The sequence below is a fragment of the Actinoplanes sp. NBC_00393 genome, from assembly GCF_036053395.1.
In the GTDB taxonomy this organism is placed as follows: domain Bacteria; phylum Actinomycetota; class Actinomycetes; order Mycobacteriales; family Micromonosporaceae; genus Actinoplanes.
Genome location: NZ_CP107942.1, coordinates 8,761,762 through 8,818,998, shown reverse-complemented (window position 1 = coordinate 8,818,998; position 57,237 = coordinate 8,761,762). Strand labels below are relative to the sequence as shown.

The 57,237-nt window shown below is 69.5% G+C and carries 51 protein-coding genes and 1 pseudogene (2 of these 52 cut by a window edge); 18 read left to right on the top strand and 34 right to left on the bottom strand.

The window, feature by feature from the left end; genetic code table 11:
* The 4 genes from acs to OHA21_RS40820 form a co-directional block, all read left to right on the top strand.
* Positions 1-100: the final stretch of an acetate--CoA ligase gene (gene acs, locus OHA21_RS40835; RefSeq protein ID WP_328464461.1), read on the top strand. 1,901 nt of this gene lie to the left of the window's left edge; 100 of the gene's 2,001 nt are visible here — the last part of the coding sequence; its start codon lies off the left edge, out of view; its stop codon occupies positions 98-100.
* Between the two features lie 270 nt (positions 101-370).
* Positions 371-2,734: an immune inhibitor A domain-containing protein gene (locus OHA21_RS40830; protein WP_328478861.1), complete on the top strand. Its 2,364-nt coding sequence runs from the start codon at positions 371-373 to the stop codon at positions 2,732-2,734.
* 113 nt (positions 2,735-2,847) lie between these two features.
* Positions 2,848-3,312, top strand: coding sequence for a hypothetical protein (locus tag OHA21_RS40825; protein ID WP_328464459.1), 465 nt, complete (start codon positions 2,848-2,850; stop codon positions 3,310-3,312).
* A gap of 66 nt (positions 3,313-3,378) precedes the next feature.
* Positions 3,379-4,305 (top strand): alpha/beta fold hydrolase, encoded by a 927-nt coding sequence (locus tag OHA21_RS40820; RefSeq protein ID WP_328464457.1) that lies wholly within the window; start codon positions 3,379-3,381, stop codon positions 4,303-4,305.
* Between the two features lie 3 nt (positions 4,306-4,308).
* Here OHA21_RS40820 and OHA21_RS40815 read toward each other — a convergent pair whose 3' ends face one another.
* From OHA21_RS40815 to OHA21_RS40795, 4 genes are all read right to left on the bottom strand, one after another.
* Positions 4,309-4,674 (bottom strand): hypothetical protein, encoded by a 366-nt coding sequence (locus tag OHA21_RS40815; RefSeq protein WP_328478859.1) that lies wholly within the window; start codon positions 4,672-4,674, stop codon positions 4,309-4,311.
* Positions 4,671-5,834 carry an SseB family protein gene (locus tag OHA21_RS40810; protein ID WP_328478857.1) on the bottom strand — a complete coding sequence of 388 codons (1,164 nt, stop codon included), beginning with the start codon at positions 5,832-5,834 and terminating at the stop codon, positions 4,671-4,673. The genes OHA21_RS40815 and OHA21_RS40810 overlap by 4 nt, the downstream gene beginning before the upstream one ends.
* Positions 5,835-8,697: 2,863 nt before the next feature.
* Positions 8,698-8,991, bottom strand: a complete 294-nt coding sequence (locus OHA21_RS40800) for a WXG100 family type VII secretion target (RefSeq protein WP_328464455.1) — start codon at positions 8,989-8,991, stop codon at positions 8,698-8,700.
* A 16-nt stretch (positions 8,992-9,007) separates the two neighbouring features.
* Positions 9,008-9,325 carry a WXG100 family type VII secretion target gene (locus OHA21_RS40795; protein ID WP_328464453.1) on the bottom strand — a complete coding sequence of 106 codons (318 nt, stop codon included), beginning with the start codon at positions 9,323-9,325 and terminating at the stop codon, positions 9,008-9,010.
* A 292-nt stretch (positions 9,326-9,617) separates the two neighbouring features.
* Between OHA21_RS40795 and OHA21_RS40790 the strand changes: the two genes are divergently transcribed.
* The 3 genes from OHA21_RS40790 to rarD all read left to right on the top strand — a co-directional run bounded on the left by OHA21_RS40790 (position 9,618) and on the right by rarD (position 13,191).
* Complete coding sequence (locus OHA21_RS40790; RefSeq protein ID WP_328464451.1) at positions 9,618-11,468, top strand: type VII secretion protein EccE; 1,851 nt, start codon at positions 9,618-9,620, stop codon at positions 11,466-11,468.
* 99 nt (positions 11,469-11,567) lie between these two features.
* Positions 11,568-11,945 (top strand): phage holin family protein, encoded by a 378-nt coding sequence (locus OHA21_RS40785; RefSeq protein WP_328464449.1) that lies wholly within the window; start codon positions 11,568-11,570, stop codon positions 11,943-11,945.
* A 295-nt stretch (positions 11,946-12,240) separates the two neighbouring features.
* Positions 12,241-13,191: an EamA family transporter RarD gene (gene rarD, locus OHA21_RS40780; protein WP_328464447.1), complete on the top strand. Its 951-nt coding sequence runs from the start codon at positions 12,241-12,243 to the stop codon at positions 13,189-13,191.
* 140 nt (positions 13,192-13,331) lie between these two features.
* Here rarD and OHA21_RS40775 read toward each other — a convergent pair whose 3' ends face one another.
* Both OHA21_RS40775 and OHA21_RS40770 read right to left on the bottom strand, forming a co-directional pair.
* Positions 13,332-14,012, bottom strand: a complete 681-nt coding sequence (locus tag OHA21_RS40775; RefSeq protein WP_328464445.1) for an anti-sigma factor family protein — start codon at positions 14,010-14,012, stop codon at positions 13,332-13,334.
* 144 nt (positions 14,013-14,156) lie between these two features.
* A complete protein-coding gene (locus OHA21_RS40770) occupies positions 14,157-14,951 on the bottom strand; it encodes an IclR family transcriptional regulator (protein ID WP_196417033.1) in 795 nt (264 codons plus the stop codon).
* Positions 14,952-15,105: 154 nt separating this feature from the next.
* Here OHA21_RS40770 and OHA21_RS40765 point away from each other — a divergent pair, with 154 nt between their 5' ends.
* Positions 15,106-16,275, top strand: a complete 1,170-nt coding sequence (locus OHA21_RS40765) for an MFS transporter (RefSeq protein ID WP_328464440.1) — start codon at positions 15,106-15,108, stop codon at positions 16,273-16,275.
* A gap of 70 nt (positions 16,276-16,345) precedes the next feature.
* On the opposite strand, the gene OHA21_RS40760 is transcribed toward OHA21_RS40765, so the two are convergent.
* The 20 genes and pseudogenes from OHA21_RS40760 to mqnC all read right to left on the bottom strand — a co-directional run bounded on the left by OHA21_RS40760 (position 16,346) and on the right by mqnC (position 38,717).
* Complete coding sequence (locus OHA21_RS40760) at positions 16,346-17,305, bottom strand: polyprenyl synthetase family protein (RefSeq protein WP_328478855.1); 960 nt, start codon at positions 17,303-17,305, stop codon at positions 16,346-16,348.
* Between the two features lie 228 nt (positions 17,306-17,533).
* The gene (locus OHA21_RS40755) at positions 17,534-18,466 is read right to left on the bottom strand and encodes a pyridoxamine 5'-phosphate oxidase family protein (RefSeq protein ID WP_328464438.1); all 933 of its coding nucleotides are present in this window, start codon (positions 18,464-18,466) and stop codon (positions 17,534-17,536) included.
* An 84-nt stretch (positions 18,467-18,550) separates the two neighbouring features.
* Positions 18,551-20,083, bottom strand: a complete 1,533-nt coding sequence (nuoN, locus tag OHA21_RS40750; protein WP_328464436.1) for an NADH-quinone oxidoreductase subunit NuoN — start codon at positions 20,081-20,083, stop codon at positions 18,551-18,553.
* Between the two features lie 3 nt (positions 20,084-20,086).
* Complete coding sequence (locus tag OHA21_RS40745; protein WP_328464434.1) at positions 20,087-21,625, bottom strand: NADH-quinone oxidoreductase subunit M; 1,539 nt, start codon at positions 21,623-21,625, stop codon at positions 20,087-20,089.
* Positions 21,622-23,553, bottom strand: a complete 1,932-nt coding sequence (gene nuoL, locus OHA21_RS40740; RefSeq protein WP_328464432.1) for an NADH-quinone oxidoreductase subunit L — start codon at positions 23,551-23,553, stop codon at positions 21,622-21,624. The genes OHA21_RS40745 and nuoL overlap by 4 nt, the downstream gene beginning before the upstream one ends.
* Positions 23,554-23,564: 11 nt before the next feature.
* A complete protein-coding gene (nuoK, locus tag OHA21_RS40735; protein WP_328464430.1) occupies positions 23,565-23,864 on the bottom strand; it encodes an NADH-quinone oxidoreductase subunit NuoK in 300 nt (99 codons plus the stop codon).
* Positions 23,861-24,604 (bottom strand): NADH-quinone oxidoreductase subunit J, encoded by a 744-nt coding sequence (locus OHA21_RS40730; protein WP_328464428.1) that lies wholly within the window; start codon positions 24,602-24,604, stop codon positions 23,861-23,863. The genes nuoK and OHA21_RS40730 overlap by 4 nt, the downstream gene beginning before the upstream one ends.
* A complete protein-coding gene (gene nuoI, locus OHA21_RS40725; protein WP_328464426.1) occupies positions 24,604-25,221 on the bottom strand; it encodes an NADH-quinone oxidoreductase subunit NuoI in 618 nt (205 codons plus the stop codon). Before nuoI ends, OHA21_RS40730 begins: the two co-directional genes overlap by 1 nt.
* Position 25,222: 1 nt before the next feature.
* Positions 25,223-26,593 (bottom strand): NADH-quinone oxidoreductase subunit NuoH, encoded by a 1,371-nt coding sequence (gene nuoH, locus OHA21_RS40720; RefSeq protein WP_328464424.1) that lies wholly within the window; start codon positions 26,591-26,593, stop codon positions 25,223-25,225.
* The gene (locus OHA21_RS40715; protein WP_328464422.1) at positions 26,590-29,088 is read right to left on the bottom strand and encodes an NADH-quinone oxidoreductase subunit G; all 2,499 of its coding nucleotides are present in this window, start codon (positions 29,086-29,088) and stop codon (positions 26,590-26,592) included. Before OHA21_RS40715 ends, nuoH begins: the two co-directional genes overlap by 4 nt.
* Before the next feature lie 58 nt (positions 29,089-29,146).
* Positions 29,147-30,463 (bottom strand): NADH-quinone oxidoreductase subunit NuoF, encoded by a 1,317-nt coding sequence (gene nuoF / locus OHA21_RS40710; protein WP_328464420.1) that lies wholly within the window; start codon positions 30,461-30,463, stop codon positions 29,147-29,149.
* Between the two features lie 299 nt (positions 30,464-30,762).
* Positions 30,763-31,614 (bottom strand): annotated as a pseudogene (gene nuoE / locus OHA21_RS40705) (NADH-quinone oxidoreductase subunit NuoE); the annotation flags it as partial.
* A complete protein-coding gene (locus OHA21_RS40700; RefSeq protein ID WP_328464416.1) occupies positions 31,614-32,939 on the bottom strand; it encodes an NADH-quinone oxidoreductase subunit D in 1,326 nt (441 codons plus the stop codon). The pseudogene nuoE and the gene OHA21_RS40700, both read right to left, overlap by 1 nt.
* Positions 32,936-33,655, bottom strand: coding sequence for an NADH-quinone oxidoreductase subunit C (locus OHA21_RS40695; RefSeq protein ID WP_328464414.1), 720 nt, complete (start codon positions 33,653-33,655; stop codon positions 32,936-32,938). Before OHA21_RS40695 ends, OHA21_RS40700 begins: the two co-directional genes overlap by 4 nt.
* Positions 33,652-34,323, bottom strand: coding sequence for a NuoB/complex I 20 kDa subunit family protein (locus OHA21_RS40690; RefSeq protein WP_328464412.1), 672 nt, complete (start codon positions 34,321-34,323; stop codon positions 33,652-33,654). The genes OHA21_RS40695 and OHA21_RS40690 overlap by 4 nt, the downstream gene beginning before the upstream one ends.
* 4 nt (positions 34,324-34,327) lie before the next feature.
* On the bottom strand, positions 34,328-34,693 hold the full coding sequence (locus tag OHA21_RS40685) for an NADH-quinone oxidoreductase subunit A (protein WP_203896409.1): 366 nt from the start codon (positions 34,691-34,693) through the stop codon (positions 34,328-34,330).
* Positions 34,694-34,777: 84 nt separating this feature from the next.
* Positions 34,778-36,070, bottom strand: coding sequence for a geranylgeranyl reductase family protein (locus tag OHA21_RS40680; RefSeq protein ID WP_328464410.1), 1,293 nt, complete (start codon positions 36,068-36,070; stop codon positions 34,778-34,780).
* 121 nt (positions 36,071-36,191) lie between these two features.
* Complete coding sequence (locus OHA21_RS40675) at positions 36,192-36,449, bottom strand: hypothetical protein (RefSeq protein ID WP_328464408.1); 258 nt, start codon at positions 36,447-36,449, stop codon at positions 36,192-36,194.
* Positions 36,450-36,498: 49 nt separating this feature from the next.
* Positions 36,499-37,194, bottom strand: a complete 696-nt coding sequence (locus tag OHA21_RS40670; RefSeq protein ID WP_328464406.1) for a demethylmenaquinone methyltransferase — start codon at positions 37,192-37,194, stop codon at positions 36,499-36,501.
* 281 nt (positions 37,195-37,475) lie between these two features.
* On the bottom strand, positions 37,476-38,717 hold the full coding sequence (mqnC, locus tag OHA21_RS40665; protein ID WP_328464404.1) for a cyclic dehypoxanthinyl futalosine synthase: 1,242 nt from the start codon (positions 38,715-38,717) through the stop codon (positions 37,476-37,478).
* 94 nt (positions 38,718-38,811) lie between these two features.
* On the opposite strand from mqnC, the gene OHA21_RS40660 reads away from it, so the two are divergent.
* The 3 genes from OHA21_RS40660 to OHA21_RS40650 all read left to right on the top strand — a co-directional run bounded on the left by OHA21_RS40660 (position 38,812) and on the right by OHA21_RS40650 (position 43,659).
* On the top strand, positions 38,812-41,799 hold the full coding sequence (locus tag OHA21_RS40660; protein WP_328464402.1) for a DEAD/DEAH box helicase: 2,988 nt from the start codon (positions 38,812-38,814) through the stop codon (positions 41,797-41,799).
* Positions 41,799-42,611: an SWIM zinc finger family protein gene (locus OHA21_RS40655; protein WP_328464400.1), complete on the top strand. Its 813-nt coding sequence runs from the start codon at positions 41,799-41,801 to the stop codon at positions 42,609-42,611. The genes OHA21_RS40660 and OHA21_RS40655 overlap by 1 nt, the downstream gene beginning before the upstream one ends.
* A gap of 91 nt (positions 42,612-42,702) precedes the next feature.
* Positions 42,703-43,659 carry an aldo/keto reductase gene (locus tag OHA21_RS40650; protein WP_328464398.1) on the top strand — a complete coding sequence of 319 codons (957 nt, stop codon included), beginning with the start codon at positions 42,703-42,705 and terminating at the stop codon, positions 43,657-43,659.
* A gap of 54 nt (positions 43,660-43,713) precedes the next feature.
* On the opposite strand, the gene OHA21_RS40645 is transcribed toward OHA21_RS40650, so the two are convergent.
* From OHA21_RS40645 to OHA21_RS40630, 4 genes are read right to left on the bottom strand one after another with little or no spacing between them, the layout of a single operon-like run.
* Positions 43,714-45,207 carry a hypothetical protein gene (locus OHA21_RS40645; RefSeq protein ID WP_328464396.1) on the bottom strand — a complete coding sequence of 498 codons (1,494 nt, stop codon included), beginning with the start codon at positions 45,205-45,207 and terminating at the stop codon, positions 43,714-43,716.
* A gap of 60 nt (positions 45,208-45,267) precedes the next feature.
* Complete coding sequence (locus tag OHA21_RS40640; RefSeq protein ID WP_328464394.1) at positions 45,268-46,119, bottom strand: menaquinone biosynthetic enzyme MqnA/MqnD family protein; 852 nt, start codon at positions 46,117-46,119, stop codon at positions 45,268-45,270.
* Complete coding sequence (locus OHA21_RS40635; RefSeq protein WP_328464392.1) at positions 46,116-47,336, bottom strand: MFS transporter; 1,221 nt, start codon at positions 47,334-47,336, stop codon at positions 46,116-46,118. Before OHA21_RS40635 ends, OHA21_RS40640 begins: the two co-directional genes overlap by 4 nt.
* 43 nt (positions 47,337-47,379) lie before the next feature.
* Complete coding sequence (locus OHA21_RS40630) at positions 47,380-47,949, bottom strand: ArsR/SmtB family transcription factor (RefSeq protein ID WP_328464390.1); 570 nt, start codon at positions 47,947-47,949, stop codon at positions 47,380-47,382.
* 179 nt (positions 47,950-48,128) lie between these two features.
* Between OHA21_RS40630 and OHA21_RS40625 the strand changes: the two genes are divergently transcribed.
* Both OHA21_RS40625 and OHA21_RS40620 read left to right on the top strand, forming a co-directional pair.
* Entirely contained in the window at positions 48,129-50,135 is a 2,007-nt protein-coding gene (locus OHA21_RS40625) for a HelD family protein (RefSeq protein ID WP_328464388.1), read from the top strand.
* Complete coding sequence (locus tag OHA21_RS40620; protein WP_328464386.1) at positions 50,135-51,001, top strand: LLM class flavin-dependent oxidoreductase; 867 nt, start codon at positions 50,135-50,137, stop codon at positions 50,999-51,001. The genes OHA21_RS40625 and OHA21_RS40620 overlap by 1 nt, the downstream gene beginning before the upstream one ends.
* Before the next feature lie 46 nt (positions 51,002-51,047).
* On the opposite strand, the gene OHA21_RS40615 is transcribed toward OHA21_RS40620, so the two are convergent.
* A complete protein-coding gene (locus OHA21_RS40615; protein ID WP_328464384.1) occupies positions 51,048-51,461 on the bottom strand; it encodes a GNAT family N-acetyltransferase in 414 nt (137 codons plus the stop codon).
* Between the two features lie 120 nt (positions 51,462-51,581).
* Between OHA21_RS40615 and OHA21_RS40610 the strand changes: the two genes are divergently transcribed.
* The 5 genes from OHA21_RS40610 to OHA21_RS40590 are packed head-to-tail and all read left to right on the top strand — an operon-like array spanning position 51,582 to position 54,933.
* Positions 51,582-52,202, top strand: a complete 621-nt coding sequence (locus OHA21_RS40610; protein ID WP_328464382.1) for a transporter — start codon at positions 51,582-51,584, stop codon at positions 52,200-52,202.
* Positions 52,199-52,513, top strand: a complete 315-nt coding sequence (locus tag OHA21_RS40605) for a winged helix-turn-helix domain-containing protein (RefSeq protein WP_328464380.1) — start codon at positions 52,199-52,201, stop codon at positions 52,511-52,513. Before OHA21_RS40610 ends, OHA21_RS40605 begins: the two co-directional genes overlap by 4 nt.
* The gene (locus OHA21_RS40600; protein WP_328464378.1) at positions 52,510-53,391 is read left to right on the top strand and encodes an ABC transporter ATP-binding protein; all 882 of its coding nucleotides are present in this window, start codon (positions 52,510-52,512) and stop codon (positions 53,389-53,391) included. Before OHA21_RS40605 ends, OHA21_RS40600 begins: the two co-directional genes overlap by 4 nt.
* Entirely contained in the window at positions 53,379-54,119 is a 741-nt protein-coding gene (locus tag OHA21_RS40595; RefSeq protein ID WP_328464376.1) for an ABC transporter permease, read from the top strand. Before OHA21_RS40600 ends, OHA21_RS40595 begins: the two co-directional genes overlap by 13 nt.
* Positions 54,120-54,171: 52 nt before the next feature.
* On the top strand, positions 54,172-54,933 hold the full coding sequence (locus tag OHA21_RS40590) for a VOC family protein (RefSeq protein ID WP_328464374.1): 762 nt from the start codon (positions 54,172-54,174) through the stop codon (positions 54,931-54,933).
* A gap of 43 nt (positions 54,934-54,976) precedes the next feature.
* On the opposite strand, the gene fliQ is transcribed toward OHA21_RS40590, so the two are convergent.
* The 3 genes from fliQ to OHA21_RS40575 all read right to left on the bottom strand — a co-directional run.
* Positions 54,977-55,246 (bottom strand): flagellar biosynthesis protein FliQ, encoded by a 270-nt coding sequence (gene fliQ, locus OHA21_RS40585; RefSeq protein ID WP_328460133.1) that lies wholly within the window; start codon positions 55,244-55,246, stop codon positions 54,977-54,979.
* 103 nt (positions 55,247-55,349) lie between these two features.
* On the bottom strand, positions 55,350-56,120 hold the full coding sequence (locus OHA21_RS40580; protein WP_328464372.1) for an ABC transporter ATP-binding protein: 771 nt from the start codon (positions 56,118-56,120) through the stop codon (positions 55,350-55,352).
* Positions 56,117-57,237: the 3' portion of a FecCD family ABC transporter permease gene (locus OHA21_RS40575; RefSeq protein WP_328464370.1), read on the bottom strand. Its footprint extends 28 nt past the window's final position; only the last 1,121 of its 1,149 coding nucleotides appear in the window; its start codon lies off the right edge, out of view; it ends in the stop codon at positions 56,117-56,119. The genes OHA21_RS40580 and OHA21_RS40575 overlap by 4 nt, the downstream gene beginning before the upstream one ends.

Sequence of the window (57,237 nt, the reverse complement as noted above, 5' to 3'; positions counted from 1 at the left end):
GGCGGAGAACCGCTCGCTGGGCGACGTCACGACGCTGCAGGACTCCGCCGTGATGGACCTGATCTCCACCGGGATGCAGTCGGGTAAGTCCGAGGACTGACCGACGTCGGTCCATAAAGGCTGGTGGCGCGCTCGCGCCGCCAGCCTTTTGTCCGTTATGAAACGTCTGACGTTATGGCCTGGGCATATCAGATAACCATTGGTCATCGATATCTCAGGCAACTTCCAGGCATCGGTTTGTTTGCATACGTTCACCTACAGTCCCGAACCCCGGGGCCGTTTGACGCCGGTCCGCAACACCCTGCGGCCGGCCGCGTAAACGGAGGTAAACGTAGTGCGCAAGGTGGTCGTAGGACTGCTCGGCGCCGCGATGGTCACCAGCGTCGGAGCTCTGGTTCCGACCGTGGCCGTAGCGGCACCCCCGGCAGATCCGTCTCCGGCGGCACAGGCCGAGGAACAACTTCCGGTCGATGACCTGCCGAACCCGCTGGAGGAGAAACGCCGGGCGCTGCGCGAGCAGGCCGTCAGCCAGGTGCTGAGCGGCGAGTCCAAGGTGGAGACCCGCAACGGCAGCAAGGTCGTCAACCTGGGCAAGACGTACGGCAACGGCGGCTTCGGTCGCTACGGCAAGAACCAGTACGTCGAACTCGCGCGGGAACAGACCGACCGGATCTTCGTGATCCTCACCGAGTTCGGCAACGAGCGGCACCCGAACTTCCCGGACAAGGACACGACCCCGCAGTTCGCGGGCCCGTCCACCTTCGAGGGGCCGCTGCACAACGCGATCCCGGAGCCGGACCGCAAGGTCGACAACTCGACGATCTGGCAGCCCGACTACAACCGGGAGTACTTCCAGAATCTGTACTTCGGTGAGGGCGAGGGCGTCGAGTCGGTCAAGACCTACTACGAGACCCAGTCGTCCGGCCGCTACAGCGTCGACGGCACGGTCACGGACTGGGTCAAGGTCAAGTACAACGAGGCACGGTACGGCCGCTCGAACGACAACCCGACCGACGCCAACGGTGACGACCCGGCCGTGTGCCCGGGTAGCAACTGCGACAACGTCTGGGAACTGGTGGCCGACGCCGCGAACCAGTGGGTCGCCGACCAGAAAGCCGCCGGCCGCAGCGACGCCGAGATCGCCGCGGACGTGAAGTCGTTCGACCAGTACGACCGGTACGACTTCGACGGTGACGGCGACTTCAACGAGGCCGACGGCTACATCGACCACTTCCAGATCGTCCACTCCGGCGGCGACCAGGCCGACGGCGACCCGTACCAGGGTGAGGACGCGGTCTGGAGCCACCGGTGGTACGTGAACCGCTACTCCGGTCAGGGCCCCGGCACCAACAAGAAGGGCGGCACCCAGATCGCCGACACCGGCATCTGGATCGGCGACTACACGATCCAGCCGGAGAACGGCGGCCTCAGCGTCTTCGTCCACGAGTACGGCCACGACCTCGGCCTGCCGGACGACTACGACACCAGCGGCCTGGGCGACAACAACAGCGAGTACTGGACGCTGATGGCGCAGAGCCGGCTCAGCGGCAAGAAGGACCAGGGCATCGGCACCCGGCCCGGCGACCTCGGCGCCTGGAACAAGCTGCAGCTCGGCTGGCTCGACTACGAGCTGGTCAAGTCGGGCACCAAGAAGGTCATCCAGCTCGGCCCACAGGAGTACAACACCAAGAAGAAGCAGGCCGTGGTGGTGCAGCTCCCGGAGAAGCCGGTGCAGTTCCAGGCCGGCGCGCCGTACGCGGGGACGAAGCAATACTTCTCCGGCAACGAGGACGACCTCGAGAACACCATGACCCGGGAGATCGACCTCACCGGCAAGACCACGGCGAGTGTCACGCTCAAGGGCCGGTACGAGATCGAGGAGAACTACGACTACCTGTACTTCGAGGCCTCGACGGACGGCGCCACGTGGACCCCGCTCGACGGGACGGTGGCCGGCAAGGCCTTCCCGAAGGACCCGGGCAAGAACCCGGCCCTGACCGGGTACACCAAGGGCAGCTGGGTCGACATCGCGGTGCCCCTGGACGCGTACGCGGGCAAGAAGGTCTCCTTCCGCCTCCGCTACCTGACCGACACCGCGGTGTCCGAGGGCGGCTTCTACGCTGACGAGATCACCATCACCGCGGACGGCGCTGCGGTGCTGACCGACGGTGCGGAAGAGGCCTCCACCTGGACGCTGGACGGCTTCTCGGCGGTCGAGCAGACCTACATCCGAAACTTCCCGAACTACTACATCGCCGGGTACCGCAGCTACACCTCGTACGACAAGTACCTGGCGACCGGCCCGTACAACTTCGGGTGGGCGAACACCAAACCGGACTGGGTGGAGCACTACAACTACCAGACCGGTCTGCTGATCTCCTACTGGGACACCTCCCAGGCGGACAACAACACCAACGAACACCCGGGTGAGGGGCGCAACCTCTACATCGACGCGCACCCGAAGCCGCTGATCAACCCGACCGGGGTTCCGTGGCGGTCCCGTGTCCAGGTCTACGACGCACCGTTCAGCCTCTACCCGACCGACGGGATGAAGCTGCACCTCAACGGCGCGGAGTCGGTCATCAAGCCGCAGCTCGGTGACCCGGTCTTCCACGACAAGGACAAGTACTTCTACGAGGAGCTGCCGAACCACGGCGTCAAGCTCCCGGCAGTCGGTGTCAAGATCGCCGTCCTGACCCAGGTCGGCACCTCGATGACCGTCGCCGTCTACTGATCGGATGCTTCACCGGCGCCCGGGGAGTCCGCTCCCCGGGCGCTTCTTTCGCGGAACCGATCGGGGTCACGAATCGTCTTATCCGGGACACCCGCAGCGGGAAGGATGAACTGATGCGCGATCACGCCACGTTCCGGATCGGCCTGGTCATGGCCGCCGGCGCAGTTCTCGCCGGATGCGCGGGCGCGACGCCGTCCGCCTCCGCCCCCTCCTCTTCCTCTGCCTCTGCTCCCGCGCCTTCCGCGGTCGCCTCGCCGGCTCCGTCACCCGCCGCGTCTGATCCGTCGTTGTCCCCGTCGTCGCTTCCGACGATCACCAAGACGGCGAAACCGCCCAAGGAGCCGACCGACAACCTGCCCACCGACGGCTGGGTCGCCGGCATGGTCACCCGTGGGGGTAAAGGTCCGTGCTACGGCATGCTCGCCGACGACGGCCAGCACTACGCGCTGTACTCCACCGAGGGCATCGAGCTGACCAAAGGCAGCCGGGTCAAGGCGCTCCTGGAACCCTCGCTCCTGCGCATCTACTGCGGTCCCGGCAACCTGATGAACATGCTCGAGGTCGAGACCATCAAATGATCACGGCTGGGTTCATCTTCGCCACTGCCCGGCAACGTCCGTGACAGCGGCGCATAGGCTGACGGCATGGGCGGTCAGGTGGACGAGTCGGTGGTCTTGACGGAGGGGCCGTGGCGGCACCGCTTCGTCGGCGCCAACGGCAGCCGGTTCCACGTCGCTGAAGTGGGGACCGGCCCGCTCGTGCTCTTCCTGCACGGCTTTCCCGAGTTCTGGTGGGCCTGGAACGAAATCATGATCCGCGTTGCGGACGCGGGCTTCCGGGCCGCCGCCATCGACCTGCGCGGTTACGGCGCCAGCGACAAACCACCCCGGGGGTACGACGGCTACACCATGGCCGCCGACGTCACCGGCCTGATCCGGGCCCTCGGCGAACGGTCGGCCACCGTGGTCGGTGCCGGCGCCGGCGGGATGATCGGGTGGGCGGCCGCATCGTTCCACCCGAAACTGGTCAACCGGCTCGTCGTGCTCGGTGCTGCGCATCCGCTGCGGTTACGGGCGGCCGTCTTCGCCGACCCGCGCGGCCAGCTCGCCGCCTCCGCGACGATCCTGCGCTTCCAGGTGCCCCGCTTCGAACACGTGCTCACCCGCGACGACGCGGCGCTGGTCGGTGAGCTGATGACCCAGTGGAGCAGCCCCGGCTGGGCGGACACCCCCGAGTTCGGGGAGTATTCGGCTCGCTGCCGGCAGGCCATGCAGATCCCGCAGGCGGCGTTCTGCGCGCTGGAGGCGTACCGGTGGGTGGCCCGCAGCGCACTGCGGCTGCAGGGATACCGATTCGTCAAGCTGATGCAGCGGCCGTCGAGCGTGCCCACCCTGCAGCTGCACGGCGCGTTGGACACCGCGGTGCTGCCGCGCACGGCACAGGGCTCCGGGCGGTACGTGACCGCGCCCTACGAATGGCGCCTGATCCCGGACGTCGGGCACTTCCTGCACCAGGAAGCCCCGGACGTCGTGACCGGCGAAATCCTGCGGTGGCTCAAAGCCCCGGCCTGAGACTCAGATCCGGTGCTCGTACCGGTCGCGCACCTCGTGAGCCGGCGCCCACCCCTGGTACACCCCGTAGTCGAACTCCTCCAGCCCCAGCCGGCGGGCCACCGGAGCGCGACCACCCGTGTACTCCAGGCGCAGCCAGCTGTCCGCCTCGGCGAGCACGATGAACGGCTCGCCGCGCCAGGTGCAGAGAGTCCGGACGTACGCGAGCTCCTCGTACTCGTCGGGCTCCAGCACCCGTACGTACCGCCCGGCCTTGACCTCCTGGAAACCCTCGGCCGGGCCGGTCGCATAGATCCGGACCCGGTCCCCGTCCGGGGCAGCGTCGTACTCCTGCCCCTGCCAGGTCACCACGTAGCCGTCACGCATCAGTGCTCACCCACCCGGCGCCACAACGGCCCGTCCGCGTCGAAGATCGCCAGCATCCGCTCGTTACCGTCCGCGTCGATGCGCCACAGCTGCGCCCCGTGCGGCAGCCGGACGCTGTCCACCTTGAACTCGGCGATCACGTCCCGGCCCTCGCCGGGCGCGAAACCGTTGCCCCGGAACGGCGGCCGCTCGATCACCCAGCCGTCCATGGCCCGCAGCGCCTGCTCGTTCTGCCCGCCGTAGGGAATCCGGTACAGGCTGGGCCGGTAAGCCGGCCAGCGCAGCACGAACGCTTCCTTGGCATCCGGCTGGAACGGCGAGGAGTCGTAGTAGAGGCCGAGCGCACCGAACAGCTCACCCGGCGTACGCAGATGCTCCACCTCGGACGCCCGGTGCACGAAACCGGCAACCCGGTCGTACCCGCGATCCAGGTAGTAGTCGACCTGCTCGGCCGAGATGGTCTTCTGCATGACCGTCGCCGACTGCGCCTCGTCGCTGGCCGGCTCCGGAGCCGGGATCGGCGCGGTGGTGTCGTTGGCGATCGGGCCGTCAGCCGGCTCCGCGCCCAGACCGGCCTCGGTGGCCCAGTTCGCCAGCGCGATGATCTGCGCCCCCGGGTACTTCGCGCCGACCGGCGTTCCCGGGTTGACCGCGAACGACCAGGCCGGGTCCGGCCAATTGCGGATCAGCTCGTAGAACCGCACCCCCACCGTCCGGGTCGGCTCGCCGAAGTGCTCGGAGAGCCGGTCCTTGCTGGTGAAGACGATCAGGAAGCGCTCGCCGTCGACCTCCTCCGGCAGGAACGCGAAGCCGGACTCACCGGGCGCGCTGCCCGGCCTCGAGTGGTTCGCGACCGGCACGAGAACGTTCGCCAGCAGCAGCGTCGAGAGGAAGACGTCGGTGTTGCCGCCGTCCGCGGCCTCCTGGAGGTCACGCTCGACCTCATTGGCCGCGACGAAGTCCGTCGTGCTCTCGCCGCGCTGCCCGGGGGCGTTGGCCTGGGTCCGGGAGCCCGTGGCCGAACCGGTGACCCCGAGCCCGGAGGACACGGCTGCGGTGCCCTGCCCACCCCCTGCTGCGAGCGGCAGCGCCTGGGTCGCAAAAGCGTTGGAACCGTAGCCCTGCGTCGCATAGGCGGCGGCCGGGCTCCCCTGCGGAGGCATCCCGGGAATGGGCGGCGCGGGGTTGGCGTAGCCAAGGGCCGCCGCACTCTGCGCCATCCCGGGAACGCCGGGCGCCGAAGGTGCGATGCCCTGCGGCGAACCGGCGGCGACCGGCCCGCCGAAGCCCGATGCCGAACCGGGAGCCCCATACGCAGCAGCTGAGCTGCCAGAACCGGCAGTGCCGTAGCCGGACGCGGGGGCGCCGGAGGCAGGAATGCCAGATGCAGGGACGCCGGAGGCCGGGCTGCCGGGTGTCGCGGCGCCGTAGCCGGAGGCCGGGCTCCCAGGCGTCGCAGCGCCGTACCCAGAGGCCGGGCTCCCAGGCACCGCGGCGCCATAGCCGGGCGCGGGGCTACCGGGTGCTGAGCTGCCGTAGCCGGAAGCCGGGCTTCCCGGAGCTGAACTACCCGGCACCGACGGCGAGCCATGGCCGAAGCCGCCTGCGGAGCCCGCCGGCGCGGCGTAGCCACCGGCTGAGCTCGTCGGCGCGTTGGGGCCAGAGCCGTAACCAGCGGCTGAGCTTGTCGGCGCGCTGGGGCCGTAACCGGCTGCACCGGCTGAGCTTGTCGGCGCGCTGGGGCCGTAACCGGCAGCACCGTAACCCCCGCCCGGACCGGGGTAGCCCGGACCGCCGGAGACGGGCGCGCTCCGATCAATGCCGGGCGCACCTGGAATGACCGGTGGAATCAGGGCAGGCCTGGCTGCCGGAGCCGGAGGCTGCTCGCCGCCCGGGGCGGAGTGCGGCTGGATCGACGGTGCCGGGCCGGACGGGCCGAACCGATCATTTCCGGTCGGCGGCCCCTGACGATCCTGCTGATACGCCGGCGGCTCGGTAGGCGGCTGACGGTTGGAGCCGAGCGCCTGCGCCGCGGCGGCCATCGTCGTCGGCCGTTCCGAAGGCGGCGGCACCTGGCGACGCGGCAGCGCATTACCCGGGCCACCGGTCCCACTCGTCGGCGCGGTGGCGCCGTGCGCGGCCGCAGCCTGCGGCGAGGCCGGCCCCTGGGGGAACGACGGCGCAGCGCCAGCCAGGTTAGAAGGAGGCGGTGTCGCGGCGCTCCCCGAGCCGGTAGGCACAAAGCCCGGCATGCTCGAGAGCTGCCCCGCACCCGCCGACTGACCAGGCTGCCGTCGGGGCAGCGCGTCGCGTCCCGCAGGCGCGCCAGCCGGAGGCGTCTCGCTGCCCGGCACCGCCCAAGTCGGCGCGAACGCCGCCTCGGCGGGGTCGTAAGGAGTGACGTGCTCCGGCACCGGCGGCGTGTTGGCCATCGGGGTACGGACCGGCAGCGGAGCCTTCAAATCCTGCAACGGCCCCCGCGGGTCCTGATCAGGGCTGAACGGCATGCCCGCTTTGTCCCACCCCGGGGTCGCCATACCCGCGCCCGGACGCCCAGGAGCCGGCGCACCCGACGAAGGCGTCGCGCCACTCGGGCTCAGCGGGATCGAGGGAGGCTGATAGCCCGCCGGCGTGACCGGCCCGGAAGAGTCTGCAGGACCGGCAGTCCGCGGCGGACCCTGGTCACCAGGCGCCGGAGTACGAGTCGGCAAGCCGCTCGGCGCCGGGACACCCGGTGCCCGCACCGGCAGCCCACCGGGCCCGACCGGCGGCTGCCCGCCACCCGGAACACCCGGGCGCGTGCCAGGCCCACCCGAGGTGGGTGCGCCCGCCAGGCCGCTGGGCTCTGCACCACCCGGCGCTCCGCTGAACCCGCGGGGCACAGAACCACCCGACGGCCCTGCGAACTGCCCAGGCGCACCAGGAGCTCCAGCACCCGGCGCCCCGGCAAACCCAGGCCCGCCAGCAGCTCCGGCACCAGGGGTCCCGGTAAACCCAGGCGTGCCGGACGCAGAGCCACCCGGCGCCCCAGGGAACCCACCAGGAACAGAGCCACCCGGCCTCGGCGCTCCGGCGAAACCGCTAGGTCCGGACGGAACGGCAGAGCCAGGCGGCACGCTCGGCGTACCCACCGGAGGAATAGGCGCTACCGACGGGGAGATCTGGGAAACACCCGCAGGACCCCGCATCGGCGGCCGGCCCGGACTGGCCGCGACCGGCGCCGGCGCACCGGATGCCGCCGGATCGTAGGTGGGCCCACCCGCCACATCATTGCCGCGGCTGGCAGCCAACGCCGCCGCACCCAACTCCTGGATCTTGGAGGTGACGTGCGCGTCCCGCCCCGGACCCCGGGTCGGCAGGCGCAGGTCACCACGAGCGAGCTGGGCGACGAACCATGCCGGCAGGTATCCCTCGATAGGAAGGCCGGGGTTGACCGCCAGCCACCACTCGAGGTTCGGCCAGGTGTTGGCAAGCTCCGCGTACGGCACGCGGCGAGCAGAGCCGGTGTAGTCAGAAAGGCACGACCGCAGCGCCTCTTGCGAGGTGAAGGCGAGTACATGCGTACGCCCGCCGGTGCTCCATGTCCCCCAGCCCAGTGGTGCCAGGCCGGCTAGCGCATCGGCCGAGACTGGTAACAGGAGGTCGACACCGGCGAGAATGCGGAAGTAGGACTCCTGATCGTCGGTGCGTAACGCATCGCGCATCGCGACCTCGGCGTCCGTAGCCGGTTCCCACTCGGACACGTCCACCTCTCCCTACGCGCGTGCGAACGAGCCAACTCAACGCGTATAACCTACAAGGTCAGGCCGCAATCACAATGGGCGGCGGCATGCTGTCAGCCGAGTCGGAAGTATGGCGCACTCGGCACGAGATCACACAGGCACCAAAGGCGTCTGGCGATTGCTCTCAGCGATCATCCAACAACCGATGGTAGCCCTGACCGGCGGCCCGGCCATTACGCGAACGGGCGACCCCAACCCCAACGGAACGGCCCAAACGGGTCGCCCGCGAGGGTACGCCAACCCGTCACAGGAACCGCTGGGTGGCTGCCCGTTCGGTGGCGACATAGTCCGCCGCCGAGTCGTCCACCGCGACCTTGATCTGCCGCAGGATGTTCTGCAGGTCCTCGGACGCCGCCCGCCAGGTGGCCTGGCGCTGCGCATACGCCTCCTGCGCCGCGCCCGCCCACGTCTCCACCAACGGACCGGCGTCGCGCTCGAGTTGATCGAGCTGCGACCGCAACGCGTTCAGAGCCTTCTCGATGTCGGTGCCCGCCTGCTGCAGCGCACCGAAGGTGACCAGTAGAAGACCGTCATTCATCGAATCCTCCAGGGAGTCAGAGCGGAAGCGTGAAGGTGCCACCGGTCCGGGTGACGCGGGAGGCAGCCTCGGCGTCGGCCGCCTCGTAGCCGGCACCGGACGAACGGATCGCGCCGGCCGTTTCTGCGAGCGCGTTGTTGAGGGTCTTCAGATCAGCCGCATACTGAGCCTTGACCTGCTCGAACGCATTCGCCCCGAGGCCACGCCAGGTGCCGTTGAGCATCGACAACTCGGACATCAACGTGCTCAACATGCTGTGCAGTGCGGTGTTGGCCTGCTCGAACTTGACGGCCGTGTTCGCCATCACCGCGGCTTCGGCCTGAGTCTTCGCCATCGGCAGATGCACCCACTCTCGGTTTGCGGATCTGATGTGGACTGTCCGTTCCATCGACGTGGGTCACTAGGTTAGCCGCTCAGCAACGAGCGCGTTGCCCGCTGTGACCACGTGATCGGAATTCCCGCCGACGGTAGCGGCACGGTCACTCGGCGCGGTAGCCCCTGATCGCTGCCTGTGGATAACCATGACGCCGTTACCGGAATTGTGGATAACTCCGAGCGACCCCCGCCGCTGCCCTACGATGGGGCGCGCATGACGATCAATGCCTGCTTGACGGACGGGGGTCCAGGTGAGCATCGAGGTGGCGGCTCCGCGGGTCCAACATGGACGGCGCTTCGGCGTACGCGTGAACCAGATCGTCGCCACCCAGGTCGCTCTCGTGCTCGTGCTGCTCGGCGCACTGCACAGCGGTCCGGCCCTGGCCGCGGCCGCGATCTGCTCCGCAGGCGTTCTGGCTCTCACCTGGGTACGCGCACGCGGCCGCTGGGCCTTCGGCTGGTTCGGAACCCTGGTGAGTTTCACCGCCCGCCGACGAACCGCAAAGATCGACGGCCCGCCGGCAGTGCTCGACTTCTGCGCTCCCCGCACCGTCGTCACGACCGCGGATCTGGCCGGAAAGCCCGTTGCGCTGCTGGTCGACGAGTTCGGGCTGACCATGCTCTTCGAGGTCGGCGATCCATCGGCTGAGCCGCCACCGCTTCCGCCACTCGCCGCGCTGCTGCACGCCGCCGAGGCGGATCAGCCTCCGGCCCGGCTCCAACTGGTGCTGACCGGCGCTCCGGCACCACCCGGACGAGCCGGAACCGGCCCGGCCGCCAGCTCGTACCGTGCTCTCTGTGAAGGCAGTTCGCTCGGACATCACAGCGTGGTGCTGGCAATTCGCGTGCTTCGCAGCGGCGGACGGAGCGAGGAGGAGCTGCGTCGTGACCTGCTGGCCCTCGGCCGCCGGCTGACCCGCAAGCTGAAACGACTTCCGGTTCGCCCGTTGGACGCGACCGCGGCGGTCCGCGCGATCGCCGAGTCGGCCCACGCCGGCGAGGCCGGTACGGCTCATGAAGCGTGGAGCGCCCTGCGCCTCGGCGGCCTGACCCAGGCCACGTTCCGCTGCAGCCCGCCGGCCGGCGGCACCCTGCCAGGACACCTTGTCTCACGGCTACTGCACCTGCCGGCCGCTGCCACAACCGTGGCCGTGACGACCGAACTCCAGTCCGGGCAGGCGACCGGTCTCCTGGTTCGCATCGCCGCAGCCGACACCATCGGTCTGGGCACGGCAGTCCAGGCATTGCATCGGTTGCTCACCGCAAAAAGCGTTTCGGTACGCCGATGGGACGGCACCCACCTACCCGGGCTCGCCGGCACCCTGCCTTTGGGCGGCTGGATGGAGGACGAGGAGTCGTTCGCCTTCGCGGAACTGCCGGCCGTGCCCGCCGGCCTGGTGCTGGGACGCAACCGGCACGGACACCCACTGCAGGCACGCCTGTTCCGCCCCGATCCAACCCTGGTCCTCCTGGTCGGCGGCCTGCCCGGCGCCCAACTGCTGGCTTTCCGGGCGATGGCGGCAGGTGCCCGGGTGGTCATTCACAGCACACGCCCACAGGCTTGGGAACCTTTCGTACGCGGTGCCGCGTCCCCCGGCGACTCCATCACCGTGATCCCACCGAACCGCCCGCTCGCCCTCCCAGCCGGCTCGCCGCTGCGCCCCACCCTCACCATTGTCGATGGCGCTCAGGCGGACGCCACCCACCCGGACTCGACGGACTCAGCGGGCTCTGCGGCCTTGGCGCGCTCACCGAGCCCGGCAGGCTCGGCGCGCCCGGAAGGAGGGCGCTGGCAGACGACGCTGGTTGTGTGGGACGCCGTTCGGCCGGCTGACCTGGAGACTGTCACCCGGGCTGACCTGCTGCTGCTTCAGCCGCTCGAGGCGGCGGAGGCCGCGCTGCTCGATGGTGCTCTGCATTTGGGTGAGACGGCGGTCAATCTGACCAGGATGCGGCCGGACATGATCGCGGTGGTGGATCGGCGGACGGTCCGCTGGGCTGCCCTGGCGCAGAGTCAGATCGAGGCGGGTCTGATCGGTGACCCAGCCCGCGCCGCGCCGGAAGTGGCAGGAGCAGCGCAACAGCCCGCGGCTGGATTCTGAGCGACAAATTTGGATATGCCGGATTCATTTGCGACGGGTGGATGAAGATCGCGGAGTGTTGTACCCGCAGGTTGTCCGGCCGTGGCACGATCCCCTGCCATGGGCATCCTCATCCGGCTGGTGATCACCGCCATTTCGCTGTGGATCGCGACCGTTGTGATCGACGGAATCAGCCTCACCACCGATTCCACGGCCGGGAAGGTCGGCACGCTTCTCGCGGTTGCCGTGATCTTCGGTCTTGTCAACGCGATCCTTCGGCCGATCATCAAGCTGCTCGGCTGCGGCCTCTACGTTCTGACGCTCGGCCTGATCGCGCTGGTCGTCAACGGCCTGCTGTTCATGCTGACCAGCTGGATCGCGGGACAGCTCGACCTCGGCTTCCACGTCGACAACTTCTGGCCATCGGCGGTCCTCGGCGCGCTGCTCGTCGGCATCGTCAGCTGGCTGCTCAACATGCTGGTCCCGGACGGAGACTGACCCAGCGATCAGCGATCAGCGATCAGCGATCAGCGATCAGCGATCAGCGAAAAATACTGTGGGGTGCCGTTCGGCGCCCCACAGTTCGTTCTGGGACCGCAACCACCTACTTCAGCCCGGCGGTCGCGTTTCGGCCTGGGCCCGGCACTGGATCGCGGTGTAGCCCCACCAGCGCGTAGCTGCGTCTGGGTCAGCCGCTGACTCGTACGTCAGAAAAGCCGCCCACCCGGAATTGGCCTTGTGGCCTGGCCCATATGCAAGGACCGCGCCCCTGGGCCGACCTTACGGTAGGGGCATGAGCGACGAGCGGCGTGGATATGTGTATGGCTTCACGGCGTACGCGATCTGGGGTTTCTTCCCGATCTACTTCAAACTGCTCCAGCCCTCGCCGGCGCTGGAGATCCTGTCGCATCGAGTGCTCTGGTCGGTGGTGTTCGTCGCGCTGCTGCTGACCGTTATGCGTAACTGGCGGTTCCTCCGACGGATTCTGCGCACGCCGCGCCTGCTCGGCGGGGTCGTCGTGGTCGCCCTGCTGATCGGGATCAACTGGGGCACCTATATCTACGGCGTCAACTCGGACCGGGTGGTGGAGACGGCGCTGGGGTATTTCATCACTCCGCTCGTCGTGGTGCTGCTCGGTGTGTTCGTGCTGCGGGAGCGGCTGCGGGCCTGGCAATGGGTGGCGGTCGGGGTCGGTACGCTCGCCGTCGCCATTCTCGCCATCGACTACGGGCGGCTGCCCTACATTGCGTTGACGCTGGCCGCCTCGTTCGGGTGCTACGGGCTGGTCAAGAAACGCATGTCGTTGCCGCCGGCGGAAGGGCTGTTCGTCGAGTCCGCGGTGCTGGCCGTGCCCGCGCTGGGCTATCTGACCTGGCTGAACCTGTCCGGCGGGGCGGAGTTCGGCCATGTGTCGGGGATGCACACGGCGCTCATGCTGTTCTCCGGAGTGGCGACCGCGGTTCCGCTGCTGCTTTTCGCGAGCGCGGCGAACCGGGTGCCGCTGGTCGGGCTGGGCATCCTTCAGTACGTGGCGCCGATTCTGCAGCTGGCGTGTGGGGTGCTGATCTATCACGAGCCGATGCCGGCGGCGCGGCTGGCCGGGTTCGGGCTGGTCTGGGTCGCGCTGGTCATCTTCACCGTCGATGGGATTCGCGGAGGGCGGGCCGCGGCGCGGGTTCGCGCGGCGGCCGAAGCGGCGGCCGCCACCGCCGGGCAGACCGCAGCCGCCCTACCGTCCCGCTGACCGAAACGCGGACCAGCCGGCGCCGGAAGGCGGAGGGCCGGGCAGGGAAGGCGAGAGGGCTGGGGGCGGAACGCGGGTCGCGGAAGGCGGGTCGCGGAAGGCGGGTCGCGGAAGGCGGGTCGCGGAAGGCGGCAGAAGTCTCAATTGCCGGAGCTGAATCCCGGCAGGTTGTACTTCAGCATCGCCTTGCCGTCGAAACGGACGACCTCCAGCCGGGCCAGACTGCCCTCGGCGAAGTGCGTCGCGCCCTGCATCGTGAACGTCGCCCCGGGCTTCGCCTGCCACGAGCCGAGCTGTTCCTGCTGCTCATCCGGCCCGTAAGCGATCATCCGGAAGGTGAACGGCCGGTCCGCAGCCTTGCTGTACGAGCACTCCATCTCCACCTGCGTCCCGCCCGCGGTGCTGACGAGCCGAACCGTGGCGGTGATCGGCGAGACGTCCTCGACCGGCGTCATCGCAATCGCCGGGCCGGGCGGCGGAGTGGTCGGGGTCTGCTGGTTCATGCTCCAGGCCACGACCCCGCCACCGAGCAGAACGACCAGCACCGCCGCGACGGCGGTGCTGAGCAGCCGGATCGGGAACGCCCGCACTCGTGGTCGGGGGCGGGGATGCGGTCCGGGCGAGGTCAGCGTCGGGTCGAGGAGCTTGGCGAACTCGTCGGCGTCGAGGCGGTCGAGCATGTCCGGTACGCGTGACAGGTCGGCAACGGCCTCCCGGCAGAACGAGCACGTCGCCAGGTGGCTCTCGTACGCCGCCCGCTCTCCCGGCGACAGCGCGCCGAGGACGTAGGCGGCGTCGTCGTGCCCGTCCTCGCATCGCATCCGTTTCGCCTCCAACCGGCTTGTCCGTCCCGGTCTTTGGTACGCGGTACACGACGCGAAGGTTCAACGGCGCCTTAATACTCCTCGTCAAAACGTGGCGGCTCCGGGACAGAGAGTCAGGCGGCGGCCGACTCGCCCCCGAAGTCAGGCGGTGGCCGACTCGCCCCCGGAGAGTGCCTCGGCCACGTTGCGCGCGGCAGCGGTCAGCTTGGCCCGCACCACCCGCGCCGAGGTGAGCATCTCGGCAGCCGGCATCGAACAGGCCAGGACCAGCCGGCGCTCCATGTCCCGATCAGCGACGACGATCACCGCAGCCGACGCCAGACCTTGCCGGAACTGTCCCATTTCGATCTGCATGCCGCGCCGCTCGCCGGCGGCCAGGTCGGCTTCCAGCGCCTCGGGCGTGGTCAGCGTCGCCGGCGTGAACGCCCGCATCCCATAATCGCGCAGGTAGCGGGATCTCTGGTCGGGCGTGAGCGTGGCCAGCAGCGCCTTGCCGAGCGCGGTGGCGTGGCCGCCCTCGTCGAACCCGGGCGCGATGTCGTCCAGGAACGGCGACCGGGCGCCCTCGGCCGAGGCGGTGACCGCGATCCGCCCACCGACGAACCGGCCCAGGTAGTGGCTGTAGCCGGTGTCCAGGGCGGCCCGGCGCAGCGCCTCGCCGACCGCGGGCGGCCCGCGGAACGCGGAGACCAGCTCTCGATAGCGGTCGGCGATCTCCAGGCCCACGATGTACGTCCCGTCCTCCCGGCGGATCACGTAACCCTCGTAGGCCAGAGTTCGCACCAGGTGGTACGTCGTCGCGACGGTCAACTCGCACCGTCGGGCGATCTGTTTCACGGTGAGTCCGCGCGGCGCGCGTCCGACCGACTCCAGCACGCGCAGGGCGCGCGACACGCTCCGGATGAGATCTGACGGCTCCGCTAGGGGGTCACGCACAGCTACCTCCGAGGCCAGGGACTTACACCATATGAAGAATCGTTCGTGGAAGGAATGCCAAAAGCATGTGGATCACGGTCGATTTACACGGGCGGTGTGATCAACGGGACTGTCCGCATCCGGGCGACGTCCTCTCGGCATAGGCTGCCGAGTGATGCCAAAGCCTGACGGAACCGGTTTCACCAGTACGAATGCGAAGAGCGCCACGCTGGGAGCGCTTACCACGACCACTGCGGTTTCGATACCGGTCTTTCTGGTCGGTGGGCTCGCCGTCCAGATTGGATCCGAGCTCGACTTCTCCGCCGCCGGGCTGGGTGTCGCCGTTTCCGCCTACTTCGGAGCGAGTGCGCTGGCTTCCGTACCCGTCGGCGCCCTGGTGGAGCGTCACGGCGCGACCCGCGTCGCCCGGCTCGGCGTCGCCCTCGCCGCGCTGACCCTGATCGGCGTTTCCGCCGCCGGCTCGCTCGGGATGCTCATCACGTTCCTGGCTGTCGGCGGCGCCGCGAACGCGATGGGCCAGCTGGCGAGCAACGCCAGCCTGTCGCGCAACGTCCCGACCGGCCGCCAGGGCCTGACCTTCGGCATCAAGCAGGCGGCCATCCCGATCGGCACCCTGCTGGCCGGTGCCGCGGTTCCGGCGGTCGCGCTCACCCTGGGCTGGCGCTGGGCGTTCGCGCTTGCGGCAGTTCTGGCCGTGGCCGCCATTCCGCTGATTCCCGCCGAACCCACCGATCAGCATCGGTCGCGGGAGTCCGGCCGGGCCACCGGAGCGCTGGTCGTTCTCGGTCTCGCGGGCACCCTGGCGGCGGGCTCTGCCAACGCCCTCGGCTCGTTCGTGGTGTCCTCCGCCGTGGACCGCGGGATCGCCCCCGGGCCGGCCGGACTGGCACTGACTCTCGGCGGCGCGGTCTGCGTGCTCGCCCGGCTCGTCGGCGGCTGGCAGGCCGACCGGCGGCCCGGCGCCCAGGTCGGGGTGATCGCGGCGCTGCTCACCTGCGGCGCGTTCGGCCTGGCCCTGCTGGCCGTGCCGGGCGAAGCGGCGTTGGTCCTCGGCGTGCTGCTGGGCTTCGGTTTTGGCTGGTCCTGGCCAGGTCTGGTGAACTTCGCGGTGGTCCGGCTGCATCCGCAGGCGCCGGCCGCGGCCACCTCGATCACCCAGGCCGGCGTCTACGCCGGTGGCTGCCTGGGTCCGCTCGGCCTGGGCACGCTGGCCCAGGTAGCGGGTTACCCGGCGATGTGGATGACGGGCGCGGTCGCGATGCTCACCGCGGCCGCCCTGATGCTGCTCGGCAGCCGCCTGTTACGCCGCCACCCCGCCGCTTGAACGGAACCGGCTCAGCCCGTGCGGTCGGCGATGAAGTCGCAGAGCGCCTCCACCGCTGACCGGACCCGGCTCAGCCCGTGCGGTCGGCGATGAAGTTGCAGAGCGCCTCCATCGCGCGCCGCGCGTCACCGGCCGGCAGCGGCGCGAGCTGCGCCCGCGCCTCCTCGGCATAGGTCCGCACCGTCTCGCGCGCCCGCTTCATCGCGGCCGACTCGCGCAGCAGCGTCAGCGCCTCGGCGTGCAGCGCGTCGTCGGTGATCGGGCCGGCCGACAGCAGCTCACGCAGCCGGACCGCGGAGGGATCGGTGTCCTCGTCGGCCAGCGCGTAGAGCACCGGCAGGGTGGGCACGCCCTCCCGCAGGTCGGTGCCGGGCGTCTTGCCGGACTGCACCGACTCGGAAGCGATGTCGAGCAGGTCGTCGGAGAGCTGGAACGCGATGCCGATCGTCTCGCCGTACCCGGCGAGCGCCTCCACATACTCCACCTGGGCGCCGGAGAACATGCCGCCGAAGCGGGCCGCGGTCGCGATCAGCGAAGCCGTCTTCTCCGTGATGACGTGCAGGTAGTGCTCGATCGGGTCGCTGCCGCGCGGGCCGACCGTCTCGGCGATCTGGCCGTGCACCAGGCGCGCGAAGGTCTGCGCCTGCAGGTGCACCGCCTCGGTGCCGAGCGCCGCGGCCAGGTCGGCAGCCTGGGCGAAGAGGTAGTCACCGACGAGGATGGCCACCGAGTTGCCCCACCGCGCGTTCGCGCTGGGCGCCCCACGCCGGACGGCGGCCTCGTCCATCACATCATCGTGATAGAGCGTGGCGAGGTGCGTCAGCTCGACGACGTTGGCCGCATCGACGATCTCCGGCGCCGTCGGATCACCGAACTGGGCGCCGAGCGCCACCAGCAGCGGACGGAACCGTTTGCCACCGGCGTCGGCGAGATGGCGCGCGGCCTCTGCCACCAGTGGATCGGCGCTGGCCACATGGCCACGCAGCGCCTCCTCCACGGCGACCAAGGTCGCCGACACCGACGCGTCCATCGCGGGATCCACGTCGAGGCCCAGCGACGACAGCTGAGTCAGATCACCGGTGCTCACCACGCTTTCACGATGCCATACCGGTCCGACGGTTTCTGTCCCAGGGTGGCACGCGACAAGATCAAAGATCCGACAGCATGGGTACGAGTCTGCACAAAGTCCTCCGACTACGCAGCGGCCTGGGCACCGCACCGGCGGGCAGGGCCGCCGCCGGGCTGATGCGGTGGTTTCTCACCCCTGCCGGACCTGCTTACGGATCGCCCGGTACTGCCCCCACGGGATGGCCGGACGAGCCCACTGACGACGTTCCAGATACTTCTTGGTGCTGGCCCGGGTCTCCCGGATGATCCGGAGTTGATCCAGCGCACCGCCCTTGTGCCGCGCCCCCGGCTCCACGAGCCGCTCCGGTTTCAGCAGCCAGCCCGACCCGTCGGACACCAGCGCACCGCGCACGCTCGCGTTGTACAGCTTCGACAGTTCGTCGTCGTGCCGGTGCACCAGCAGGCCGGCCGGCCCGGCCGCGACCGGAACGCCGTCCGGGACCGCCACCCGATACCCGCCGTCCTCGGCGGTCACCGTCGTACGCAACAGCACCGGCGCACCGGTGTCGTCGACCGCGGTCAGCACCGCCGACTCGAACGCGGCCAGCACCGGCGCCCCGAGCAGCGTGCTGGCGGAAGGCCTCGACGGCGTGGGAAGGGGCCGCTGTACCACCTCGGACGGGGTCACCGTGATCAGCAGCCGCATGTAATAGAAATCGGTCAGCAGCGTCATCGGCCAGTCCAGGTAGGCCTGCGAACTCGGCTGCCGTGCCATCAGCCGCTCCCACAGCACCCGCAGGTCGCCGGTGGGCTCGGTGTGCACCTCGTCGGGGCAGGTGGCGACTCCGCGTACCAGAATCTGTTCCGGCTGGTCCAGGCCGCTGGCCGTGGGGTCGGAGAAGAGCAGAGCCACCCGGCCGTCCCGGCGCACGTTGAAGGCCTTCTGCGGATAGCCCAGCGAGGTGGTCAGCAGGATCGACCCGTCCGCGTTCACGATCCCGGAGGTCGGCCAGGCGACCGGTGCACCGCTCTTGGTGAGGGTGGCGAACTCGCAGGTCCGATACGCCTCGATGGTCTCCACCAGAGGAGAGCCGGGCGTCAGCAGGCGGGGCGATTCAGACACGACGACAATCCTAGATGGATCGCGTTGCCGGCCGATAAACGAAAGCGGCCCAGGCGAACCTGGACCGCTTTCGATCAGGGATGCCTATCTGACGAAGTCGGCTGCCTGCCGGGTCAGCTCGATCAGCGGCGACGGGGCGACACCCAGCGCCAGCGTGACGATCACGCCGATGCCCAGCACCGCCGAGGTGAGGAAACCCGGGATCGAGACCGCCGGCGTGGACTCCCCCGGTTCGGAGAGCCACATCAGCACCACGACCCGGAGGTACGGGAAGGCCAGCAGCATGCTGGTGATCACGCCGAAGATCACCAGCCAGGTCTGCCCACCCTCGACAGCCGCCCCGAACACCGCGAACTTGCTGGTGAAACCGCTGGTCAGCGGGATACCGGCGAAGGCGAGCAGGACGAACGTGAAGGTGGCGGCGAGCAGCGGGCTCTTCCGGCCGATGCCGGCCCACCGGGACAGGTGGGTGGCCTCGCCGTCCGCGTCCCGCACCAGGCTGATGATCGCGAACGCCGCGAGCACCGAGAACCCGTACGCGACCAGGTAGAACATCGTGCTGCTGAGACCCTCGTCGTTCAGGGCCAGCACGCCCACCATCAGGTAGCCGGCGTTCGCGATCGACGAGTACGCCAGCAGGCGCTTCAGGTCGGTCTGGGTGACCGCCAGCACCGCGCCGACGAACATGGTGAGCACCGCGATCACCCCGAGGACCGGCTGGAAGTCCCAGCGCACCCCCTCGAACGCCACGTAGAGCACGCGCAGCAGGGCACCGAACGCGGCCACCTTGGTGCAGGCGGCCATGAACGCGGTGACCGGGGTCGGCGCACCCTGGTAGACGTCGGGCGTCCACACGTGGAACGGCGCCAGCGCGGCCTTGAAGAGCAGACCGATCGAGACGAGGCCGAGGCCGGCGTAGAGCAGCACCTGGCTCTGCGTCGGGTTGGCCACCGCGGTGTGCACGTCCTCCAGCTGGATGCCGCCGGCGAAGCCGTACAGGAAGGCGACACCGAAGAGGAAGAACGCGGAGGCGTACGAGCCGAGCAGGAAGTACTTGAGCGCGGCCTCCTGGCTGAGCAGTCGCCGACGTCGGGCCAGCGCGCAGAGCAGGTAGAGCGGCAGCGAGAAGACCTCCAGCGCCACGAACATGGTGAGCAGGTCGTTCGCGGCGACGAAGAGCGTCATGCCGCCGAGCGCGAACGTGGTCAGCGGGTACACCTCGGTGGACCCGGGCCGGCCGCCGGCCTGCTCCATGTCCTTCTTCGAGCCGACCGTGACGGCGGCCTGCGAGACGAACGCGCCGCCCTTCTCGATGGTCCGCTCGCCGATCAGCAGCAGCGACACCCCACCGAGCACCAGGATCGCGCCCTGCAGGAAGAGCGTCGGGCCGTCAACCGCAACGGCTCCGCCGATGGTGATCGTACGAGTGCCGCGCTCCATCACCACCGCGATCAGAGCCGCGACCACCGCGAGCAGCGACAGACCCAGCTGGACGCCGTTACGGAGTCGGCGCGGGAAGAGCACCTCGACGAGAACCCCGGTACAGGCCGCGCCGAAGAGGATCAGCATGGGGAGCAGCGCCCCGTAGTCGATCGAGGGCAGTTCGAGTTGTTCCATGGCTCAGCCGCCCACCTTTCCATCCGCCACGGCCGTGGGGGCCGGGTCGGTCTTGCCGACGTCCGCCATGGTGGCCTCCACCGCCGGGTTGATCACGTCGGTGATCGGCTTCGGGTAGAAGCCGAACACCAGCAGCATTGCGATCAGCGGGGCGACCACGACCTTCTCCCGGAGGGTGAGGTCCTTCGACATCGCCGGCATCTCGGTCAGGGCCGGGTTGAGCGTGCCCTGCGTGGTCCGCTGGATCATCCACAGCACGTACGCGGCGGCCAGGATGATGCCGAGCGTAGCGATCACCGCGATCGGCTTGTTCGTGCTGAACGTGCCGATCAGCACCAGGAACTCGCTGACGAACGGCGCGGTGCCGGGTAGCGCCAGGGAGGCGAGACCGGCGAAGAACAACACCCCGGCCAGCACCGGGACCAGCTTGCCGGCCCCGCCGAAGTCACTGACCAGTGCCGAACCGCGCCGGGCCACGAACATCCCGACCACGATGAACAGCAGGCCGGTGGCGAGGCCGTGGTTGACCATGTAGAGCACCGCACCGGTTCCGGCCTGGGTGGTGAAGGCGAAGATGCCGATGCCGATGAAGCCGAAGTGCGCGATCGACGTGTACGACACCAGCCGCTTCAGGTCGTTCTGGCCGACCGCGAGCAGCGCCGCGTAGATGATGCCGATGACGGCCAGGATCAGCGCGGCCGGCGCGAACCAGCGCGACGCCTCCGGGAAGAGCGAGAGGCAGTAGCGCAGGATGCCGAACGTGCCGACCTTGTCCATCACGCCGACCAGCAGCGCGGCGGCACCGGCCGGTGCGGCGCCACCGGAGTCCGGCAGCCAGGTGTGGAACGGGAAGAACGGCGCCTTGATCGCGAACGCCACGAAGAAGCCGAGGAACAGCCAGCGCGCGGTGTTCGTGTCCAGCGAGGCGGCGTTGGCGGCGAGCTCCGCGAAGTCGAAGGTCTGCCCGCCGACCACCCACAGCCCGATCACCGCGGCCAGCATGAAGAGGCCGCCGACCAGGCTGTAGAGGAAGAACTTCACCGCTGCGTACTGCTTCTGGCCGGAGCCGAACGAGCCGATGATGAAGTACATCGGGATCAGCATGACCTCGAAGAACACGTAGAAGAGGAAGACGTCCGCCGCGGCGAAGACGCCGATCATCGTGAACTCGAAGGTGAGCAGCAGCGCGAAGTACGCCGGCGCGGATCGCGTGCTCTGATCCACGTCGTGCCAGGACGCCAGGATGACGATCGGGAACAGCACCGCGATCAGCATCAGCATGACGAGCGCGATGCCGTCCGCGGCGAAGGTGAAGTTCACACCCCACGCCGGGATCCACGGGTACGACTCGTGGAACTGGAACCGGTCGCCGTCGATCGAGAAGGCGACCCACATGAAGATGCTGAGCACCAGGACGACCAGCGACCAGCCCAGCGCCACCAGTTTGGCCAGCTCGGCCCTGGTGCGCGGGATGAACGCCACCACCGCGGCGCCTACCAGCGGCAGGAGCGTCAGGATGGAGAGGAAAGGAAAGTCGCTCACACCAACCACCCCAGCTGGATCGCGATGAAGGCGCCGACCACCAGCATGGCGCCGGTGAGCATCGACAGGGCGTACGAGCGGACGAAGCCGGTCTGGAGCCGCCGCAGCCGCCCGGACCCACCGCCGACCGCGGCCGCGATGCCGTTCACCACGCCGTCGACCCCCTTGTTGTCGACGAAGACCAGGAACCGGGTGAGGTAGATCCCGGGCCGCTCGAACACCGCCTCGTTGAACGCGTCGGTGTAGAGGTTGCGGCGGGCCGCGGTAACCAGCACACCGGCTGGCTGCGGCTCGAGCGCCGTGCCGTTGCGGAACAGCGCCCAGGCCAGGCCGACCCCGATGACCGTCACCAGCAGCGACAGGATCGTGATCACGGTGTGCGACAGCACGCCGTGCGCCGCCTCGCCCTCTTCCGCACCGAAGACCGGGGTCAGCCAGTCCGGCACGCTGGTGCTCATCAGCCAGCCGGCCGCCACCGAGCCGATCGCCAGCAGGATCAGCGGGATCGTCATGATCGGTGGCGACTCGTGCGGGTGCTTGTTCTCCTCGGTCCAGCGGGCCGGGCCGTGGAACGTCAGCACGAAGAGCCGGGTCATGTAGAAGGCGGTCAGGCCGGCGCCGAGCAGCGCGGCCATGCCGAACACCCAGGCCTCCCAGGTCACCTCACGCTCGAAGGCGGCCGCGATGATCGGCTCCTTGGAGAAGAAGCCGGAGAGCGGCGGAATGCCGATGATCGCGAGCCATCCGGTGGCGAACGTGATCCAGGTGATCTTCATGTGCTTCGAAAGGCCGCCGAACCTGCGGATGTCGACCTGATCGTGCATGCCGTGCATGACCGACCCGGCCCCGAGGAACATGTTCGCCTTGAAGAAGCCGTGCGCCAGCAGGTGGACGATGGCCAGCGCGTACGCCGCACCACCGAGCCCGACACCGAGGAACATGTAGCCGATCTGCGAGACCGTCGACCAGGCGAGGACCCGCTTGATGTCGTCCTTCGCCGCACCGATGATGCAGCCCATCAGCAGGGTGATCGCGCCGACCGCGACGGTGACCAGCTCGAGCGTCTCGTTCGCCGAGAAGACCGGGTTGGACCGGGCGATCAGGTAGACACCGGCGGTGACCATGGTCGCCGCGTGGATGAGCGCCGACACCGGGGTCGGGCCCTCCATCGCGTCCGGCAACCAGGCCTGCAGCGGGAACTGACCCGACTTGCCGCAGGCGCCGATCAGGAGCAGCAGCCCCAGCACCAGCACCGTGGTCGCGGAGAGCCCGCTCAGCCCGTTGAACACCGCGCCGTAATCGGTGGTGCCCAGCGTGACGAACATGATGAAGATGCCGATGGCGAGGCCGGCGTCGCCGACCCGGTTCATCAGGAACGCCTTCTTACCGGCCGTGGCCGCCGACGGGCGGGTGTACCAGAAGGAGATCAGCAGGTACGACGCCAGACCGACGCCCTCCCAGCCGAAGTAGAGCATCACGTAGTTGTTGCCCAGGACCAGCAGCAACATCGCCGCGACGAAGAGGTTGAAGTAGCCGAAGAACCTCCGGCGACCGGGGTCGTGCTCCATGTAGCCGACCGCGTACAGGTGGATCAGTGAGCCGACGCCGGTGATCAGCAGGACGAAGACGCCGGAGAGCGGGTCGAAGAGCAGGCCGAAGTCGACCTGCAGACTGCCGACGGCGATGAATTCCCAGAGGTTGAGCTCGGCTGAGCGTTGCCCGTCCTCCAGCCCGGAGAGCGAGATGAAGAAGATCAGCCCGAGCACGAAGGTGACGGCGACCGAGAGGACGCCGAGCCAGTGCCCCCACTTGTCGGCACGTTTGCCGAGCAGCAGCAGGACGGCCGCGCTGGCGAGGGGAATCGCCACCAGCAGCCAGATGAGGCTCAACACTCCCGTCGCCGGGGCGAACTCCACAGTTCTTTCCACGTGAAGGCCCTTCAGTACTTGAGGAGGTTCGCGTCGTCGACGCTCGCCGAGCGCCGCGTACGGAAGATCGACATGATGATGGCGAGGCCGACCACGACCTCGGCTGCCGCGACGACCATCACGAAGAACGAGATGATCTGGCCGTCCAGGCCGCCGTTGATCCGGCTGAAGGTGACCAGCGCCAGGTTCGCCGCGTTGAGCATCAGCTCGATGCACATGAACAGCACGATCGCGTTGCGGCGGATCAGGACCCCGGTGGCGCCGATGGTGAAGAGAATGGTCGCCAGGACGAGGTAGTAATCAGGCGTCATTTCTCGGTTCCCTTCGGAGCCGCCTCGATCTCGCTCAGCTCACGGACCGGGAGGATCGGGGAGATGCTGCGTTCGGCGCCGTTGCCGTCGGGCAGCCGGGCCGGCGCGGCCACCGACATGGTGTTCGCGTAGACGCCGGGACCCGCCTTCGGACCGGGGTAGTTGCCCGGCCGGAAGCGCTCGCGCATCCGGGTGACCTGGTCGGCCTTGTCCTCCTTGGCCTTCTCCACGTGCGCCAGGATCATCGCGCCGACCGCTGCCGTGATGAGCAGCGCCGAGGTCACCTCGAAGGCGAAGACGTACTGGGTGAACAGGAGTGCGGCCAGGCCCTGGACGTTGCCGTTCGCGTTCGCCGCGTCCAGACCCGCCACGAACGTCGTGCCGAGCGAGCGGGCCAGCCCGGTCGCGATCAGCGCGGCGAAACCGATACCCAGCGCGATGGCGGCGAGCCGCTGACCACGCAGAGTCTCGATCAGCGAGTCCGAGGCGTCCCGGCCGACCAGCATCAGCACGAACAGGAACAGCATCATGATCGCGCCGGTGTAGACGATGATCTGCACCATGCCGAGGAACGGCGCCGCGTTGACCACGTAGAGGAAGCCCAGGCAGAGCATCGTCACGACCAGCCAGAGCGCGGAGTGCACCGCGTTACGGGCCAGCACCATGCCGAGCGCGCCGATCACCGCGACCGAACCCAGGATCCAGAAGGCGACCTGCTCGCCGGTGGATACCGCGTCCATCACACGGCCTCCTTGCTGGGAACGCCGGGCGCGCTGGGAGCGGCCTGCCCGGTGGCGTCCTCGGCCTCGTTCGTGGCCCACGGCGCCCGCTCGGCGCCGACCGAGGTGCCCGGGTTGGTGAGGGCGCCGACGTAGTAGTCCTTGTCGGTCTCACCGAGGCGCATCGGGTGCGGCGGCTGCTCCATGCCGGGCAGCAGCGGCGCCAGGAGCTCCTTCTTCGTGAAGATCAGATCCTGGCGGTTGTCGCGGGCCAGCTCGTACTCGTTGCTCATGGTGAGCGAGCGGGTCGGGCAGGCCTCGATGCAGAGCCCGCAGAAGATGCACCGGGCGTAGTTGATCTGGTAGATCTTCGCGTACCGCTCACCCGGCGAGAACCGCTGCTCGTCGGTGTTGTCGCCGCCCTCGACGTAGATCGCGTCGGCCGGGCAGGCCCAGGCGCACAGCTCGCAGCCGATGCACTTCTCCAGCCCGTCCGGGTGCCGGTTGAGGATGTGCCGGCCGTGGTAGCGCGGCGCCGGCTTCGGCGGCGAGAACGGGTAGTCGGTCGTGATCACCTTGCGGAACATGTGCGCGAAGGTCACGCCGAAACCCTTGAAGGAGCCGGTGAACGTGCCCACGTCACACCTCCTTCGTTTCGGACTCGCCGCCGACCGCGGCCGGGGCACGTTCGGCCACGGCTCGACGGGCACGCGGGCTCGGCGGCACTTGCAGGTCCATCGGTGGCACCGGGAAACTGCCCGGCGGTCGCTGATGCACCTGTTCCTCGAGCGACAACTGCTTCGGCTTCTTCTGCGCCGGCCAGCCCCACGCGACGGCCAGCACTACGACGGCGATGGCGACCGCGGAGATCAACCGGGCCTCGCTGCTGAAGGCGCCGCTCTGGGCGACCTTGAAGTAGGCCAGGAACAGGATCCAGACCAGGTTGACCGGGATCAGCACCTTCCAGCCGAACCGCATGAACTGGTCGTAGCGCATCCGGGGCAGCGTCGCGCGGAGCCAGATGAAGCCGAAGAGCAGCGCGAACACCTTGAGGAAGAACCAGATCAGTCCGAAGTAGCCGGCGTTGGCGCCCTCCCAGACCGCGGTGATCGGCCACGGGGCCCGCCAGCCGCCCAGGAACAGCGTGGTGCAGAACGCCGAGACGGTGATCATGTTGATGTACTCGGCGAGGAAGAAGAGCGCGAACTTGAACGACGAGTACTCAGTGTGGAAGCCACCGACCAGCTCGGACTCCGCCTCGGGCAGGTCGAACGGCGCCCGGTTGGTCTCGCCGACCGCCGCGATCATGTAGATCAGGAAGCTCGGCAGGAGCTGGACCGCGTACCACCCGGGGGCGGTCAGTTCGACGCCGAAGATGTTCACCGGGTTGCCGTCGGCCTGCGCGGCGACGATCTGCGAGGTGCTCATCGTGCCGGCGGTCATGAACACCGCCACGATGGAGAGCCCCATCGCGACCTCGTACGAGATCATCTGCGCGCTGGACCGGAGACCACCGAGCAGCGGGTAGGTCGAGCCGGACGCCCAGCCGGCCAGCACCACGCCGTAGACGGCCATCGACGAACAGGCCAGCAACACCAGCACGGAGACCGGTACGTCAGTCAGCTGCAGAGCGGTCTGGTGACCGAACATGTTCACCACACCGCCGAACGGGATCACCGCGAAGGCGGTGAACGCCACCGTCGCCGAGATCACCGGGGCGATGAAGTAGACCACCTTGTCGGCGGTCTTCGGAATGATCTCCTCCTTGAACGGCAGCTTCAAGCCGTCGGTGAGGCTCTGCAACCAGCCCTTCGGACCCACCTGGTTCGGGCCGGGCCGGACCGCCATCCGGGCCACGACCTTGCGCTCATAGTTGATCGTGAACAGCGTCAGCAGCAGGAGCAGCACGAACACGCCGAACAGCTTGATCAGCGTGATCCACCAGATGTCGTTCTCGAACGTCTCCAGCGTCGGGTCGACGGCGTGCGCCGCGAGGACCACGGAGTTCATTGAGCAGCTCCCTCGGCAAGGATCGGACCGGGCACCCCGGCCGTCAGCTTGACCACCGCACCCGCGGTGACGCCGAGACTGCGGCGCACCGTCGAGCCCGGCGAGTTGGTGGGCAGCCAGACCACGCGCGGCGGCAGGTCGGTGATCGCGGCCGGAAGCGTCACGCTTCCGCGACCGGTTCCGACCGTGACCAGGTCACCGTCGGCGACCCCGAGCTCCTCGGCCAGGCCCTTGCCGAGGCGGACCACCGGCGGACGGGCCGTACCGGCCAGCACCTGGTCACCGTCGAGCAGGGAACCCAGGTCGATCAGCTGGTGCCAGGTCGCGAGGACAGCCTCGTGCTCACCCGTACGCGGAAGGTCGGTCGTCTCGGTGACCGGCTGCGCAGGCCGCGGCGCGCTGCTGGCCGGCATCCCGCCCAGCTCGCGGCGGATGGCCAGGACGTCTCCGGTGTTCAGGGTGACGTCCAGCAGCGCCGCGATCGCCTCCAGCACCCGGCCGTCGGTCATCGCGGTGCTGGTCAGCACCGCACCGAAGGACCGCAGCCGCCCTTCCCAGTCCATGTAGGTGCCGGCTTTCTCGACCGCCGGGGCGATCGGCAGCACCACGTCGGCCCGGCGGGTCACCGCGCTCTGCCGGACCTCCAGGCTGACCAGGAACGGCACCGCGTCGAGCGCCTCCTCGGCCAGCCGCGGATCGGCCAGGTCGGCCGGGTCCACGCCGCCGACCAGCAGACCGCCGAGCGTGCCGTCCGCAGCCGCCGCGATGATCCGGTCGGTGTCCCGGCCCGGGCTGCTCGGCAGCACACCCGCGTCGGTCCGCCAGGTCAGCGAGAGCTCGGCCCGGGCGGCCGCGTCGGTGACCGGACGGCCACCGGGCAGCAGGTTGGGCAGGCAGCCGGCGTCGAGCGCACCCCGGTCACCGGCCCGGCGCGGCACCCACGCGAGGCGGGCACCAGTGCGGGCGGCCAGGTCGGCCGCCGCGCTGAGCCCGCCCGGCACGGTGGCCAGCCGCTCACCCACGATCAGCAGGGCGCCGGGTGCGCTGAGCGCGCCGGCGAGAGCCGCGTCGGTGTTGAGCAGCCGGGCCTCGTCACCCGGGACGGCCGCGACGAGCGCGGCGCCGAGCTTTTCAAAACCGCGGGAGAGGTACGGCGAAACTGCGGTGACCTTGAGCTTCCCCTTGACGTGGCCCTTACGCAGGCGCAGGAAGAGGATCGGGCACTCCTCCTCCGGCTCCAGCCCCACGATCACGACCGACGGCGCGTTCTCCACATCGGCGTACGTGACCTCGGAGGTGCCGGCCACGACCGAGGCGAGGAAGTCCGCCTCCTCGGTCGTCGTCAGCGGCGCTCCGGAGGCACGCAGCGGGCGGGCCCGGAAGTCGATGTCGTTGGTGCCGAGCACGGCACGGGCGAACTTCGCGTAGGCGTACGCATCCTCGACCGTCAGTCGCCCACCCGGCAGAACGCCCACGCCGCGCTCCCGCGCGGCCCGCAGGCCCTCGGCCGCCGCGAGCAGAGCCTCGCTCCAGGACGCCTCGCGCAGCTCACCGCTGGCCGCGTCGCGGACCAGCGGGGTGGTGAGCCGGTCGGTGGCGGTGGCGTACCGGAAGCCCCAGCGGCCCTTGTCGCAGTTCCACTCCTCGTTCACCGCCGGGTCGTCGCCGGCCAGCCGGCGCAGCACCTTGCCGCGGCGGTGGTCGGTGCGCTGGGCGCAGCCGGCGGCACAGTGCTCGCAGGCGCTCGGCGTGGAGACCAGGTCGAACGGGCGGGCACGGAACCGGTACTGCTCGCCGGTGAGCGCGCCGACCGGGCAGATCTGGATGGTGTTGCCGGAGAAGTACGAGTTGAACGGGACGTCCCCCTCGCCCTCACCGACCTGGCCGTCCCCGGTGCCCTCGCCGCCGAAGAAGTCGTCCCGGTAGACGTTGATCTGCTCGCCGGACGAGCGGTCCATCAGGTCGATGAACTTGTCACCGGCGATCTCCTCGGAGAACCGGGTGCAGCGCTGGCAGAGCACGCACCGCTCCCGGTCCAGCAGCACCTGGCTGGAGATGTGGATCGGCTTTTCGTACTCCCGCTTGTGCTCGTGGAAGCGGGTGTCCGCGCGGCCGGTGCTCATCGCCTGGTTCTGCAGCGGGCATTCGCCGCCCTTGTCACAGGTCGGGCAGTCGAGCGGGTGGTTGATCAGCAGCATCTCCATGATGCCGGCCTGCGCCTTGGCCGCCACCGGCGAGCTGAGCTGGGTCTTGACCACCATGCCCTCGGCCACCGTCTGGGTGCACGAGGCGACCGGCTTGCGCTGGCCCTCCACCTCGACCAGACACTGCCGGCAGGCGCCGGCCGGGGCCAGCAGCGGGTGGTCGCAGAACCGCGGGATGGCGATACCCATCCGCTCGGCGACCCGGATGACCAGCTCACCCTTTTCGGCGGTGACCTCGACGCCGTCCACGGTCAGCGAGACGGTGTCGGCCCTCTTGGCTACATCAGTCACCTGTGCCTACCTTTCGATGCGGACTGCGGGGCTTGCTTCGCTGCGCTCCTCGCTCGCATCAGTGCGCTCCTACAAGGGACTTCTCGGAGAGCCGCGGCGCGGTGCGGCCCTCGATGTAGCCGAGGTAGTCGTCCCGGAACCACTTGAGCGTCGACACGACCGGCGTCGCCGCGCCGTCGCCGAGGCCGCAGAAGGACCGGCCGAAGATGTTGTCCGCGGTGTCCTGCAGGGTGTCCAGGTCGGCGTAGGTGCCCTGACCGGCGAGGATCCGCCGGTAGGTGCGGACCATCCAGTAGTTGCCCTCGCGGCACGGGGTGCACTTGCCGCACGACTCGTGGTGGTAGAACTCCAGCCACCGCCACGTGTTGTAGACCGGGCAGTCCTGGTCCGAGAAGATCTGCATCGCCGTGGTGCCGAGGATCGACCCGGCCGCCGCGACACCCTCGAAGTCCATCGGGGTGTCGATGTGCTCGGCGGTCAGGATCGGCGTCGACGAGCCGCCCGGCGTCCAGAACTTCAGGTTGTGGCCGGGCTTCATGCCCCCGGCCAGCTCGATCAGCTCGCGCAGAGTGATACCGAGGCCGCACTCGTACTGGCCCGGGTTGACCACCCGGCCGGAGAGCGAGTAGATCATCGGGCCGGCCGACTTCTCGGTGCCCATGCTCTTCCACCAGTCCGCGCCGCCCAGCACGATGTACGGCACGCTGGCGATGGTGCCGACGTTGTTGACCACGGTCGGGCTGGCGTAGAGACCCGCGATGGCCGGGAACGGCGGGCGCAGCCGGGGCTGGCCGCGGAAGCCTTCCAGCGAGTCCAGCAGCGCGGTCTCCTCACCGCAGATGTACGCCCCCGCGCCGCTGTGCACGACGAGATCGAGGTCGAACCCGGACTTGAGGATGTTCTTGCCGAGGTAGCCCTTGGCGTACGCCTCCTGGACCGCGTTGCGCAGCCGGCGAGCGGCGTGCACCGCCTCACCGCGGATGTAGATGAACGCCCGGTTCGCGCGGATCGCGTAGGAGGCGATGATCGCGCCTTCGATCAGCGAGTGCGGGTCGTACGTCATCAGCGGCAGGTCCTTGCAGGTGCCCGGCTCGCCCTCGTCCGCGTTGATCACGAGGTAGTGCGGCTTGCCGTCGCCCTGCGGGATGAAGCCCCACTTCAGGCCGGTCGGGAAGCCGGCGCCGCCGCGACCGCGCAGACCGGAGTCCTTGATCAGCTGGATCAGGTCGTCCGGGTGCACGTCGAGCGACTTGCGGAGTGCCGCATAGCCGTCGAGCCGCTCGTAGACCCCGATCTGCCAGGCGTCCGGCGAGAGCCAGCGCTTGGTCAGGACGGGGGTGAGCTTCTGGAGGACCTCCGGCCGTGGCTGGGTCACTTCTCCTCCTCGGTACCGCTCGGGACGTTGCTGGCCGGCTTCTGCTCGGCGTTGCGCTGGCTGACGATCCGCTCGCCCCGGGTGCTGTCACCGGCGGGTTTGCCGTCGCCGGCCGGTTCGTTGCCCTCGACCCCGGCTTCTTCGGCGGGAGTGTCGGGCACCGGGGTCGTCGTCTGGGGAGTGCCGGGGGTGTCCGCCGTGGGGTTGCGGGACTCCGCCGCGCGTACCTCCGGGTCCTTGACGTCGCCGGTGTCGGTGGGCCGCCCGGCGTGCCGGCGCTCCTCCACCTTGTCGGCCACCGCGCCGGCCGCCGCCTTGACCGCGCCCGCGGCCTTCTTGGCGGCGGTCGTGAGGCGGCCCTCCGGCTTGGCCTCGACCGGCTTGTCGGCGTCGTCGGTCCGGGGCGGCAGAGCGCTCTCGTCGCGGGCCGGCTTGGTCTTGGTGATCGGGCTCTCCGGGTCGAACCCGGCGACCGCGATGCCGTGCTCCTGCGCCAGGCGAACGCCGCGCAGCGTCGGCGCCCCGGCCACCCCGTCAGCGACAGCGCCGTCGCGCGGGTCGGCGAAGCCGGCCAACTGGTACTGCATCTCCTTGAGCGAGCAGATCCGGGCGCCGCGGGCCGGGGTCGGCCGCTCACCCCTGCGCAGGTTCTCCACCAGCTCGACTGCGGCCTGCGGGGTTGCCTCGTCGACGGTGAAGTCGTAGTTGACCGTCACCACCGGGGCGTAGTCGCAGGCGGCCAGGCACTCGGCGTGCTCCAGCGTGATCTTGCCGTCGGCGGTGGTCTGGTCGTGCCCGACGCCGAGGTGCTCGCTCAGCTGGTCGTAGACCTCCTGGCCGCCCATGACGTTGCACAGCGTGTTGGTGCAGACGCTGACCAGGTATTCACCCGTCGGGCGGCGCTTGTACATGGTGTAGAAGGTGGCCACCGCGCCGACCTGGGCCTTGTTGATCCCGAGGATCTCGGCACAGAACGCCACACCGGTCGGGCTGACGTGGCCCTCCTCGGTCTGCACCAGGTGCAGCAGCGGCAGGAGCGCCGACCGCTCCCGGCCCACCGGGTAGCGGGCCAGGATCTCCAGCGCCGGCTCGAGCAGCTTCTCCGCGAGCGGTGCTGCCGCTGGGGAAAATTCCACCGTTGTTTCGGACATCAGCGGTCACACCCACCCATCACGGGGTCCAGCGAGGCGCCGCCGGCGATCACGTCGGCCAGCAGTGCCCCCTCTGCCATCGCGGGAATGGCCTGGAGGTTGACGAAGCTCGGCTCGCGGTAGTGCACCCGGTACGGATGCGTCCCGCCGTCGGAAACCGCGTGAACGCCGAGTTCGCCACGCGGATGCTCGACCGCGACATAGACTTGACCAGGCGGAACCCGGAAGCCCTCGGTCACGAGCTTGAAATGGTGGATCAGCGACTCCATCGACTGACCCATGATCTTGGCGACGTGCTCGAGCGAGTTGCCGAGCCCGTCGAGGCCGAGCGCGAGCTGCGACGGCCAGGCGATCTTCTTGTCCTCGATCCAGATCGGGCCGGGACGGAGACGGTCCAGCGCCTGCTCGACGATCTTCAGCGACTCCCGGATCTCCGCCACCCGGACCAGGTAGCGGCCCCAGACGTCGGCGGTCGTCGCGGTCGGCACGTCGAACTCGTAGTTCTCGTACCCGCTGTACGGCATCGTCTTGCGCAGGTCCCAGGGCAGGCCGGCGGCGCGGAGCACCGGGCCGGTGATGCCGAGGGCCAGGCATCCGGTGACGTCCAGGACGGCGACGCCCTGCGTCCGCTGCTGCCAGATGATCTGGCCGGACAGCATCGCCTCGTATTCCTTGAGCTTCTTCGGCAGGTACTTGAGGAAGTCGCGGATCTTGCGAACCGCGGACTCCGGGAGATCCTGCGCGAGGCCGCCGGGCCGGATGTAGCCGTTGTTCATCCGCAGGCCGGAGGTCTCCTCGAAGATGTCGAGGATGTACTCACGCTCGCGGAAGCCGTAAAGCATCATCGAGATGGCGCCCAGCTCCATGCCGGTGGTGGCCAGCCACACCAGGTGCGAGGCGATCCGCTGGAGCTCCATGAACATGACCCGGATCGTGTTCGTCCGCTCGGTGATCTGGTCGGTGATCCCGAGCAGCTTCTCCACCGCGAGGCAGTACGCCGCCTCGTTGGACATGTTCGACAGGTAGTCCATGCGGGTCACGAACGTGACGCCCTGGGTCCAGTTCCGGTACTCGAGGTTCTTCTCGATCCCGGTGTGCAGGTAACCGATGACCGGCCGGCACTCGGTGACCGTCTCGCCCTCGAGCTCCAGGACCAGCCGGAGCACGCCGTGCGTGGACGGGTGCTGCGGGCCCATGTTGACGACGATCTTCTCGTTGCTGAGCGGGTCGACGCTGGCGGTCAGCGTGTCCCAGTCGCCGCCGGTGACCGTGAAGACCCGGCCTTCGGTGGTTTCGCGCTCGCTCGCGTACTCGGATGTCGTCACTGGTAGACCCTCCGCTGGTCCGGCGGCGGAATTTCGGCACCCTTGTACTCGACCGGCACGCCGCCGAGCGGGTAGTCCTTGCGCTGGGGGTGGCCCTCCCAGTCGTCCGGCATCAGGATCCGGGTGAGGTTCGGATGGCCGGCGAAGACGACGCCGAACATGTCGTAGACCTCCCGCTCCTGCCAGTCGGCCGTCGGGTAGACCTGGGTGACGCTCGGGACGGTCACGCCGTCCGCCACCGCGACCTCCAGACGTACCCGCCGCCGGTACGTCATGGAGGTCAACTGGTACGTCACGTGAAACCGTCGCTCGTCGGAACCGAGGTAGTCGACCGCGTCCACCGACGAACAGAGTTCGAACCGCAACGACTCGTCGTCGCGCATTACCTGACACACCTCGGCGATGTTTTCGGCACGCACGTGAAGTGTGAGCTCGGCCCTATCTACGACCACCTTCTCGATGGCTTCGTTGATGGCCGGATAAGCTTCCTCCAACGCGTCATAGACGTCGTCGAAATACCCGCCGTACGGCCGCGGGCTGTCAAAAACAGCAGGTCGCGGGCGGACCAGACGACCGAAACCGGAAACGTCTCCGGTTCCTTTGACACCGAACATGCCCTTGTCGGGGCTGGGCGGTGTCTGCGCGGGCGCACCGATCTCCGCACCTACCGGTGCGGTAGTCGGAACACCACCGTCAGTTCCGGTCTCCATTGTCATTTGTCCACCTCCCGCAAATGCGGCTGGAGCTTCATCCAGTTCTCGATCCGCAATTGCTCCTCGCGGCCTTCCTTGACGGCCTGGGTCCATTCCGCGCGGCGGACCTTGTCGGCCCGGTACGACGACGGCATGGCGCCCGGAGCCACGATCGGGACCCGACCCTCGGCCTCACGGGCCGCCAGCATCTTCCGCCCGTTCGGGCCGAGCGGCTGGGCCATGACCTTCTCGCGCATCTTGAGGATCGCGTCGATCAGCATCTCCGGCCTCGGCGGACAGCCCGGCAGGTAGATGTCGACCGGGACGATGTGGTCCACGCCCTGCACGATCGCGTAGTTGTTGAACATGCCTCCGGACGAGGCACAGACGCCCATCGAGATCACCGAGCGGGGCTCCGGCATCTGGTCGTAGATCTGCCGGACGACCGGGGCCATCTTCTGGCTGACCCGGCCGGCGACGATCATCAGGTCGGCCTGCCGGGGCGAGGCGCGGAACACCTCCATCCCCCAGCGGCCCAGGTCGTAGTGGGGTCCGCCGGCGGCCATCATCTCGATGGCGCAGCAGGCGAGGCCGAAGGTGGCGCCCCAGAACGACGACTTACGGGCCCAGTTGGACAGCTTCTCCACGCTCGTCAGCAGGATGCCTGACGGGAGTTTCTCTTCGATTCCCATGTGATCAGTCCCAGTTGAGGCCGCCACGCCGCCACACGTACGCGTAGGCGATGAAGACGGTGAGGATGAACAGGACCATCTCCACGAACCCGAACAGGCCGAGCATGTCGAAGGACACGGCCCACGGGTACAGGAAGATGGTCTCGATGTCGAAGATGATGAAGAGCATCGCGGTCAGATAGAACTTGACCGGGAACCGGCCGCCACCGATCGGCTGTGGTGCGGGCTCGATGCCACATTCATAGGCGTCGAGCTTGGCTCGGTTGAATCTCTTGGGCCCGACGATCGGTGCCACGGACACCGAGAACAACGCGAAAAGGGCGCCAAGAATCAGCAACCCGACGATCGGGACATAAGGGTTGATCGTCATCACTACTCCCGTACGACTGTTAGCCGCTTCACACTAGTTACTGTGGTTCTGTAGTCCTTTGGTCGGGGGTGCCCTGATTCGCCGTCAGACGGCGGGCGCCACCTTGGTGAGGCCGTTGATGATGCGGTCCATGGCGTCGCCACCCCGGGGGTCGGTGAGGTTGGCCAGGAGTTTCAGGACGAACTTCATGAGCAGCGGCTGGGGCATGCCGTACTTCGTGGCGAGCCGCATGATCTGGGGGTTGCCGATCAACTTCACGAATATCCCGCCGATCCGGTAGTAACCACCGAACCGCAGACTCAATTCAGCGGGATACGCACGGAGCGCCCGCTCCCGGTCCGCGCCGGCGGGGCGGGCCAGGGCCTGCACCGCCACCTCGGCCGCCAGCTCGCCGGACTCCATCGCGTACGCGATGCCCTCGCCGTTCATCGGGTTGACCATGCCACCGGAATCGCCGACCAGCATTACCCCGCGGGTGTAATGCGGCACCCGGTTGAAACCCATCGGCAGCGCGGCGCCGAGAGTCTGACCCTCCGCATTCGCCTCGTCACGCAGACCCCAGTCCTCCGGGGTGGTGCCGAGCCAGTCAGTCAGCAGCGCGCGGTAGTTGGTCTTGCCGAATGCGTCGGACGAGTTGAGGATGCCGAGACCGACGTTCACCCGGCCGTCGCCGAGGCCGAAGATCCACCCGTACCCGGGGAGGAGCCGGCCCGGGTCCTGCGCGCTGCGCAGCTCCAGCCAGGACTCCAGGAAGTTGTCGTCCGCCTTGACCGTGGACCGGTAGTAGCGGCGGACGGCCACGCCGAGCGGGCGGTCGTCGCGCTTGGCCAGCCCGAGGGCGAGCGGGAACTTGCCGGAGACGCCGTCCGCGGCGATCACGAGCGGCGCTCGGTACTCCACCGGCTCGCGGTCCGGGCCCTTCGCCTGGACGCCGATGACGTAGCCGTCGTCGTCGAGCACCGGGCCGGTGACGTTCACACCGGTGCGCAGCAGCGCGCCCGCTTCGGTGGCGCGCTGGGCCAGCATGTCGTCGAAGTCGAGCCGGGTGCGGACCAGCCCGTAGTTGGGGAAGCTCGCGAGATCCGGCCAGTCCAGCTCCAGCCGGACCCCGCCGCCGATCACCCGCAGACCACGGTTGTGCAGCCAGCCGGCCTTCTCCGAGGTGTCCACGCCCATCCGGATGAGCTGACGGACCGCACGCGGGGTCAGACCGTCGCCGCAGACCTTCTCGCGGGGGAACTCGGTCTTCTCCAGAAGCAGCACCCGGATGCCGTGGCGGGCCAGGTGGTAGGCCGCGGCTGACCCGCCCGGACCGGCTCCGACCACGATCACATCCGCCTCGTCGGCGACGATCGCACCTGCTCCGTGGTCGTTCACGGTCCCACCTCCGGTCTCGCGCGAGGCTCGTGAATTAGTTCACAAGCGTGCCTCGATCGGAGTGTAGGCCGACAATCGAAGATCTTTGCGCTTAGGTTCCCCTAATTTCTGGGAACGCCCTTCAGGCCTGCTCAGATTCGCGTAGAACCCGGTCCGCCACGCCGAGCGCGGGCCCGTCCAGATGGCTGCGGATAGTGCCGCCCATCGCCTTGTCCAGCGCGACGATGAGCTCTTCGACCAGGTCCTGGGCCAGCAGCGGGTCCTGCGCCGCGACCATCCGCAACCGGGTGGCGAGCTCGGTGGCGCGCCGCTCCCCGGCCTCGCCCTCGTCGATCGCGAGGTCGATGTCGGTGTCCTCGAGATGTCCGATATTCGTCATATCCCGAGCTAAACAGCAGCTTCGCGACCGTGTAAGCGGAATGCCGGATTTATACCCGGGTGGCGCGATGCAGCGCCACGATGCCGCCGGAAAGGTTGCGCCAGCCCACCCGGTCCCAGGGACCGGCGTCCGCGATCCGGGCCGCCAGACCCGCCTGGTCCGGCCAGGCACGGATCGATTCGGCCAGATAGACGTACGCCTCCGGGTTGCTGGACACCCCTCGCGCGACCGCCGGCAGGGACCGCATCAGGTACGACAGGTACACCGTGCGGAACGCCGCGTTGGTCGGGTGGCTGAACTCGCACACCACAAGGCGCCCGCCCGGCCGGGTGACCCGGGCGAGCTCACGCAGCGCAGCCGCGGTGTCCACGACGTTACGCAGCGCGAAGGAGATCGTCACCGCGTCGAAGGTCTCGTCGGCGAATGGCAGCCGCAGCGCGTCCCCGGCGAGCAGCGGCACCTCGCGCTGCGCGTGCCGGCCGGCCCGCAGCATCCCGACCGACAGGTCGGCGCCGACCGCGAACGCGCCGGACCGGCTCAGCTCCTCCGTGGAGATGCCGGTGCCGGCGCCCACGTCCAGGACCCGCTCGCCCGGCCGCAGGCCCAGAGCGGCCCGGGTGGCCCGGCGCCAGCCGCGGTCCTGCCCGAAGGAGAGCACAGTGTTGGTGAGGTCGTACCGCTTGGCGACGCCGTCGAACATCTCGGCGACCTCGTGCGGCTGCTTGTCCAGATCTGCGCGCGTCACGCCACTACTCTGCCAGGCCCGGAAAACAGAACAGGCGGGATGGTTACCCCATCCCGCCCGCACCTTGTGCGTTATATATACGACCGCCATCGGTCGGGTCCGACATCCCGTCACCGTGGTGGGCGACGACTGAGCATGTTGCCTTACGCAGGCAACCTAACCAGCCGGAACCGGCCGGGACAGTCAACAGGCGGGCTCGTTACTAAGGAGCAACCCGCCCTCAACAGTCCGGTGATATGGCCCCTGGCCGAACGGCCCACTGCCACCCCCCGGAAAGGGGGTCAGGAGGCCTCGACCAGCGGCAGCTGGGTGCGGCCGGCGCCGCCGCCGGGGATCGCGATCGACGAGAAGTGCGACACCACCCGGTCGTCGGTGGGGTCGTCCGCCGCGGTGTGGTGCACGGCGAGATGGCTGTACCAGGTGTCGCGCTGGGCCGGGATCCGGTCCGCGGTGCGGATCATCGAGATCAGCTCCTGCAGGTTCGACCGGTGCCGGGCGCCGGCCGAGGAGATCACGTTCTCCTCCAGCATGATCGAGCCCAGGTCGTCGACGCCCATGTGCAGCGAGAGCTGGCCGATGTCCTTACCAGTGGTCAGCCAGGACGCCTGGAGGTGCGCCACGTTGTCGAAGAACAGCCGGGAGACCGCGATGAAACGCAGGTACTCCATCGTGGTGGCCTGGGTGCGGCCCTTCAGGTGGTTGTTCTCCGGCTGATAGGTCCACGGGATGAAGGCGCGGAAGCCACCGACGTCGTGGCTCTGCTCCACGGCGTCGTCGCGATAGCCGTTCGCGACGGCGAGATCCTGCACGTCACGGATCATGCGGATGTGCTCGATGCGCTCCGCGTTCGTCTCACCCGTACCCATCATCATGGTCGCGGTTGAAGAGAGACCGTTGCGATGCGCGACCGCCATGGCCTCGAGCCAGCGTTCGCCGCTCTCCTTGAGCGGCGCGATCGCCTTGCGCGGACGCTCGGGCAGCATCTCCGCGCCGGCGCCCGCGATCGAGTCGAGCCCGGCCGCCTTGATCCGGAGCACCGCCTCCTCGATCGAGGTGCCGGAGATCTTGGCCATGTGCAGGATCTCGCTGGGGCCGATCGAGTGGATGGCGATCTGCGGGTACGCCTGCTTGACCGAGGAGAACAGCTCCTCGTAATACTCGATGCCGTAGTCGGGGTGGTGGCCGCCCTGGAGCATCACCTGGGTGGCGCCGAGCTCGACCGCCTCGCCGCACCGGCGCAGGATCTCCTCGGTCGGGTGCGACCAGCCCTCCTTGTGCTTGGGGGCCCGGAAGAACGCGCAGAACTTGCACGCCGTGACGCACACGTTGGTGTAGTTGATGTTCCGGTCGATCAGGTAGGTGACGATCCCGTCCGGATAGCGCCGGCGCCGGACCGCGTCAGCCGCCTCACCCAGCGCGTGGAAGGGGGCCTGCGTGTAGAGCAGCAGCGCCTCCTCGGGCGTGATCCGCCCGCCGTCGGCGCCGCGCTGCAGGATGCTGTCGATCTCCTGGTTCGCCGTCACGCCCAGAAGCGTACGTCTCTGCGGCACCAGCCGTCAGCGGCGCGGGTCACGGCGGTTGAGCGGCTAATCTCGACCTGTCGTTCAGGGGGTGGGTGTGCTCGTCATTCATGGCGGCTGGGTGCCCGGCACGGGTCGTCCGGGCCGGCTGGTGCTCTGGGCCGAGGATCCGGCACTGCCGCTGACCTCGGCCTCCCGGGCGAGATCCCGGCCACACCCCTTCGCCGTCCCGGCCGACGCGCTCGGTGCGGACTTCCCCGTCGGGACCGGCACCGTGACTCTCCCGAGCACCGCCCGCGGGCCTCTTCCGTCACCGGAGACGGGTGCCGAGGCCTCGACTCGTGGCGTCCGCCTCAGCGCCTGGACCGTTCCGCTGCTGTCGGTGCCGGCCGGCGAAGCCACCGCGGTGCTGAGCAGCCTGGCCGAGCCGGACGCGGACGCACCCTGGGTCGCCGGTTCGTCGCTGCGCTACCTGGCCCTGCTCGCCGGTTACGCCTGTGACCTGGCCCAGCGCGGCCGGATGCTGCCCCAGCTGGTCGTCGAGGACCGGGTGCCCACCGCACGCTGGCGACCGGTGCTCACCGGCGCGGACGCACCCACCTACCGCGACTTCGCCGCCGGGATGCCGCCGGTGGTCCGCGCGGTGGACGCGGTCGACGGGCACCCGGTCGGCCGCACGGTACGGGACGCGCTGGACTCGCTGCTCGACGGCGCGGCCCGCGCGGTGCTGCCGGAACGCCTGCTCGCCGGCCAACGACCCGGCCCCAAGGCGGCGCTGCCGGACCGCTGGCTCTCCGCCCTCACCGCCGACGACCCGGCACTGCCCGGCGCCCCGGCCGACGAGGTACGCGAGCTGCGTCAGGCCCTCGACGACTGGATGCGCGCGGCCAACGAGGCGAACGGCCCGATCCGGGTCAGCTTCCGGCTGATCGAGCCGGAGCCGGGCGAGGACGGCTGGGCCCTGGAGTTCGCGGTGCAGTCGGCCGAGGATCCGAGCCTCTACCTGACGGCCGCCGACCTCTGGGAGGGCGAGCGGTTCCCCGGCCTGCCGCGCCGGCCGGACGAGACGCTGCTGGCCGGGCTGGGCCGGGCGGTCCGCCTGTTCCCGCTGCTGCACGTCGCTCTGCTCGAGCAGCGACCGGCCGCGATGGAGTTGAGCACCGGGGAGGCGTACGAATTTCTCCGGCAGGTCGCCCCGCTGCTGCAGGCCGCCGGCTTCGGTGTGCAGCTGCCGGCCTGGGCCGGCCGCAAGGGGGTCGGGCTGAAACTCACCACACGCTCGAAATCCAAGAACCCGGCGTCGCGGGCGGTCGCCGACTCCGGTTTCGGCCTGCAGGAGCTGGTCGACTTCCGGCTGGACCTGGTGATCGGCGACGGCGTGGTGAGCGCCGAGGAACTGGCCGAGCTGGCCCGGCTCAAGGTGCCGCTGGTGCGGGTCCGCGGGCAGTGGGTGGAGCTGGACGACCGCCAGCTGAAGGCGGCGCTCAAGGCCGTGAGCCGGCGCCGGGAGGGTGAGCTGACCGCCGGCGAGGTGCTCCAGCAGGTGGTCGACGGCGGCGAGGAGGATCTGCCGCTGGTCGAGGTCGACGCCGACGGGTCGCTCGGGGACCTCCTCTCCGGTCAGGCAGCCGACCGGCTCACCCCGCTGCCGACGCCGGTGGGATTCCAGGGGCAGCTGCGGCCGTACCAGGAACGGGGTCTCTCCTGGCTGCACTTCCTCGGCCGGCTCGGGCTGGGCGGGATCCTCGCCGACGACATGGGTCTCGGCAAGACCGCGCAGACGCTCTCGCTGCTGTTGACCGAGCAGACCGGCAAGACGCTTCTGGTCTGCCCGATGTCGCTGGTCAGCAACTGGCAGAAGGAGGCCGCCCGGTTCGCGCCGGAGCTACGCGTCTATGTGCATCACGGCGGCACCCGGCAGCGCGGCGAGGAGTTCGACGCCGCGGTCGCCGGCGCCGACCTGGTGCTGACCACCTACGGCACTGCGCTGCGTGATCTTGAAACGTTACGCAGCGTCACCTGGGGCCGGCTCGTCTGCGACGAGGCCCAGGCGATCAAGAACAGCGGAACCCGGCAGTCCCAGGCGGTCCGGGCCATCCCGGCCCGCACCCGGCTGGCCCTGACCGGTACGCCGGTCGAGAACCACCTCGCCGAACTGTGGTCCATCATGGACTTCTGCAACCCCGGCCTGCTCGGCCCGGCGAAACGGTTCCGGCGCCGGTTTCAGGAGCCGATCGAGGTACGCCAGGACGCCGACGCCACCGCCGCGCTGAAACGGGCGACCGGCCCGTTCGTGCTCCGCCGCCTCAAGACCGACAAGAGCATCATCTCGGACCTCCCGGAGAAGAACGAGATGAAGGTGTGGTGCTCGCTCACCCCCGAGCAGGCCACCCTCTATCAGGCCGTGGTCGAGGACATGATGTCCGAGATCGAGAACAGCGAGGGCATCCAGCGCCGCGGCAACGTGCTGGCCGCCATGATGAAGTTGAAGCAGGCCTGTAACCACCCCGCCCACCTGCTCAAGGACGGTTCCCGGCTGCCCGGCCGGTCGGGCAAGCTGGCCCGCCTGGAGGAGCTGGCCGAGGAGATCATCGAGGACGGCGACAAGGCCCTGATCTTCACCCAGTACGCGGAGTGGGGCTCATTGCTGCAGCCCTACCTCGCCGCACATCTCGACCGTCCGGTGCTCTGGCTCCACGGTGGACTGAGCAAGGCGCGGCGCGACGAACTCGTCGAGCGGTTCCAGAACGACAACGAGCCGATGCTGTTCCTGCTCTCGCTGAAAGCGGCCGGCACCGGCCTCAACCTGACCGCCGCGAATCACGTCGTCCACTTTGACCGGTGGTGGAATCCGGCGGTCGAGGATCAGGCCACCGACCGGGCGTTCCGCATCGGACAGTCGCGCAACGTGCAGGTGCGTAAGTTCATTTGCACCGGCACGCTGGAGGAGAAGATCGACCAGATGATCGAGCGGAAGAAGGCGCTGGCCTCCTCGGTCGTCGGCACCGGTGAGCAGTGGATCACCGATCTCAGCACCGATCAACTGCGTGAGCTCTTCGCGCTCGACCCGGCGGCGGTGAGCTGATGGCTTTCTTCGACTCGTCCGGTCCGATCAAAGTGGACGGCGGGCTCGCCGTCCGGTCGAAACGCGGCAAGATCGGCGAGCAGTGGTGGTCGCGCCGTTTCGTCGACGTGCTGGAGGAGGTGTGCGATCCGGGCCGCCTGGCGCGTGGCCGCAACTATGCCCGCAAGGGCCAGGTGATGGACTTCGTGCTGACTCCGGGGCAGGTCAAAGCCCGCGTGCAGGGTTCCCGGCCGACTCCGTACAGCGTCACCATCACGATCGCGGCGTACGACGAGGCACAGTGGACGGAGATCACCTCGCAGCTCGGTTCGCGGGCGATCTACCGGGCCGCGCTGCTGGCCGGTGACATGCCGCACGAGATCGTCGAGCTGTTCACCGAGCTCGGGTCACCGCTGTTCCCGTCCGATTTGGACATCCACTGCTCCTGCCCGGACTGGGGAGTGCCCTGCAAGCACGGCTCCGCGGCGCTGTACGTGCTGGCCGAGGCCTTCGACGACGACCCGTTCCTGGTCCTCGCCTGGCGTGGCCGGGCGCGGGAGGTGCTGCTCGACGCGCTACGCGGCACACCCGAGCCGGACGAGGCGGTGATCGACCCGCTGGCGGTGGAGGACGAGCCGCTGGACTCCCGGCTCGACGACTTCTACGCCCCCGCGATCAGCCTGGGCCGGCTGCGGGAGCGGGGTCCGCGCAACGCGACGCCGCCGGAGTTGCTGCTGCGGGCGCTCGACCCGCCGCCGGTGAAGATCCGGCACATCCCGCTGGTGGATGTGCTGCGTTCGACGTACCGCGACCTGGGGCCGCGCCCCTCGTGAACCGATCGTGGGCGAGTACACGACGGACGCGGCGGCCTGTGACATTACATCGCGTGTTAATTGATGACAACCAATGTTGTGGAGTCGAACGATGAGCGAAATGAGCTACCGCCGCCTGGGCGATTCGGGCCTCGTGGTGTCCGTGGTCGGCATCGGCTGCAACAACTTCGGCCGCAAGCTCGACGCCGAGGGCACCCGTGAGGTCGTGGACGCCGCCATCGACGCCGGCATCACCCTTTTCGACACGGCCGACATCTACGGCACCCCGCACGGCACGTCGGAACAGCTCCTCGGCGCGGCGCTCAAGGGCCGCCGCGACGAGGTGGTGCTGGCCAGCAAGTTCGGCATGAACATGGAGGGCCTCAACGGCCGCGACTTCGGCGCCCGCGGGGCACGGCGTTACATCGTCCGGGCGGTCGAGGCGTCCCTGCGCCGCCTCGAGACCGATCACATCGACCTCTACCAGATGCACGAACCGGACCCGGCGACGCCGATCGACGAGACGCTGGCCGCGCTGGACGATCTGGTCCGCTCCGGCAAGGTGCGCTACCTCGGCAACTCGAACTTCTCCGGCTGGCAGATCGCCGACGCCGACTGGACGGCCCGCACCAGCGGTCTGACCCGGTTCATCAGCGCGCAGAACCGGTACAGCCTGCTGCACCGGGAGGTCGAGACCGAGGTGGTTCCGGCGTGCGAGCAGTTCGGGCTCGGGCTGCTGCCGTTCTTCCCGCTCGACTCCGGCCTGCTCACCGGCAAGTACCGGCGCGGCGAGCAGCCGTCCGCCGGCACCCGGCTCAGCCAGGACCGCTACCGGCCCTGGCTGGACGATGCTGACTGGGACACCATCGAGGCGCTCACCGCGTACGGGCGGGAGCGCGGGCACAGCCTGCTCGACGTGGCGATCGCCGGGCTGGCGGCGCGTCCCGCGGTGACCAGCGTCATCGCCGGTGCGACCACCGCCGAGCAGGTCCAGGCGAACGCCGCCGCCGGTTCGTGGGAGCTCAGCGCTGCCGACGTGGCCGCCCTGGACGCGGTGCTGGACAGCTGAGAACAGCCGGGGCCAGGTGCGCTGTCGCGCACCTGACCCCGATTCCGCGATGGGTTACTCGACGACCGTGACGATCCGGCGACGACGAGCCATCCGGTACGCGAGGAAGCCCGCGATCAGCAGTGCCGCGCCACCCCCGGCGACCAGTCCAGCCGGCGCCCCGGTGATCGGCAGGCCACCGCCCGAGCCGCCGCCGGTCAGCTCGACGTCGAGCGCGGCCTTGTCGTTGCCGCTCTTCGAGTCCTGCACACCGCCGTCGACGGTCACCCGGCCGCTGTCGTGCTCGCCCTCGGTGATCTCGACCGTGAAGCTGAAGAGGCTGGTCCTGCCCTTGCCCAGACCCTGGAAGTCCAGGCAGATGAAGTCCCGCCCGCCCTCGGCGAAGGAGACGTCGTCCGGCGAGGTTCCCGCCAGGCACCGCTCGTCGAGGTCGGTCAGCTCGACGCCGCGCGGCAGGCGCACGTGGACGTACGGAATCTCGTCCGCCATGGGCGGCACGGTCGCGGTCGGCCCGAGGTTGCGGACACCCACCTTGACCGTGCTGGTGTCGCCGATCGCGCCGCGGAACGTCCCGCCGACGGCCGCGCTGTCCGCGGACGTCTTCGGCACCGAGACCGAGAAGTCGGTGATGTTGTCGTCCGGGTTGAGGTCCTCGACCGCCTCCGGCTCCTCCTCGGCGGACGCCTTGGCCAGCGTCTCGAGCTTGAGCTCGGCGCCCTTCGTGCCCTTGGTGAGCGTGGCGAACTCCGCGACGTACTTGTCGGTGAGCCCGACCGCAGCGACGAAGACCGGGTAGTCGAACGGGCCACCGGTGTCCTTGGGCACGCTGACCCGCAGCGGCGTCTTCTCCGGCAGGGTGAAGGTGCCACCCCCGGCGAGCGGCTCATCGAAGACGCAGAGGAGTCCACCGAACTCGGCGTCGGTCACGCAGTTGCGGTAGTTCAGGTCCGCCCGGATCCCACCGAAGACCGGGATCACCATGACGCCGAGATGCTCGACCGGCTCGTTGCCCGTGTTGGCGATGACGACCGGCACGTCCGCGGACCCACCGAGACCCAGCTTCAGGTCCTTGATGTCGCCCATCTCCAGGTCGGCGCCACCCTTGTCGGTCCGCACCACGGTGATCGACACGGCATCGCTCTCCACCCCGTCGACCGTGGTGGACAGGTTCAGAACCTTCGCGGGCGCCGCGCCCGACGGCTTCAGCGTGAACTTGATCGTGCGCTGCTCACCCGGCTTGAAGTCGCCGAGCGCACAGACCGTTCCGGTGCATCCGGCGGGAGCGGTCAATCCCATATCGGGGGCAACTGTGCCGAAATCGAGGACGACATTCTTCGCCGCCCCGCCGCCGATGTTGAAAAGGTCGAACTTGACAGTTTTCGACTGCCCGTTGATAACCGTCACCGTTTCCGGGCTCAGAATGCCGACCAGCGGCACGTCGAACTCGGGAATCTCCTCGGCCTGTGCAGGGGTGGCCAGGCCGGCGAAGGCGAGGCTACCTGCGACAGCAGGCACGGCGAGACGGCGGAACAAAGCGCGCAGACGCATGGGCACCGACTTCGGGATGCGGGAAAGTCCGAGGATCGTAAGGCCCGCTCCCGGCGAAGATCAAACGTCGGCGAAAAGCAGCCCGGCATCGGGCAGGGAGGGCACTTCACCCCGATCCGCCGCACGCCGGGCGAATTCCCTTACTCCGGCGATCTGTCGCTCGCCCAGCGAGAAATCGAGCGCCCGGAAGTAGTTGGCGAGGGTGGCGGCGTCGAACGGCTCCCACCGGGCGGCCGCCTCGGCCACCTCGTCGAGCTCGCCGAGGCAGAGATCGCGGGACCGCTGGAACGCCTCGTGCACGTCCTTGACGAGACCGGGGTGCGCGGCGGCGAAGTCCTTGCGGACCGCCCACACCGCGAAGACCATCGGCAGGCCGGTCCACTCCCGCCAGGCCTCGGCCAGGTCGATCACCTGCAGGCCCATGGCGGGTGCCTCGTACATCGCCCGCAGCGCCGGGTCGCCGATGAGCACGCCGGCGTCGGCCTCCATCAGCATCTGGGACAGGTCGGGTGGGCAGCGGAAATAGTGCGGCTCCGCGCCGTACCTCTCGGAAAGCAGCATCTGCGCGAGCATCACGCCGGTCCGCGAGGTGGAACCGAGCGCGACCGGCCGCCCGTCGAGCTCGGCCGCAGGCCGGGTCGAGACCAGATTGACCGACAGCACCGGCCCGTCGCTGCCGACCGCCAAGTCGGGCAGCAGAAGCAGCTCATCGGCATGCCGCAGATACTCGACCAGGGTGATCGGCCCGATGTCCAGATCACCGGCGACGAGCGCGGCGCTCAGCCGCTCCGGGGTGTCCTTGTGCAGGTCGACGTCGAGGAGAGCGCCCGAGCGCATCAGACCCCAGTAGATCGGGAGGCAGTTGAGGAACTGGATGTGCCCGACCCGGGGCCGACGGACGCTGTCGCTCATCCTGCGACGTTATCCGGGATCTCCGCCGGGCGACCCGCCGAGAGGGCCGCGGGTGGCTCACGTCGCACCAGGGGCACGCAGGCCAGGGCCGCCAGCAGGCCCAGCAGGCCGGCGCCCGCGACCAGGACCCGGGGCTCGAACTGCTCGGCGAGCGGGCCCGCCAGGATCAGGCCGGCCAGACCCGCGCCCTGCACCGCGGCGCCGTAGATCGAGAAGGCCCGGCCGTGCGCCTCGGCCGCCACCCGGTTCGCGATCATCACGGTGGTGCAGACGTTGAGGGCGCCGTTGGCGAAGCCGCCGACGATCCACAGCGGGATCAGCCACCCGGCCGCCGGCACCGTGGCCGCCGCCAGCACCGCCGCGCAGGAGAGGGCGAGCAGCACCAGCACCGTGCGCACCGTGATCAGGCGGCGCGGGAACCGCCCGAAGCCGAGCCCGCCGATCAGCATCCCGCCGGCCCAGGACGCCATCACGAAGCCGTAGACCGTGGTGGAGGCGCCGAGCGTCTCGCGGATGAAGAAGACCTCGAACACGTTGATCGCGCTCACCCCGGCCACCACCGCCGCGACCGCGCCGGTCATCACCAGCAGCTGCCGGTGGGCGCGCATCCGGAACGTCACCTCGACGGCCGGCGCCCCGGCGACTCTGCCGCGCCGGGTGCGGATCAGCAGGCCGACCGCCACCAGGGCGAGGTAGCTGGCCGCGTCGAGTAGGAGTGGCACCCGCGGCCCGGTCTGCCCGACCAGGATGCCGGCCAGCGCCGGGGCGACCAGCATGCCGAACAGCCCGGCGGTCTGCACGATCCCGCTCGCCCGGGCCAGGTCGTCGCTGTGCACCATGCCGGGCAGCAGCGCGGACAGCGTCGGCTGGGTGACGGCCAGGCCGCAGGAGAGCAGCGCGACCAGGGCCACGATCAGCACCGGCTGGGTGACGAAGGCGAGCGCCAGGCACACCACGGCCTGGGCAAGACCCACGACCACCAGCAGCGTACGACTGTCCGCACGGTCCACCAGCCGCCCGGCGGGTGCGGCAAGCAGCGTGATCGGCAGGCTGGCCGCGACGAGCAGTCCGGACACCGCGAACCCGCCGTGACCGGCCTGCTGCAGGACGAGGGCGAGTGTGGTGGCCGCCAGCAGGTCGCCGCAGACCGAGATCGCCCGTCCCGCCGCGGCCAGGTGGACATCCGCCCAGCGTGATTCCGCAGATGTGAAGGACATACTTCGAAAGTATTCCTTCACATCTGCTGAGGCAACCCTCGAGCTATGCCTTCGGGAACGCGGCGTACTGCACGACCACCTCGCGCGCCCCCTCCGGCGCCGACCGCTGTCGCTCCCGCGTCCGATAGGGCGCCATCAGCGCACGGACCTGTTGGGTCAACTCGGTCAACTCCTCGGCCGTGATCAGCAGATGCTGGCCCATCAGCGCGGCCGCGTCCCGCCACTGCTTCGACTCCCCGCTCTGCCGGTCCGCCCACTCCCGGAGCCGGTTGAAGTCCCGGGCCAGGTACAGCTCGATCAGCGCCCGCTCGGCAGCCATCGCCTCCGGCTGCTCGACGTCGCCCTCGATCCACAGGCTGGTGCTGGTGCTGCGCCACAGCCGCTCCCGCCCGTCGCCCCGGCCGGGTGCCTGCTCGACCAGGCCGTACTTGGCCAGTTCCCGCAGGTGATAGCTGGTCGCGCTCGGCGACAGCCCGACCAGCCCGGCGCACTCGGTCGCGGTGACCGCCGCACCGGAAGCGCTCAGATGCTCGACGATCTCGATCCGGGCCGGGTGCGCCAGCGCCCGCATCGTCCGGGCATCGGAGACCCGCCCCTGCGACAGCTCAGTCATCCCCCCATTCTGACCAGCGCGGAAATTCGGTGGACAGCACCGGCCGAAGGCGTAGCGTGGAGGGCCGCTTGACGGCCGTGGTGAGCATGCACCGCAGCGGGCGTCCCCGCGCCGAGGGGCGGCCGACCCGCCCGCATCGGATACGCGAGCAGCAGCCTGATCAGCCCTAGGGATGACCTGTGCCCGCTTCTGACCTGGACACCGAACTCACTGCCGAACGTACCCATCTCACTGAGTCCCGGGCCGCGCTGCGCCGGATGCGCGACCGCGCCGAGTCGCTCTTCGCGACCGGCGACAAGGTGGCCGGGGACGCCTACACCGCCGAACAACTGGGCCGGCACATGGCCCGCCGGGTCAAGGAGCTGGCCGACGACCCGGACACCCCGCTCTTCTTCGGGCGCCTCGACATCGAGGACAGCGCGTACCACGTGGGCCGTCGGCACGTCACCGACGACCTGGGCGAGCCGATGGTGCTGGACTGGCGGGCACCGCTCTCCCGCAGCTTCTACCGGGCCAGCGTGCGCGATCCGCAGGGCGTCTCCACCCGCCGCCGGTTCGGCTTCGTCAAGGGCGACCTGACCAGCTTCGAGGACGAGCACCTGGATCGCGGCGAGGAGCTGGGGACGAAGAGCCGCATCCTGTACGCCGAGATCGAGCGGCCGCGCGTCGGGCCGATGCGCGACATCGTCGCCACCATCCAGCCGGAGCAGGACGAGCTGGTCCGGGCCGAGCTGGGCGACTCGATCTGTGTGCAGGGCGCGCCGGGCACCGGGAAGACCGCGGTCGGCCTGCACCGCGCCGCCTACCTGCTCTACCTGCACCGCGAGCGCCTACGCCGGTCCGGGGTGCTGATCGTCGGGCCGAACACCGCGTTCCTCTCGTACATCTCCGCGGTCCTGCCGACCCTCGGCGAGGTCGAGGTGCAGCAGTCCACCCTGGACGAACTGATCGGCCGGGCGCCGGTCAAGGCCGTCGACTCGGCGGCGGCAACGGCGGTCAAACATGACGTACGCATGGCGGAGGTGCTCCGTAAGGCGCTGTGGGGCCGCCTGCGGAAACCCACCGAGCCGATCATGGTGTCCGACGGGTCGTACCGGTGGCGGATCGATGCCGAACCACTGCGCCGGCTCGTCGACGAGGCCCGCCGCGAGGGCCTGCCGTACGCGGTCGGCCGGGAGCGGGTGCTGGCCCGGGTGGTGGGCCTGCTGCAGCGCCAGTCGGAGTACCGGACCGGCAACTCGCCCAGCGAGCCCTGGCTGCGCAAGATGCGCAAGGTCGCCCCGGTGACCGAGTTCCTGGAGCAGACCTGGCCGGCCGTCACCCCGGAGGCGCTGGTCGCCGGTGTGCTCACCGATCCATCGGTGGCCGACGGCATCCTCACCGCCGACGAGCAGGAGGCGATCCGCTGGGCGAAACCGCCGAAGACGGTGAAGTCGGCCCGGTTCACCACGGCCGACCTGCTGCTGCTCGACGAGGCCGCCGGACTGCTGGAGCGGGAGACCAGTTTCGGTCACGTCGTCGTCGACGAGGCGCAGGACCTGTCGCCCATGCAGGCGCGTGCGCTGGCCCGGCGCAGCGAGCACGGGTCGATCACGCTGCTCGGCGACCTGGCGCAGGGCACCGCCCCGTGGGCCACCACGGACTGGCGGGACATCCTCGGTCATCTGGGCAAGCCGGACGCGCCGGTAGTGCCCTTGACCGTGGGTTTTCGCGTACCGGAAGCGGTCGTGACCCTGGCAAACCGCCTGCTGCCGGCGCTCGGGGTGAATGTGCCGGAGGCGGTCTCGCTGCGCCGCGACGGCGATCTCGCCGTCATCGCGGTGCCCGAGCCGGACGACCTCGATGCCCGGACGATGGCCGAGGTGACCGCCGCGCTCGCGCACGAGGGTTCGGTCGCGGTGATCGCGGCGGATGCCGCGGTCGAGCGGCTCCGCGCCCACCTCGACGCGGCCGGGATCGAGCACGCGACGCCCGACGACGTCGATGCCGAAGCGCGCGTCACGGTGGTTCCCGCCACGGTCGTCAAAGGCCTGGAGTACGACCACGTGATCGTCCACGAGCCGGCCGACATCGTGGCCGCCGAACCGAAGGGCCTGAACCGCCTCTACGTGGTCCTCACCCGGGCCGTCACCAGGCTTTCCGTGCTGCACGCCAAATCGCTGCCTGAACCGCTTAAGATCGCTTGATGCCCCGTATCGGAGTGATGTTCGACCGCGACATTCCCCCTGAAGAGCTCCCCGGTTTCGCCCGCGCGCTGGACGAGGCCGGCGCGGACGACCTGTGGGTGGTGGAGGACCTCGGCTGGACCGGCGGTGTCAGCGCCGCGGCGATCGCCCTGGCCGCCACCTCCCGGTTGCGGGTCGGCATCGGCATCGCGCCCGCGCCGCTGCGCAGCCCCGCCCTGTACGCCATGGAGATCGCCAACCTGGCCCGGGTGTTCCCCGGCCGGGTGGTGGCCGGTCTCGGTCACGGCGTGCCGGACTGGATGCGCCAGGTCGGTGTCGCACCGAAGTCGCCGCTCGCCATGCTCGAGGAGACTGTGACCGCGGTCCGCCAGTTGCTGCGTGGCGAGACCGTCACGGTCGACGGCCGCGAGGTGCACCTGGACGGGATCAGCCTGGTGCACCCGCCCTCGGTGGTCCCGCCGGTGGTGACCGGTGTGGTGCGCCCGCGTTCCCTGGAGCTCTCCGGTCGCGCGGCCGACGGCACGATCCTGGTCGAGGGCCTGAGCCCGGCGCAGATCACCGAGTCGATCGGTCACATCCGCCGGGGCGGCGCCGGGGAGGATCACGAGGTGATCGGGTTCGCCTTCCTGCACATCGACGATGACGCCGAGCGTGCGGCGCGGACTGCCCGCGAGGCCCTGGTCACACAGGCCGGCTTCCTGGGCGTCACCCCGGAGGAGGTGTTCGCGCTGGTCGGGTCGGCGTCGGATGTCCCGGCCAAGGTGCGGACCCTGACCGAGACCGGGGTGAGCACCGTGGTGCTGCGCCCGTTCGGACCGGACCCGCTGGGCCAGGTGCGGGCCGCGCTCGCCGCGCTGGGTCGCTGAGCAACACGGTTATCCACAGCCCGGGCGTTCGGGCTGTGGATAACCGCTACAGCGCTTTCACCCAGCGAGACCACTCCGCCTGCTGCCGGTAGCCCTGAGCTGCCCAGATGCCATGGGCCAGGGTGTTGTCGTCGAGGACCATGGCGTCGGAACGCGTACCCCCGAAGTTTTGGAATCGGCCCTCGGCCGCGGCAATCAGCCGGCCGCCGATGCCTTCCCGGCGCCGCCATGGAGCGACCGCGAGCCGGTAGAGGTGGCAGCGCCAGCCGTCCCATCCGGCGATCACTGTTCCGACGATCTCGTCGCCGTCCACCGCCAGGATCAACGCTTCCGGATCGCGCCGGTGCAGGGCCTCGATCGCAGCCGGAGTGTCCACCGGCCGGCTGTCGTTCTCTGCCGCCACCTGCCAGAACTCCAGAACCGCGGGCAGCTCGCCCACCGTCGCCGCACGCAAGATCACCCCAAGAGCGTAGTTCGGCTGGCTAACCGGGCTGTTCCCGGGCTCGTGGCACAGCCCGGTTAACCAGCCGTCGAGGTTTATGGCACAAAGTTCTTTGACTTTGCGCTGTAAAGTTGCGCCATGGACGAACCCTCTATTGAGGACCCCGCCGAGGCACTGCGCCTGATCCAGCGTGAGCAGGCCAACCTCGAGCGCGAGCTGACACCGGATCCGCGATGGATGTTCTGGCCGTGGGGTGTCGCCTGGCTGGTCGGATCCGGCCTGTTCTTCCTGCGCTACGGTCCGGGCGGCCGCGTCCTCGTCGACATGCCCGACTGGGTGCCGATGGTGGCCCTCATCGCCTCGATCGTGATCGCCGGGACGATCACCGGCGTGGTCGGCATGCGGTCCGGCCGGCAGATCTCCGGTCCCGGCAGCCGACAGGGCGCGATGTACGGTTTCGCCTGGTCAGCCGGATCCACCGGGCTGGCCATCGTCATCGCCCGGGTCAGCGACGCCCTCCCGGAGCACCTGGTGGGCCTGCTCTGGGGCGGCGGCATGGTCACCCTGGTCGGCACGCTCTACATGGCCGGCGGCGCGATCTGGAACGACCGGAACATGTTCGTTCTCGGCGCCTGGATCAACGGCGTCAACATCGTCGGTGTCCTGATCGGACCCGGGTGGCACGCGCTCATCGTCGCAGTCGCCGGTGGTGGCGGGCTGCTGGTCGCCGGCCTCGTCGGCTGGTTGCGGCTGCGATGAGCGACGAGACGCTGCCCGACCTCGACCCGGTCATCCACGCGCAGGCCCGGCTCCGGGTGGTCTCCGCCCTCTCCCAGCTGGGCGAGTGTGACTCGATCGCCTTCCCGCGACTGCAGGAGATCCTCCGGATGACCGCCGGCAACCTCTCAGTCCACCTGCGCAAACTCGAGGACGCCGGCTATGTCGAGGTCACCAAGACCCACCGCGGCCGCACACCGGCCACCCTGGTCCGCCTGACCCGGCGCGGCCGTCTGGCCTTCGAGGAGTACGTCACCGCACTACGCAGCCTGTTACCCGGGGAGGAGAAATGATCCAGGCACGAGCCGACAACGTCAGTCGGCGCTACGGCAACACCCTCGCTCTGGACGGCGTCGACCTCGAGGTGCGGGCCGGCGAGCTGGTCGGTCTGCTCGGGCCGAACGGCGCGGGCAAGAGCACCCTGGTCAACCTGTTCATCGGCATTCGCCGGCCGACGTCCGGCCGGGTCGAGCTCTGCGGCGGCGACCCGCGCGATCCGGCGAGCCGGCGCACGCTGGGTGTCACCCCGCAGGAGACCGGGCTGCCCGCCTCGCTTCGCGTCGGCGAGGTCGTTGATTTCGTACGCGCGCACTACCCCGACCCGCTCGACAAGGGCGAGTTGCTCGACCGGTTCGGCCTGTCCGACCTGGTCCGCCGACAGACCGGCGGCCTCTCCGGCGGACAGCGTCGCCGTCTCGCCGTGGCCCTGGCCTTCGTCGGCCGGCCCAGCATCGTCTTCCTCGACGAGCCGACCACCGGCCTGGACGTCGAGGCGCGCCGCTCGCTCTGGGACGGCATCCGGGAGTTCCACCGCGAGGGTGGCACCGTCGTGCTGACCAGCCACTACCTGGAGGAGATCGAGGCGCTGGCCCGCCGCGTCGTGGTGCTGGCGGGTGGGCGGGTGCTCGCCGACGACAGCGTGACGGCGGTTCGCGAGCTGGTCGGGATACGCCGGGTCAGCCTGACGTCAGCCGTACCGTTGCCGGATCTGGACGGTCTGGTGAGTGTGGAGCGTGCGGCGGACCGCCTGCATCTCCTCACCGCAGACGCGGATCGCCTGGTCCGCGCTCTGGTCGCGCACGACGTGCCGTTCCGCGACCTGGAGGTACGCCCCACCTCGCTGGAGGAGGCGTTCCTGACGCTGACCCGGGAGCCGTCATGTCCTCGCTGACCCTGACCCACGCCAAGTTCCAGGTCATCGAGGTGTTCCGGATCCCGATCGCGGTGGTCGGCAACGCGGTCTGGCCGGCTCTGGCGATGCTCGCGTTCGTGGTCCCGTTCGCCGGCGACTCACCGGTCGCCGCGACCTACGCGACGGCGTCGATGGTGACGTTCACGGTGATGAGCACCAACCTCTTCCAGTACGGCATCGGTGTCGCCGAGGACCGGGCCCAGCCGTGGGACCCGTTCGTGCGTACGCTGCCGGCCGGCGCCGCCCCCCGATTCGCCGGACGGATGCTGGCCGGCCTGGTGATGATGGCCGTGGCCCTGACCCCGGTCCTTCTGATCGCCACGCTGCTGACCGCGGCGACGCTGTCGGCGACCGAGTTCCTCGCCACCGTCGCGGTGACCGTCGGGATCACGCTGCCGTTCATCCTGATGGGCCTCGCGATCGGCTACTCGCTGCCGCAGAAGGCCGCGATCGTGGTGGCTCAGCTGCTGTTCCTGCCGCTGGCGTTCGGCGGCGGGTTGATGGCGCCACCCGGCGGAGCACCCGGTTTCGTCGAGGACATCGCGCCGTATCTGCCGACCGGTGGCGCGGCCCGGCTGATGTGGGCGGCGGTCGGGGACTACCCGCTGGAGGTGTGGCCGACGGTGACGCTCGTCGGGTGGACGGGGCTGTTCGCGGTCCTCGCCGTGTGGGCGTACCGGCGAGACGAAGGTCGCAGATTCGGCTAGAACAACGACAGTTCTATCCGGTAACAGGCATGGGAATGCAACGATGCGACCCATGACCGCTCCATCGCCCGGCGTGCCGAACTGGGTGGATCTGGCCACCGCCGACCTCGAGGACGCGATCCGTTTCTACACGACGCTGTTCGGCTGGACCGCGGAGGTGTCCGGCGACGACTTCGGTGGCTACACGACGTTCCTGCTCAACGGGCTGCCGGTGGCCGGGGCCGGGCCGCTGTTCGGGGAGGGCCAGCCGACCGCCTGGAGTACGTACATCGCCGCCGAGGACGCCGATGTCGTCGCCGCCCGGGTCGAGGCCGCGGCCGGAAAAGTGCTGGTGCCGCCGTTCGACGTGATGGATCAGGGGCGGATGGCCGCGTTCCTGGACCCGGCGGGTGCGCCCTTCAGCGTCTGGGAGGCCGGGATGATGCGCGGCGCCGAGGTCTTCGACCTGCCCGGTGCGCTCACCTGGGCCGAGCTGAACACCCGCGACCTGGAAGGGGCGAAAGCGTTCTACGGCGCCGTTTTCGACTGGTCGTTCCGGGACACCCGGATGGGCGAGTTGCCGTACGTGATCTGCGAACGCAACCACGCGCAGGTCGCCGGCATGCAGCTGATGATCGGCAGCGCCTGGCCGGACGATCTGCTGCCGCACTGGCTGGTGTATTTCGCGGTCGGTGACTGCGACATCGCGGCCGATCATGCGTACGGGCTGGGCGCCCGGATCATCTACCCACCCGTGACGATCGACGTCGGGCGCTACGCGGTGCTCGAGGATCCGCAGGGCGCGATGTTCGCGATCCTCGCCGCCACCAGGTAAACGAAAAGGCCGCCCGATGGGCGGCCTCTTTCTCGTTGCTCCCTCAGCCCAGCAGGGCCGGCAGCTTCTCGAACAACTGCTCCGTGTACGTCATCATCTCCCGCAGCATCCAGTTGCCGCAGAGCAGCAGCGCCGCACCGATCGCCACCGCCTTCGGCACGAACGAGAGCGTCGCCTCCTGGATCTGGGTCACCGACTGGAACAGCGAGATCGCGAATCCGACCGCCAGGGCGGTCAGCAGCACCGGCGCCGACATCTTCGCCGCAACGCTCATGGCCTGCAGTCCGAGCTCCACCACCATCGTGTCCGTCATGCCCATCAGTTCGGGCCGTTCCGGGGCCCCCGGAGTGCAGACCGGTCGCCGCTCGGTTGCGGTTCGGTTCGCGGCCCGCTTTTCCTCAAGTACGGACCTTTCCTTAAATACGGACTGCCACCACCAACGGGCCATGATCTCCCTCGATCACGCGCACCTTGACCCGGTAGTGCTCAGCCAGGTTCGCCTCGGTCAGCACCTCGGTCGGCGTGCCCGCGGCGACCACCCGGCCGCCCGCCAGCAACACCATCCGGTCGGCGTACTCGCCCGCCGTCGACAGGTCGTGCATGGTGGCGAGCACGGTCAGGCCCCGCTCCGCCCGCAGCCGGTCGACCAGCTCCAGCACCTCCTGCTGGTGCCCGATGTCCAGCGCGCTGGTCGGTTCGTCCAGCAGCAGGATGCCCGCGCCCTGTGCGAGCGCACGGGCCAGGAAGACCCGCTGCCGCTCACCGCCGGACAGGGTGTCCAGACGGCGGCCGGCGAACGCGGCCAGGTCCAGCGCGTCCAGGACCTCGTCGACCACGTCCAGGTCGGCGGCCGACTCGCGGCCCAGCGGCGGGATGTACGGCGTACGCCCCAACAGCACATAGTCGAAGACCCGCATAGCCGGCGGCACCACCGGCGACTGCATGACGGTGGCGATGGCCTTGGCCCGCTCCCGCCGGTGCAGCTGGTCGACCGCGGTGCCGTGCAGGCACACCGTCCCCTCGAACGGCAGCAGACCACCGATCGCCCGCAGCGCCGTCGACTTCCCCGCGCCGTTCGGGCCGATGACGGTCACCCACTCACCCTCGGCGACGTCCAGATCGACGCCGTCGACGATGAGGGTGCCGTCCAGCCGTACCGTGAGTTTCTCGACCGCGATGGCTGTCATGTCGGCACCGCCCGGCTGGTCCGCATCACCAGGACGAAGAACGGCGCGCCGAGGAACGCCGTGACCACCCCGATCGGAATCTCGGCATCCCCGCCGACGGTCCGCGCCAACAGGTCGGTCAGCACCAGGAACGCCGCCCCGAACAGCAGCGACAACGGCAGCAGCGACCGGTAGCTCGGCCCGCTGAGCAGCCGGATCGTGTGCGGCACGATGATCCCGACGAACCCGATCAGCCCGGAGACCGAGACCGCAGCCGCGGTGCCCAGCGACGCCGCGATGATCAACAGATACCGGCTGCGCTGCGGGTGCAGACCGAGACTCATCGCCTCAGCGTCACCGACGGTCAGGACATCCAGCTCGCGCCGCCGGGTCAGCACGATCACGGCAGTGACCAGGGCATACGGCAGGATCACCAGGACGTCGTGCCAGCCTGCCGTGGCGAGCCGGCCGAGCAGCCAGGAGTACACCTCACGCAGCGACTCGACGTTCCGCTGCAGCAGGTAGGTCTGCCCGGCGGCCAGGAACGCCGACACCGCGACGCCGGCCAGGATCAGCGCGGCCGGGCCCCGCTCGCGGCCACCGGCCGAACCGAGCAGCCAGGTCAGGATCACCGCGCCGATCGCACCGGCGAAGGCCGCTAACGGTACGCCGACCGGGAGCTCGGCCGTCGTACCAGCGCGCAGCACGATCACCGTGGTGACCCCGAGGCCGGCGCCGGCCGCCACACCGAGCAGGTGCGGGTCGGCCAGCGGGTTGCGGAACGCGCCCTGATACGCGGCGCCGGCCAGCGCCAGCATCGCCCCGACCAGCAGGCCCAGGACCACCCGGGGCAGCCGGAGCTGGAGCAGGATGGCGGTTTCCCGCTCGGTCAGGCCGCTGTTCAGGCGTACGCCCGGCAGCAGATCGAGAATCGCCAGCGCGACGCTTCCGGGCGGCAGCGAGACCGTGCCGAAGGCCAGCCCGGCGATCACTGCGACCAGCACCGCCAGCACGCCGGCGATCAGCCATGCCGGGCGCAGCCCGGCCGGCCTCGAGCTCACTCCCCTCGCCGCGGCGCTGCGGCTCTCCGCCGCGCTGGGGCTCTCGGCCGCGCTGCGGCTCTCCGCCGCGTAGCGGT

What these genes read in the sequence shown, in the direction of transcription:
- fliQ (WP_328460133.1), bottom strand. Translation starts at nt 55,246, where the DNA reads ATGACGGACACGATGGTGGTGGAGCTCGGACTGCAGGCCATGAGCGTT.
- rarD (WP_328464447.1), top strand. Translation starts at nt 12,241, where the DNA reads ATGAGCGACGAGCGGCGTGGATATGTGTATGGCTTCACGGCGTACGCG.
- OHA21_RS40580 (WP_328464372.1), bottom strand. Translation starts at nt 56,120, where the DNA reads ATGACAGCCATCGCGGTCGAGAAACTCACGGTACGGCTGGACGGCACC.
- OHA21_RS40645 (WP_328464396.1), bottom strand. Translation starts at nt 45,207, where the DNA reads ATGCGTCTGCGCGCTTTGTTCCGCCGTCTCGCCGTGCCTGCTGTCGCA.
- OHA21_RS40590 (WP_328464374.1), top strand. Translation starts at nt 54,172, where the DNA reads ATGACCGCTCCATCGCCCGGCGTGCCGAACTGGGTGGATCTGGCCACC.
- OHA21_RS40775 (WP_328464445.1), bottom strand. Translation starts at nt 14,012, where the DNA reads ATGCGATGCGAGGACGGGCACGACGACGCCGCCTACGTCCTCGGCGCG.
- OHA21_RS40795 (WP_328464453.1), bottom strand. Translation starts at nt 9,325, where the DNA reads ATGGCGAAGACTCAGGCCGAAGCCGCGGTGATGGCGAACACGGCCGTC.
- OHA21_RS40695 (WP_328464414.1), bottom strand. Translation starts at nt 33,655, where the DNA reads ATGACAATGGAGACCGGAACTGACGGTGGTGTTCCGACTACCGCACCG.
- OHA21_RS40760 (WP_328478855.1), bottom strand. Translation starts at nt 17,305, where the DNA reads ATGGACGCGTCGGTGTCGGCGACCTTGGTCGCCGTGGAGGAGGCGCTG.
- nuoN (WP_328464436.1), bottom strand. Translation starts at nt 20,083, where the DNA reads ATGGAACAACTCGAACTGCCCTCGATCGACTACGGGGCGCTGCTCCCC.
- OHA21_RS40635 (WP_328464392.1), bottom strand. Translation starts at nt 47,336, where the DNA reads ATGTCCTTCACATCTGCGGAATCACGCTGGGCGGATGTCCACCTGGCC.
- OHA21_RS40675 (WP_328464408.1), bottom strand. Translation starts at nt 36,449, where the DNA reads ATGACGAATATCGGACATCTCGAGGACACCGACATCGACCTCGCGATC.
- OHA21_RS40655 (WP_328464400.1), top strand. Translation starts at nt 41,799, where the DNA reads ATGGCTTTCTTCGACTCGTCCGGTCCGATCAAAGTGGACGGCGGGCTC.
- OHA21_RS40610 (WP_328464382.1), top strand. Translation starts at nt 51,582, where the DNA reads ATGGACGAACCCTCTATTGAGGACCCCGCCGAGGCACTGCGCCTGATC.
- OHA21_RS40785 (WP_328464449.1), top strand. Translation starts at nt 11,568, where the DNA reads ATGGGCATCCTCATCCGGCTGGTGATCACCGCCATTTCGCTGTGGATC.
- OHA21_RS40650 (WP_328464398.1), top strand. Translation starts at nt 42,703, where the DNA reads ATGAGCGAAATGAGCTACCGCCGCCTGGGCGATTCGGGCCTCGTGGTG.
- OHA21_RS40630 (WP_328464390.1), bottom strand. Translation starts at nt 47,949, where the DNA reads ATGACTGAGCTGTCGCAGGGGCGGGTCTCCGATGCCCGGACGATGCGG.
- OHA21_RS40825 (WP_328464459.1), top strand. Translation starts at nt 2,848, where the DNA reads ATGCGCGATCACGCCACGTTCCGGATCGGCCTGGTCATGGCCGCCGGC.
- nuoK (WP_328464430.1), bottom strand. Translation starts at nt 23,864, where the DNA reads ATGACGCCTGATTACTACCTCGTCCTGGCGACCATTCTCTTCACCATC.
- OHA21_RS40690 (WP_328464412.1), bottom strand. Translation starts at nt 34,323, where the DNA reads ATGGGAATCGAAGAGAAACTCCCGTCAGGCATCCTGCTGACGAGCGTG.
- OHA21_RS40640 (WP_328464394.1), bottom strand. Translation starts at nt 46,119, where the DNA reads ATGAGCGACAGCGTCCGTCGGCCCCGGGTCGGGCACATCCAGTTCCTC.
- OHA21_RS40620 (WP_328464386.1), top strand. Translation starts at nt 50,135, where the DNA reads ATGCCCCGTATCGGAGTGATGTTCGACCGCGACATTCCCCCTGAAGAG.
- nuoH (WP_328464424.1), bottom strand. Translation starts at nt 26,593, where the DNA reads ATGAACTCCGTGGTCCTCGCGGCGCACGCCGTCGACCCGACGCTGGAG.
- OHA21_RS40685 (WP_203896409.1), bottom strand. Translation starts at nt 34,693, where the DNA reads ATGACGATCAACCCTTATGTCCCGATCGTCGGGTTGCTGATTCTTGGC.
- OHA21_RS40605 (WP_328464380.1), top strand. Translation starts at nt 52,199, where the DNA reads ATGAGCGACGAGACGCTGCCCGACCTCGACCCGGTCATCCACGCGCAG.
- OHA21_RS40810 (WP_328478857.1), bottom strand. Translation starts at nt 5,834, where the DNA reads ATGCCTCCGCAGGGGAGCCCGGCCGCCGCCTATGCGACGCAGGGCTAC.
- OHA21_RS40820 (WP_328464457.1), top strand. Translation starts at nt 3,379, where the DNA reads ATGGGCGGTCAGGTGGACGAGTCGGTGGTCTTGACGGAGGGGCCGTGG.
- OHA21_RS40830 (WP_328478861.1), top strand. Translation starts at nt 371, where the DNA reads ATGGTCACCAGCGTCGGAGCTCTGGTTCCGACCGTGGCCGTAGCGGCA.
- OHA21_RS40730 (WP_328464428.1), bottom strand. Translation starts at nt 24,604, where the DNA reads ATGGACGCGGTATCCACCGGCGAGCAGGTCGCCTTCTGGATCCTGGGT.
- OHA21_RS40600 (WP_328464378.1), top strand. Translation starts at nt 52,510, where the DNA reads ATGATCCAGGCACGAGCCGACAACGTCAGTCGGCGCTACGGCAACACC.
- OHA21_RS40595 (WP_328464376.1), top strand. Translation starts at nt 53,379, where the DNA reads ATGTCCTCGCTGACCCTGACCCACGCCAAGTTCCAGGTCATCGAGGTG.
- OHA21_RS40765 (WP_328464440.1), top strand. Translation starts at nt 15,106, where the DNA reads ATGCCAAAGCCTGACGGAACCGGTTTCACCAGTACGAATGCGAAGAGC.
- OHA21_RS40800 (WP_328464455.1), bottom strand. Translation starts at nt 8,991, where the DNA reads ATGAATGACGGTCTTCTACTGGTCACCTTCGGTGCGCTGCAGCAGGCG.